The 52,771-nt window shown below is 33.9% G+C and carries 47 protein-coding genes (1 of these 47 only partly in view); 40 read left to right on the forward strand and 7 right to left on the reverse strand.

Annotation, left to right across the window (positions count from 1 at the left end):
• Window positions 1–953: the 5' portion of a zinc-binding dehydrogenase gene (locus tag KMW28_RS03535; RefSeq protein WP_169666477.1), read on the reverse strand. The gene continues 37 nt to the left of window position 1, outside the view; 953 of the gene's 990 nt are visible here — the first part of the coding sequence; its start codon is at window positions 951–953; the stop codon falls past the left edge of the window.
• A 497-nt stretch (window positions 954–1,450) separates the two neighbouring features.
• Here KMW28_RS03535 and KMW28_RS03540 point away from each other — a divergent pair, with 497 nt between their 5' ends.
• The 22 genes from KMW28_RS03540 to KMW28_RS03645 all read left to right on the forward strand — a co-directional run bounded on the left by KMW28_RS03540 (window position 1,451) and on the right by KMW28_RS03645 (window position 22,762).
• Window positions 1,451–3,766: a TonB-dependent receptor plug domain-containing protein gene (locus tag KMW28_RS03540; protein WP_169666479.1), complete on the forward strand. Its 2,316-nt coding sequence runs from the start codon at window positions 1,451–1,453 to the stop codon at window positions 3,764–3,766.
• A gap of 11 nt (window positions 3,767–3,777) precedes the next feature.
• The gene (locus KMW28_RS03545; protein WP_169666481.1) at window positions 3,778–4,860 is read left to right on the forward strand and encodes an HmuY family protein; all 1,083 of its coding nucleotides are present in this window, start codon (window positions 3,778–3,780) and stop codon (window positions 4,858–4,860) included.
• Between the two features lie 129 nt (window positions 4,861–4,989).
• A complete protein-coding gene (locus KMW28_RS03550; protein ID WP_169666483.1) occupies window positions 4,990–9,198 on the forward strand; it encodes a cobaltochelatase subunit CobN in 4,209 nt (1,402 codons plus the stop codon).
• 32 nt (window positions 9,199–9,230) lie between these two features.
• Complete coding sequence (locus KMW28_RS03555) at window positions 9,231–9,866, forward strand: hypothetical protein (protein ID WP_169666484.1); 636 nt, start codon at window positions 9,231–9,233, stop codon at window positions 9,864–9,866.
• Window positions 9,850–10,455 (forward strand): MotA/TolQ/ExbB proton channel family protein, encoded by a 606-nt coding sequence (locus tag KMW28_RS03560; RefSeq protein WP_169666486.1) that lies wholly within the window; start codon window positions 9,850–9,852, stop codon window positions 10,453–10,455. Before KMW28_RS03555 ends, KMW28_RS03560 begins: the two co-directional genes overlap by 17 nt.
• On the forward strand, window positions 10,424–10,762 hold the full coding sequence (locus KMW28_RS03565) for a DUF2149 domain-containing protein (protein WP_169666488.1): 339 nt from the start codon (window positions 10,424–10,426) through the stop codon (window positions 10,760–10,762). Before KMW28_RS03560 ends, KMW28_RS03565 begins: the two co-directional genes overlap by 32 nt.
• 681 nt (window positions 10,763–11,443) lie before the next feature.
• Entirely contained in the window at window positions 11,444–12,145 is a 702-nt protein-coding gene (locus tag KMW28_RS03570; RefSeq protein WP_169666490.1) for a hypothetical protein, read from the forward strand.
• Window positions 12,146–12,236: 91 nt separating this feature from the next.
• Window positions 12,237–12,794 (forward strand): hypothetical protein, encoded by a 558-nt coding sequence (locus tag KMW28_RS03575; RefSeq protein ID WP_169666492.1) that lies wholly within the window; start codon window positions 12,237–12,239, stop codon window positions 12,792–12,794.
• A gap of 29 nt (window positions 12,795–12,823) precedes the next feature.
• On the forward strand, window positions 12,824–13,615 hold the full coding sequence (locus KMW28_RS03580) for a hypothetical protein (RefSeq protein ID WP_169666494.1): 792 nt from the start codon (window positions 12,824–12,826) through the stop codon (window positions 13,613–13,615).
• Between the two features lie 314 nt (window positions 13,616–13,929).
• Window positions 13,930–14,307 carry a tellurite resistance TerB family protein gene (locus KMW28_RS03585; RefSeq protein WP_169666496.1) on the forward strand — a complete coding sequence of 126 codons (378 nt, stop codon included), beginning with the start codon at window positions 13,930–13,932 and terminating at the stop codon, window positions 14,305–14,307.
• A gap of 123 nt (window positions 14,308–14,430) precedes the next feature.
• A complete protein-coding gene (locus KMW28_RS03590; RefSeq protein WP_169666498.1) occupies window positions 14,431–15,003 on the forward strand; it encodes a Crp/Fnr family transcriptional regulator in 573 nt (190 codons plus the stop codon).
• A 96-nt stretch (window positions 15,004–15,099) separates the two neighbouring features.
• Window positions 15,100–15,525, forward strand: a complete 426-nt coding sequence (locus KMW28_RS03595) for an SRPBCC domain-containing protein (protein WP_169666500.1) — start codon at window positions 15,100–15,102, stop codon at window positions 15,523–15,525.
• Between the two features lie 95 nt (window positions 15,526–15,620).
• Window positions 15,621–16,418 (forward strand): hypothetical protein, encoded by a 798-nt coding sequence (locus KMW28_RS03600; protein WP_169666502.1) that lies wholly within the window; start codon window positions 15,621–15,623, stop codon window positions 16,416–16,418.
• Window positions 16,419–16,430: 12 nt separating this feature from the next.
• Window positions 16,431–16,961 carry an alpha/beta fold hydrolase gene (locus KMW28_RS03605; RefSeq protein ID WP_169666504.1) on the forward strand — a complete coding sequence of 177 codons (531 nt, stop codon included), beginning with the start codon at window positions 16,431–16,433 and terminating at the stop codon, window positions 16,959–16,961.
• Between the two features lie 74 nt (window positions 16,962–17,035).
• A complete protein-coding gene (locus KMW28_RS03610; protein WP_169666506.1) occupies window positions 17,036–17,692 on the forward strand; it encodes a hypothetical protein in 657 nt (218 codons plus the stop codon).
• 32 nt (window positions 17,693–17,724) lie between these two features.
• Complete coding sequence (locus tag KMW28_RS03615) at window positions 17,725–18,105, forward strand: helix-turn-helix domain-containing protein (protein WP_169666508.1); 381 nt, start codon at window positions 17,725–17,727, stop codon at window positions 18,103–18,105.
• A 59-nt stretch (window positions 18,106–18,164) separates the two neighbouring features.
• Window positions 18,165–18,560, forward strand: coding sequence for a VOC family protein (locus KMW28_RS03620; protein WP_169666510.1), 396 nt, complete (start codon window positions 18,165–18,167; stop codon window positions 18,558–18,560).
• Window positions 18,561–18,878: 318 nt separating this feature from the next.
• Window positions 18,879–19,994 carry a suppressor of fused domain protein gene (locus KMW28_RS03625; RefSeq protein WP_169666511.1) on the forward strand — a complete coding sequence of 372 codons (1,116 nt, stop codon included), beginning with the start codon at window positions 18,879–18,881 and terminating at the stop codon, window positions 19,992–19,994.
• 153 nt (window positions 19,995–20,147) lie between these two features.
• Window positions 20,148–20,657 (forward strand): hypothetical protein, encoded by a 510-nt coding sequence (locus KMW28_RS03630; protein WP_169666513.1) that lies wholly within the window; start codon window positions 20,148–20,150, stop codon window positions 20,655–20,657.
• Between the two features lie 21 nt (window positions 20,658–20,678).
• Window positions 20,679–21,509 carry a hypothetical protein gene (locus KMW28_RS03635; RefSeq protein WP_169666515.1) on the forward strand — a complete coding sequence of 277 codons (831 nt, stop codon included), beginning with the start codon at window positions 20,679–20,681 and terminating at the stop codon, window positions 21,507–21,509.
• Window positions 21,510–21,590: 81 nt separating this feature from the next.
• Window positions 21,591–22,433, forward strand: coding sequence for a class I SAM-dependent methyltransferase (locus tag KMW28_RS03640; protein ID WP_169666517.1), 843 nt, complete (start codon window positions 21,591–21,593; stop codon window positions 22,431–22,433).
• Window positions 22,434–22,480: 47 nt separating this feature from the next.
• Window positions 22,481–22,762 (forward strand): hypothetical protein, encoded by a 282-nt coding sequence (locus tag KMW28_RS03645; RefSeq protein WP_169666520.1) that lies wholly within the window; start codon window positions 22,481–22,483, stop codon window positions 22,760–22,762.
• Between the two features lie 161 nt (window positions 22,763–22,923).
• On the opposite strand, the gene KMW28_RS03650 is transcribed toward KMW28_RS03645, so the two are convergent.
• Window positions 22,924–24,633: a PNGase F N-terminal domain-containing protein gene (locus KMW28_RS03650; RefSeq protein WP_169666523.1), complete on the reverse strand. Its 1,710-nt coding sequence runs from the start codon at window positions 24,631–24,633 to the stop codon at window positions 22,924–22,926.
• 340 nt (window positions 24,634–24,973) lie between these two features.
• Between KMW28_RS03650 and KMW28_RS03655 the strand changes: the two genes are divergently transcribed.
• Window positions 24,974–27,163, forward strand: a complete 2,190-nt coding sequence (locus tag KMW28_RS03655; protein ID WP_169666526.1) for a T9SS type A sorting domain-containing protein — start codon at window positions 24,974–24,976, stop codon at window positions 27,161–27,163.
• Window positions 27,164–28,545: 1,382 nt separating this feature from the next.
• On the opposite strand, the gene KMW28_RS03660 is transcribed toward KMW28_RS03655, so the two are convergent.
• The 4 genes from KMW28_RS03660 to KMW28_RS03675 all read right to left on the reverse strand — a co-directional run bounded on the left by KMW28_RS03660 (window position 28,546) and on the right by KMW28_RS03675 (window position 32,138).
• Window positions 28,546–30,012 carry a pentapeptide repeat-containing protein gene (locus tag KMW28_RS03660; RefSeq protein ID WP_169666529.1) on the reverse strand — a complete coding sequence of 489 codons (1,467 nt, stop codon included), beginning with the start codon at window positions 30,010–30,012 and terminating at the stop codon, window positions 28,546–28,548.
• Window positions 30,013–30,090: 78 nt separating this feature from the next.
• Complete coding sequence (locus KMW28_RS03665; RefSeq protein ID WP_215585796.1) at window positions 30,091–30,453, reverse strand: DUF6527 family protein; 363 nt, start codon at window positions 30,451–30,453, stop codon at window positions 30,091–30,093.
• Window positions 30,446–31,624, reverse strand: coding sequence for a ThiF family adenylyltransferase (locus tag KMW28_RS03670; RefSeq protein ID WP_169666531.1), 1,179 nt, complete (start codon window positions 31,622–31,624; stop codon window positions 30,446–30,448). Before KMW28_RS03670 ends, KMW28_RS03665 begins: the two co-directional genes overlap by 8 nt.
• The gene (locus KMW28_RS03675) at window positions 31,599–32,138 is read right to left on the reverse strand and encodes a multiubiquitin domain-containing protein (protein ID WP_169666533.1); all 540 of its coding nucleotides are present in this window, start codon (window positions 32,136–32,138) and stop codon (window positions 31,599–31,601) included. Before KMW28_RS03675 ends, KMW28_RS03670 begins: the two co-directional genes overlap by 26 nt.
• A 495-nt stretch (window positions 32,139–32,633) precedes the next feature.
• Here KMW28_RS03675 and KMW28_RS03680 point away from each other — a divergent pair, with 495 nt between their 5' ends.
• Both KMW28_RS03680 and KMW28_RS03685 read left to right on the forward strand, forming a co-directional pair.
• The gene (locus tag KMW28_RS03680) at window positions 32,634–32,960 is read left to right on the forward strand and encodes a helix-turn-helix transcriptional regulator (protein ID WP_169666535.1); all 327 of its coding nucleotides are present in this window, start codon (window positions 32,634–32,636) and stop codon (window positions 32,958–32,960) included.
• A 21-nt stretch (window positions 32,961–32,981) separates the two neighbouring features.
• Window positions 32,982–33,506 (forward strand): ImmA/IrrE family metallo-endopeptidase, encoded by a 525-nt coding sequence (locus KMW28_RS03685; RefSeq protein WP_169666537.1) that lies wholly within the window; start codon window positions 32,982–32,984, stop codon window positions 33,504–33,506.
• 64 nt (window positions 33,507–33,570) lie between these two features.
• Here KMW28_RS03685 and KMW28_RS03690 read toward each other — a convergent pair whose 3' ends face one another.
• Window positions 33,571–37,116 carry a glycoside hydrolase family 38 N-terminal domain-containing protein gene (locus KMW28_RS03690; protein WP_169666539.1) on the reverse strand — a complete coding sequence of 1,182 codons (3,546 nt, stop codon included), beginning with the start codon at window positions 37,114–37,116 and terminating at the stop codon, window positions 33,571–33,573.
• 350 nt (window positions 37,117–37,466) lie between these two features.
• On the opposite strand from KMW28_RS03690, the gene KMW28_RS03695 reads away from it, so the two are divergent.
• From KMW28_RS03695 to KMW28_RS03765, 15 genes are all read left to right on the forward strand, one after another.
• Window positions 37,467–38,108, forward strand: coding sequence for an EcsC family protein (locus KMW28_RS03695; protein ID WP_169666542.1), 642 nt, complete (start codon window positions 37,467–37,469; stop codon window positions 38,106–38,108).
• A gap of 15 nt (window positions 38,109–38,123) precedes the next feature.
• Window positions 38,124–39,029 carry an alpha/beta fold hydrolase gene (locus KMW28_RS03700; protein ID WP_169666545.1) on the forward strand — a complete coding sequence of 302 codons (906 nt, stop codon included), beginning with the start codon at window positions 38,124–38,126 and terminating at the stop codon, window positions 39,027–39,029.
• Between the two features lie 74 nt (window positions 39,030–39,103).
• A complete protein-coding gene (locus tag KMW28_RS03705) occupies window positions 39,104–39,520 on the forward strand; it encodes a hypothetical protein (RefSeq protein ID WP_169666548.1) in 417 nt (138 codons plus the stop codon).
• Between the two features lie 83 nt (window positions 39,521–39,603).
• The gene (locus tag KMW28_RS03710; RefSeq protein WP_169666551.1) at window positions 39,604–41,217 is read left to right on the forward strand and encodes a glutamate synthase-related protein; all 1,614 of its coding nucleotides are present in this window, start codon (window positions 39,604–39,606) and stop codon (window positions 41,215–41,217) included.
• On the forward strand, window positions 41,195–41,971 hold the full coding sequence (locus KMW28_RS03715; RefSeq protein WP_169666555.1) for a hypothetical protein: 777 nt from the start codon (window positions 41,195–41,197) through the stop codon (window positions 41,969–41,971). The genes KMW28_RS03710 and KMW28_RS03715 overlap by 23 nt, the downstream gene beginning before the upstream one ends.
• Before the next feature lie 178 nt (window positions 41,972–42,149).
• Window positions 42,150–42,572: a hypothetical protein gene (locus KMW28_RS03720; protein ID WP_169666558.1), complete on the forward strand. Its 423-nt coding sequence runs from the start codon at window positions 42,150–42,152 to the stop codon at window positions 42,570–42,572.
• A gap of 86 nt (window positions 42,573–42,658) precedes the next feature.
• On the forward strand, window positions 42,659–43,207 hold the full coding sequence (locus KMW28_RS03725; RefSeq protein ID WP_169666561.1) for a carboxymuconolactone decarboxylase family protein: 549 nt from the start codon (window positions 42,659–42,661) through the stop codon (window positions 43,205–43,207).
• 58 nt (window positions 43,208–43,265) lie between these two features.
• On the forward strand, window positions 43,266–43,925 hold the full coding sequence (locus KMW28_RS03730) for a haloacid dehalogenase type II (protein ID WP_169666564.1): 660 nt from the start codon (window positions 43,266–43,268) through the stop codon (window positions 43,923–43,925).
• 22 nt (window positions 43,926–43,947) lie between these two features.
• Entirely contained in the window at window positions 43,948–44,775 is an 828-nt protein-coding gene (locus KMW28_RS03735; RefSeq protein ID WP_205958233.1) for a helix-turn-helix transcriptional regulator, read from the forward strand.
• Window positions 44,776–44,948: 173 nt separating this feature from the next.
• On the forward strand, window positions 44,949–45,512 hold the full coding sequence (gene ahpC, locus KMW28_RS03740) for an alkyl hydroperoxide reductase subunit C (protein WP_066210097.1): 564 nt from the start codon (window positions 44,949–44,951) through the stop codon (window positions 45,510–45,512).
• A gap of 307 nt (window positions 45,513–45,819) precedes the next feature.
• Window positions 45,820–46,383 (forward strand): alkyl hydroperoxide reductase subunit C, encoded by a 564-nt coding sequence (ahpC, locus tag KMW28_RS03745; RefSeq protein ID WP_066210096.1) that lies wholly within the window; start codon window positions 45,820–45,822, stop codon window positions 46,381–46,383.
• A gap of 141 nt (window positions 46,384–46,524) precedes the next feature.
• On the forward strand, window positions 46,525–48,099 hold the full coding sequence (gene ahpF, locus KMW28_RS03750; protein WP_169666570.1) for an alkyl hydroperoxide reductase subunit F: 1,575 nt from the start codon (window positions 46,525–46,527) through the stop codon (window positions 48,097–48,099).
• 195 nt (window positions 48,100–48,294) lie between these two features.
• Window positions 48,295–49,011: a hypothetical protein gene (locus KMW28_RS03755; RefSeq protein WP_169666572.1), complete on the forward strand. Its 717-nt coding sequence runs from the start codon at window positions 48,295–48,297 to the stop codon at window positions 49,009–49,011.
• 370 nt (window positions 49,012–49,381) lie between these two features.
• On the forward strand, window positions 49,382–51,025 hold the full coding sequence (locus tag KMW28_RS03760) for a hypothetical protein (protein ID WP_169666575.1): 1,644 nt from the start codon (window positions 49,382–49,384) through the stop codon (window positions 51,023–51,025).
• Between the two features lie 106 nt (window positions 51,026–51,131).
• Entirely contained in the window at window positions 51,132–52,703 is a 1,572-nt protein-coding gene (locus KMW28_RS03765; protein WP_169666578.1) for a 7TM diverse intracellular signaling domain-containing protein, read from the forward strand.
• The last annotated feature ends 68 nt before the right edge of the window (window positions 52,704–52,771 follow it).

The raw sequence follows: 52,771 nt of genomic DNA on the forward strand, positions 1-52,771 counted from the left end.
TCAAGAATTGAGTTTAATGTCTCTATTGCCCCCTCAAAATCGACAGTAATTAATTGAGGAGTTTTGACTTTCCCGTTCAACATTGCATCCGTTAAACCATTCGCAGCATCGATGATGGTATTTAAGCTGTTTTTATCAAAACCATGAGCAGCCCCCAAAGCCAATTGATGAAAAGTGATGTTTTTAGAAAATACATTATCGTATTTATCTGGGCGAACCACACCAACGAGTTCCAGCATTTCACCATTAAAGGTTAAAGAGTTTGCCGCAATAATATCGTTATCATCACCTACACAGTCGAAAGATTTAGAAACCCCTTTGCCCTTGGTCAGTTCTTTTACTTTAGCGACTACATCAGTGTTTTTGTAATCGATCACCTCATCAGCACCTAAGCTTTTTAAATAATCGTGCTTTTGAGAAGAAGCTACGGCAATCACTTTTTTGGCTTTGCAAACATGTTTGGCTATTTGAACGGCATAAGATCCAACACCACCGGCAGCACCAATAATTAGCACCTTATCACCTTCGTTCACCTTTAGTTTTTCCACCAATGCTCTCCAAGCCGTCCATCCAGCACAAGGAGCAGCAGCAGCTGCTTTATTTTTTAAACTATAAGGTTTGTGGAAAACTGTACGGTAGTCGTGAACTGCATATTCTGCTAAACCACCATGAGGTTTAAACATATTTCCATGATAGAACACCTCATCCCCTTTAGCAAAACCTTTTACCTTTTTTCCCATTTTAACCACTTCACCAACAACGTCTAAACCGACGACATAAGGAGAGGGGACAGGTTCAGGAATTGCTCCTTTCCAAAATTTAATTTTCGCATCTACAGGGTTAATACCACAGGCTTTTACTTTAACTAGAATTTCGTTTTTCCCAATCTCAGGAATATCAATCTCATTTAAATGAAACTGATCTGTTTCAAATTGATAAGTTATGGCTTTCATTATAGGGTTATGTTTTTTCAGCGAGAAATATAGTAGATGATAATGTGAGATGCAAGATGGGAAAACTAAGGAAGTAAGAAACTAAGGAACTAAGAGGGAGAGTATCAAAAGCCCATGAATTTATTCATGGGGATGTTTTTCATTTTAGGTAAGAAGTAAGAGGTAAAAGGTAAGGCTCTCCTGGCGCAGATGTTAAGCGATAGCGTCATTTGTGCCTATAAACGTTAGAGGTCTCCCGACCTTGTTTACTACTGAATTTTAAATATCTGCTCCTCTTATCCACATGCTTTAGATAAAAAGATCTCTTATTATCTTTTATTTGCGACTGTGTTGCATAAATGTAATATACTTTACTATCTTTGCATGCATTCTAAAAGTTATTCATTTCATAAACAATTTCAGCTAAGCGTGAAATAAAACTATAAACTCAGATTAAACATCAATAACATAAATATGCGACATTGTCGCATTTAGCTGAACTTTAAATCATTTATTTAATGCTTAATAAATATTTACCTGATAATTGTAATTTACTATACGTTGCAATAATTGGTTTTTTAGCGTTCTCCTTTAATGGTTATTCGCAAGTAAAAAATAAAATCATAGTAACTGATGAAGGTAATCAGCCTTTACAAGCGGTATCTATCTCAGTGGTAGAAGATAATACGTTAATTGGTACTACATCTATAAAAGGAGAGATATTAAATTCGTTTCGAAAGGAAACTGTTGTAATGATTCATGCCTTGGGTTTTGAAGATCTGATTGTAACTATCAAGCCCAATAAAAGTTATATATTCCATTTACACGAGAAAATTGATGAGTTAGATGAGGTTGTTGTAACGGGAGGTTTTGTCCCAACAAAAGCAAACCAATCATTGTATAATGTAAAAAGAATTGGTGTAGACGAAGTAGAGGCGAGAGGTGCTGTAAACATGAGCGACCTTTTACAACAACAGCAAAACATAAAAGTAATTCATGATAACGTTTTAGGTAGTAGAATTATCCTTAACGGATTATCTGGCGTGAATGTCAAAATCTTAATGGATGGTTTACCGTTAGTGAGTGGAAGTGGAGATGATATCGATTTAAACCAATTGAATTTAAATGATATTGAAAGAATCGAAGTAGTCGAAGGTCCATTGTCTGTTCAATACGGAAGTAATGCTTTAGCTGGAACAGTTAATTTGATTACGAAGAAGCCATTAATGAACGAACCTTGGAGAGGAGGAGTCAACACCTATGCAGAAACAGTAGGTAAATTTAATGTAGATGCTAGCCTAAGAAAAGGATGGGAAAATACTTCTTTATCATTAAGTGGGGGACGAAATCAGTTTTTAGGGTATGACTTAGATCCCAATAAAAGAGGAAAATTTTGGCGACCAAATACTCAATATTATGGAAACATGAGAGTGAAGCAACAGATTAAAAATGTAGCTGTTTCAGGTTTCTATCAACAATTTTATGAACAAGCACAAGGATTAGGAGAATCTCAATTAGGATTAAACTCACAAATCAATAAAGTGAGTCAAATGGCAAGAGATAACGAATTTACCACTCATAGAATTAATGGAGGAGTAAATATCGATGCTAAACTAAATCATAGAAGTCAGCTGCAATTTATGAACGGCATCTCGTATTACGAACAACAAACCCAAAAGTTTGTAAGAGATTTAGACTACAATATGGAGTGGTTAAGTAAAACCGAATCTGACCATGATACTACTTCTTTTATGACAGCTACTTTTAGAGGAAGTTATGTGTTGTCAGAAATTGGAGCTCACAATTCGACTTGGGTGGTAGGTTATGAAGCCAATGTAAATAGAGCAGCGGGAGGTCGTGTAGAATCGGGTTCTGCAGATGGCTACGATGAGTATTCTGCTTACACGGCTTACAAGTGGCAAATTTCTAATGAATGGGCATTTCAAACCGCATTTAGATATACCTATAATACTTATTTCCATAATGGAGCAGTACAGTTTTTAGGTACCGATATACCATTGGTTCCCTCCTTTAATTTATTGTACAAACCATCAGAGAATTGGCAATATAGATTGAGCTATGGTAAAGGATACAGAGTCCCGTCTATGAGGGAAATGTTCTATCATATGCAAGATCAAAATCATTATATCGTTGGTAATCCTGATCTTACTCCAGAGGTTGGAGATAACATAAATTTCCAAACTACTTATTCAAAGAATGTTGGGGAATGGAGATACTCTGTAAATACATCGGTCTTTTATAATAACATAAAAAATAAGATCGAAATGATGGAAATGGACCGTTCACTATTGCCTCCTGATGTTCCAGAAAACACTCCTGTAGTGAGAACATATGATAACATCGAAGAGTTTGTGTCGACAGGTTTTTCTATCAATTTGGCATCAGAATATCAATCAAGATTAACGATTGATCCTGGATTTTCATTCTTGGCAAGATCAGGTTCAGAAGCTTCAGATCAGTTCTTTAATAGCTATGAAATTACACTTAGAACAAGCTATTTAATTCGTAAATACGATACAAGAATCAACCTTTTCTATAAGTTCAATAGTCCTTATGCAGAGTTTGCTAAAGAGGCGGATGGAACAGTAGGAACACAAACATTAGATTCCTACAGTTTACTGGATTTAACAGCTACTAAGCCATTTTTTAATCGAAAACTATTGGTAACAGCTGGTGCTAAAAACTTATTGAATGTAACGAAGGTGAACATTTACGGAGACGGTTCTAAAGGCATTTTATCACGTATCGGAACAGGCGAGAGACCTATTGACTACGGTACGCAATTATTTATAAAACTAGGTTATCAATTTTAATATTATCCATAATGAAGTTATTTAACACAACAATCTTCAGCAGCCTTTTACTTTTATCATTATTCTCTTGTAATAATGATGATGACACTAACACAACTATTCCAGATGATAATGTGGATAGCAAAATCATTACAGCAGAGTTAACAGGTCAACTTTCGCATGAAGTTTATGTTGATTTAAACACTGGTGAAACAGTTACATCTGAAGTAAACACTTGGGAAGTAGCATTTGATCAAAACGGAACAATCATTTCCAACTCAGGCAAAAAAGTAGCATTAGCTATGCCCGTAGAAACTGATTTCGATGCTATCAATGAAGAAAGTGCACAAGGTCTTCAGTTGTACTACGACGATGAATCGGCTGACAAGACGTTAACAGCTTGGAACAAAAACGGTTTTGAGTTGAATACACCTTATATCTTAGATTTAGGTATCGATGGTTTAGGAAAATCATTAGGTTTTAAAAAGTTCATCATTTCTGAAAATTCTTCTTCACAAGCAGTGATCAAATTTGCTGACTTGAATGGTGAAAATGAGCAAACAACTACAGTAGAAAAAGGTAGTGGTTTTGTGTACTTCTCTATGATCGAGAATAAAGTGAATGAAGTAGAGCCTGCCAATTGGGACATCGTTTTAAAGCCAGTGACTGTTAGAACAGGTGCTCCGTGTTTTACAATGGGTGATGCAGCAATGCCAGGTATCAACTGTGATATCATGAGATTAAATGCTTCGGTTATCATCAACCAAAATGGTTCAGTTAAAGGTGCTAAAACATCGAACTATCCTGATTTAGAGCCAAACGATGATCCAGAACACGAAATCAACTTATTAACTATTGAGGACAGTAATTTCGAAGAAATCACTCCTTCTACAGTTGGTGATTTAGAAATGACTACTCAAGGTAATTTAATCGGAAAAGAGTGGTTCCATATTCAGACTCCACATAGAGATGGAGTGTACAAAGTATATAGCCATATCACATTTGTAGTAAACGATGAGGAAGGAAATAATTACAAATTAAGATTCCTTACTTATTCTAAAGATGGTCAAAATGGCTATCCGACATTTGAATATCAATTGATTCAAGATAATTAGAATGTAGTATAGATTTTACTCTGAGCGGCGGGGATTTTCTCCGTCGTTCTTTAGTTTAATCAATAGGATAAACTGATAATTTACTTAGATCCTTTTACTATAGACTAAACACCAAACAATCTCATTAGAATGAAATTCATCAAAGCGAATAAAAAGAAAATACTATCATCAGCAGGCATCTTATTAGGGATGCTTTTGGTGTATCTGTATTATGCCACTCAAGTGAGTGTAACGCAAATCGCATTTATTGATTTCTCCGAATTTCAGTTATCAAAAATCAACAAAGTAAACGATAACGATTGGATAGAAATCAATTCTCTTTCAAAAAAGAACATCGATAAGGCATCGAGCTATGACGTGATTTACCTATTTGGTCGAGGGTTATCACTATCTGCCGATGAACAAAGAGCCTTAATGAAAGCAGGACATATGGGAACGAAAGTATATGTGTATGCATCAGGAAATGATGATTACAATATGCTAAGTAATGTCGATTCTTTGTCCAAAATAGAAATTGATGCCTACATGGATAATGGAGGCGAAGAAAACTATCATCAATTATTAAACTTCTCTAGAGTAAATATTGATAAGAAAGCGTGGTTCCTCCCAGAAGTGAAATCACCGGAGATTATCCCTGAAGATGCCTATTTAAGCATGGGTACCACAAAAGCATTTACTGAGTTGGACAAAGTAATTGATGATCAGAAGAAGAATAAAACCTATGTGGATGGTCAGCCGACGGTGGCACTTTTAACGAGTGTACCGGGACCGTTCAATGCCAACCCGGATCATATTTTCGATCTTCAAAAAGCATTGTTCCAAAGAGGACTGAATGTCATTACCATCACTTCTCACAAGAATAGAGTGGCGATGATGAAAGAAACTGCTCCGGATCTTGTCGTCTATTTGCCGCATGGTCGTTTGGCAGGGCACTCTAGAGAAGACGTAGGGAAATGGTTGGAAGAACACAATATTCCGGTGTTGTCGCCTTTGAGTATTTTCCAAAAGAAAGAAGATTGGGAAAACTCTCAGAAAGGTATGTCTGGAGGAATGTTGAGCATGAACGTGGTCCTACCAGAATTGGACGGTGCTGTTGCTCCATACGCTTTTGCAGTAGAAATGAAAGACGAATCTGGCTTCCTAAAGTTTAAAGGAATTCCAGAAAGAATCGACCGATTGGCAGACATGTGTAAGAACTATGTCAACATCAAAAAGAAGCCAAAATCGGAACAGAAAATAGCGATTTATTATTTCAAAGGACCTGGTATGAACGCCATGGTCGCTTCGAATTTAGAAGTAGAACAATCACTTTATAATACCTTGAAGATGCTAAAAGCACAAGGATTTAAAGTGGACAATATGCCAAAAGATCAGAAAGCTTTTCACGAACTAATTCAGAAAAACGGATTGGTATTGGGACCTTACGCCAAAGGGAAGTTTAATGATTTTGTGAAAACAGCAGATCCTGTTTTGGTCGATACGGCTAGTTACCAACAATGGACTTCCAAGGACTTAACAAAAAGTGCTTATGGAGAAGTAGTAAAGAAATTTGGTGATGCACCTGGCGAATATCTATCGGTGAAAGAGAAAGACAATGCCTACATTGCTGTCTCTAGATTGGATTTCGGTAATGTAGTCATGTTGCCTCAACCTATGCCCGGACTAGGTGACGATAGCTTCAAGTTAGTACATGGAGCGAAAGCAGCCCCTCCTCATCCCTACATTGCGTCGTATTTGTGGACGAAGAACGATTTCAAAGCCGATGCCATTATTCACTTTGGTACCCACGGTAGTTTAGAGTTTACACCGGGAAAACAAGTTGGTTTATCTTCGAATGATTGGAGTGATGCCTTGATTGGAAGCACCCCGCATTTCTATGTGTACACTATCAGTAATATTGGAGAAGGTATTATTGCCAAGCGTAGAAGTTATGCCACTACGGTGACTCACTTAACGGCTCCTTTTACTGAAGGTGAAGTACACAATGAGTTGAAAAGTTTGGAAGAAAAGTTAGATAAATTCTACAGCGTAGAGAACGCTAACTTGAAAGCGAAATATAAAAAGTCGGCAATTGATCTGGCGAAAAAAATGAAGATTGATGAAGACTTACAGCTGGATTTTTCTGGTGAGGTAAGCGATTCTTCTTTATTTGCGATCTCTCAATATGTAGAGGAAATTGGCAACTCAAAAGTAGCCAACGGATTGTACAGTTTAGGCAGACCTTATACCGAAAAGCAACTGAACGAAACATCATTATTGATGTCGTTGGATCCGATTGCTTACAGCTTAGCACAATTGGATGTGGCAGATGGTAAAATTGATCAGAAACAAGCGGAAGATGCTCGTTATTTTGATAAGCATTATCGTCAACCATCAAAAAGTATTTTGAAAAAATTATTGACGAGCAGAGTCACTTTAACTCAGGCCCAAAATCAGATGATTAGCAAAGAAAGATTGGCTAAGATCGAGGGTTGGAAGAAAGAAGAGGCGATAGCAAAAGCACACGCGAAGAAACATCAGAAGAAAAAAGTAGATGGAAAAAGTGGTGCATCGCAAGTCAAAAAGAAATTAGAAATTCCGAAAGAGGAGCTATTAAAACAAAGAGCTGAAGCACAAAAGAAAGGGGCGATAGCAAGAAAGAAAATGCTTTATACCCAAAATGTGCAAAACGTTTTTGTGGGATTGGAAAACCTTTTGAAATCAAAAGAGAATTTAAAGATCAGTACAAAACAAGAACAATTATCGTTGGTGAACGGAGTGAAAGGTGGACACATTTTACCTACCTCAGGAGGAGATCCAATTGCGAATGCTTATGCTGTGCCAACAGGTAGAAACTTGTATTCTATCGATGCCGAAGCCACTCCATCGAAAGAGTCGTGGGAGTTGGGTAAATCTTTAGGAAAAAAACTATTGGATCATCATTTTGAAAAGAATGGAGAGTATCCAAAGAAAGTCAGCTTTACCCTTTGGGCAAGTAGTTTTATAGAAACAGAAGGCGCCACTTTTGCCGAAATTCTTTACCTATTAGGCGTAGAACCCGTTCGCGGTCCTTATGGAAAAGTGATGGATGTGCAATTGATTCCATCAGAAGAATTGGATCGCCCAAGAGTGGATGTCGTGGTACAAACCGCAGGTCAGTTTAGAGACTTGGCCGCTTCGAGAATGTTCTTGATCAATAAGGCCGTGAAATTGGCAGCCAATGCAGATGAAATCGTAGAGAACTATGTAAAAGCAGGTGTAGCTGATGCCGAACGTTACTTAAAAGAAAAAGGAATGTCGCCACAAAAAGCACAACGTTTTGCAGCCGATAGAGTCTTTGGTGGAGTAAATGGAAACTACGGAACGAACATCATGGGATTGGTCGAAAAAGGAGATCGTTGGGAATCGGAAGCTGAGGTTGCCACGACTTACATCAATAACATGGGTGCGGTTTATGGAGAAGAAGACTGGGGAGAATTTGCCGAAGGTATTTTCGAGGCAGCCCTTCAAAATACAGACGTAGTGGTTCAGCCAAGGCAAAGTAATACGTGGGGTGGTTTAAGTTTAGACCACGTCTACGAATTTATGGGTGGATTAAGTATGGCCGTAAGACACACTACAGGTAAAGATCCGGATGCTTATTTTAACGATTACAGAAATGCCAATAACGTAAAGATCCAAGGTGTAAAAGAAGCCTTGATGGTCGAAGCACGTTCCACTTTACTGAATCCTAAATACCTAAAAGGAATGATGAAAGAAGGTGCAACAAGTGCCGAAAACGTAGCCGAAACCATTAGAAATACCTACGGTTGGAACGTTATGAAACCCAAAGAAATTGATAATCACCTTTGGGATGATTTAATGGAAGTATTGGTAGAAGATAAATACAACTTAAAAACACAGGAGTTCTTTGAAAGAGAAAATCCATATGCCTTAGAAGAAGTGACTGCAGTGATGTTGGAAACCATTCGCAAAGGCTATTGGAAAGCAAGCAAAGAACAAATTGAGAAGTTGATCGATGTGCATCAAGAAATGATTGACAAGCACAATGCTGGCTGTAGCGAGTTTGTGTGTGATAACATCAAATTGAAAGATTTTATAGTGGAAAACTCTAGCAATCAACAATTGAAAGAAAGTTATCAACAGCAAATTGCAAAAATCAGAGAGTTGCCAACAAATCAGCCCACTGATGTGAAAGAAAAGAAGAGCATTCAACTTGAAAAAGAAGTGATTCAAGAAGAAACTGTGGATAACTCAGTGGAAATCGAAGAAGGTTTAACCACGACCGAGATCGGAATCACTTTAGGAGTCCTTGCTTTACTTCTTCTTTTAATAGGCATTTACTATAAACAAAAATAATTATGGAAGGGGTTTTCTTTTTAATACTTTCCATGAGTTTTATTCTAATGATTGTAGACCGATGGCAGTTTCGACCGCTGCCGTTGGTCATTAGATATTTTATGATCAGTGCCGTAGCATTACTGTCGTTTAACACAATTATTAGTCAGAGTAAAAGCCATTGGTTTCAGGAAATGATGAGCGAACAATGGGTATTGATGTTCTTCTCCTTTCTGATCATCGAAATGGGTTTAGGAATTCTTTTCTCACGATTTTCGTCCAATAGCATCATTCAAAAAGTACATCAATTATTCGCCTTTGTGCCAAGACCCACCTCTATTTGTGCTATTCTATTGATAGAAATTTTAGTCTTTGATGCCGTACATGGTTGGAGTTTTAAGGCAGTAAGTATCACCTATGCCATCAGCTTAATGCTTATTGGAGTGGGTACTTACTTTTTGTTCAGAAATCACAAATCAATCAATAAATTAAAATCGGTGATCGTAACGGTATTTAGTATACTTCAATTGTTATTGATCTCGACTTTAATCAACCCACAAAAATTAGAAAACAGCGTAAACGCATCATTTGATGTACAATCCTCACTCATCGTCCTATTATTATTCTTAGGATTCGCGTTGGTAGGATTCTTAATATCACTTAGAAAAAGTTATGGATTACGTAAATAAAATATTGTTTTGGATCTCATCAGGATTGATGTTTCCAACCGTCGTTGCCCTTATCGTTATGTTTGTCGTATCTCTTGTGAAATTAGGAGAAAACTATCAGGCATTTATTCAGAGAGTACGACAAAAGAAGGTGATAAAACCTTATATAGATCAATTAAAATTATCATTGGTTCAGCCCGAATTCGAATCAAATTCTATCTTGATGTCTAGCATCAAAGAGTTGTTCACATTCCAAGACTCTTTAGTAAGAAGAGAGCGAGTAGTGGCAGAATTCGAAGCCAAAGGGAGAAAATCATTAAGTATCCTAAAGAACTTAGCCAAGATGGGACCGGTAGTCGGACTAATGGGAACACTTATTCCTATGGGACCAGCCTTAGTCGGTTTATCTTCTGGCGATATAGCTTCGATGGCCAACAATATGCAAATGGCCTTCGCCACTACTGTAGTCGGATTAATCATCGGAGGGATCGGATTTGTCCTTCAGAACTTCCAACAAAGATGGTTTGCCGAAGACTACGCTACCTTAGTTTTTATTGTTGATTTAATGCAAGAAGAAAATGAGAAGAAGAAACAACCCGTTCTTAAATAACGAAGACGATATCGATCCGGTAGCATCAGTAGCCAATCTATTTGATGTTGCCATGGTCTTCGCCGTCGCCCTCATGATTGCATTAGTAACCCGCTTCAACATGCAAGAATTCTTCACCGACGAAGACTTCACCATCGTAAAAAATCCTGGAAAGGAACAGATGGAAATCATCACCAAGAAAGGAAAAGAAATTACGAAATATAAACCCTCAGAAAACCAAGATAAAAAAGAATCTGGAGACAAAGGCAAGAAGATTGGTACGGCGTATCAGTTGGAAAGCGGGGAGGTGATTTATATTGAAGACTAATTTTAAATAGGTAGTAGGTAGCAGGTAGTAGGTGCTAAGTTAACGCTCGTTTTTTTGGAAGAGAGTCGGATGTAATGAGAGTATCAAAAGCCCAGGATTTTAATCCTGGGGATGCTTTTTTGAAGGTAAGAAGTAAGAGGTTATGCCCGCCTTGCGCAAATGTTAAGCGATAGCGACATTTGTGCCTATAAACGTTAGAGGTCTCCCGACCTCGTTTACTATTTGCAAAAGGGCTAAAGTCTATGTTGTAATAATAATAAAACTATCCATAAACTGACTCGAATTGTACAAAAAGGCAATGGAATAGGACAAATCCCGAGTCGGATACCCTAAAAACCAAAATCAATTATTGAAATTATAATCAAGCAGCATCGAAGAATAGCTTGGAATATCCATATCCAAAGGAGGCGGTGTAAACTCTCCGTCTTCTCAACCTAAAATCTTAACTTCTTCCATAAAATCTCTATATGAACTAACCCAAAATCAACTCATTCTCCCCAAGGAGGAGGTGCAACCCCTCTAGCTCTATCAGTGTATGAAGCTCCCACCCAGTATCTATACACTCCCCAACCCAAACATCAGAATAATAATCCCCAATCCTCCTTGTAAAACCCATCCAAATACAAGTAATTAGTATCACAAATCAAGAACTTAAAGCGAAAGTAGAGGTCAAATAAGAATATGAGCCAAGATTCTGTGGAAATACTAAACCAAAACAAAGCATCAAACTTTATTTATGTCGAAGCTCTATTACCGATACTATTCATCTGTTTACCGTTATCAAGGTATTTGGAAGAATTGATATTTCCCTTTGGAATAGTATTATTAATACTAGCATATTTTAGAGTTCGAAAAGCATTAGCCTTTGAAAGAATTTCATTAGATATCAGCAGAGAAGAGTTACTTGAAGTGATGCAAAGAGTCACAAAAGAATTATATGATGTACATCAAAATAAGGTGACGAATACTTTATATAAATTTCAGATGATAGGTTTTCGATATACTGAAGATTATTTATTAAAGATAGATGGAAACGAAGTTCTACTTCAAAGTTATTATTCAGGTGTTCGAGCATTCTTTTTATTATTTAAAAAACCATCAACATTTAAAAATTGCTTTTTAAAGCATCTAATTGATGTAAAAGAAGGTATTCCCTACGATATAGCTTTAAGGATAAAAAGAGAAAATAGACTTCGAAAAAATGAGTTAAAGAAAGGACAGTACTTAATGAATTTTTCAATTTCTATCTTTGGAGCTATTCTCATTTATGCAGTTTTAGGTAGTCAAAGTAGGCCACTGGAGACCACTATTCCAGGTGTTATATTGGGTATGCTTGGGATTGGTTTAGCATACTATCTCAAGAAAAAGAAATTTAAGATATAAATTTCGTAAGAGTTATTTCTTTGACTATGAAATAAATAGATCTATATTTATCCAACTAATTATTCACTAATCAAAAACAAACTAATTTTTTATGACCAAAAAGCTAATCACTCTTTTCATCTTTTGTCTATGGTCAATGACATCATTTGCTCAACTTGATGCGACAACTTCAAAGAAACTAGATCAGTATTTAGAGGAAAATACCAAAGTAACTCACAAGGAAATTGTGGGAGAGGCTATTTCTAAAATTCTGAAGCATAAAGTGTATTTCATCAGTATGAGAATACAAGGGATGTATAATATTACTGGATTTAACACTAGCGAATTTATTGTTATCGAAATAGGCGATAAAGTAAAGAGATTTGAGTGGGAAAACACAAATACAGATATGCCAGAATTTCTTTGTTATATCAAGGATGACTTTGTGTTAAATGAGAAAACCGCCCAAATGTTTCAAGATTTGCTCGATAAAATCTATCCGGTAGAAGATTGGAAAAGCCAACACAAAGAATTTTTGCAAAAAGATGGGAAGTGGTATTTTTTAAGAGATAAATTCTTCGACAAAAAACAAGGATTTGAAATTACTGTAGATGATAATGGTAAAATTACCTTTATCAAGTATATCCTAAAGTTTGAAATAGATCAATAAAAATCAAGTAAACTAAAACTATAATTAAAATGAAAACCTTAAAACTATTCTGTTTAGCTATTATATCATTAATAGTCTTTTCATCATGTGACAACGATGAAACATCTCCTTCGGATCAAGGATTAGTACCAGGGACAATCAGTGCCAAGTGGGAAATCAACAATAGAAGTGAATTCACTTCTTTCGAGTTTAATGAAAGTGGGAGTTATATCATCAGACAAACAATTGCTCCAGCTGATTATGTAGAAGATGTCCTCTATTTTGGGCAGTATGAGATTATTGATGAAGAGACAATAGACTTACATGGTTATGGTATCCTATCTAATGTACAATTGAGCAACAATGAAATCAGCTTTACTTTAAGACAGACCAATAGTGAAACTGATATTGAACTTGTAGCATCGAAAGCAGAGGAAATGGAATCGACCCAAAGAACCTCTTTACTTTGTAAAACATGGAAGTTGGTATCAATTGATGGTCAAAGTATTGTAGGTACAGAAATGGATCTAACAGTTCTTTTTTCAAAAGCCGGAACCTATTTAGTTCAGTTTAAATATTCTTCAGAAGATTTTGAAGGCGGACTTGCACATTGGAGATGGGCAAACAAAAATGAAGAACAAATACAATACGATTGGCAAGAAACTCCAGATTGGGAATCACCAGGGTTGGTCGATATTAGAAATTTAACATCAAATAGTTTAACCATTGTAGAAGAAGATATGGTGTATGAATTAAGTGCTGTGGAGTATTCTAGTTCTGCCAAGCTTTCAGTATCTAAGGAATCATCTTCTAGAAAAAAAACTGGAGTATTTTCTAAATAAAATTCTTCTATTTTTTTGATGGGAATAACTGGCGCAGATGTTAAGCGATAGCGACATCTGTGCCCATTAACGTTAGAGGTCTCCCGACCTCGTGATACATATACCAGAAAAATCATCAAAAATTAAACTATAATAGATTTTTGAGCATATATTAACTGTATATTAGATACCAAAACTAAAGAAAAGTATAATTTTGATGTCAAATTGATGTTTTGATGACTTTATTAAATAATGTTATAAAACACAACTAACCTCATATCAAAGTTCGTAAGATATTGAGTGAGTAAACTATTTAAACATAAACAAATCTAATCATGTCTGATAAAGAAAAATTATACGAGATCTTAGGAGAACTTTTATTCGTTGTAGCCAAAGCTGATGGTGTCATCCAAGATGAAGAAAGACAAGCAATCGATCAGTACATCGAAAACCATCCTTACGGTGAGGACATCAAATGGTCATTTAATTATGAAGCCAAGAAAAACACACCAATGGAAGAAGTTTACAATAAGGTATTGGACTACTGTAAACATTACGGACCCACAGCAGAGTACCAAGAGTTCGTTAATGCCATGAAAGTGGTAGCAGAAGCATCCGATGGGATCGACGATAACGAAGCAGAAGTAATGGATTCCTTCTCCAAAGAACTTCTGAAAAGATTCCAACAAGATATTGAAGGTTTAAAAGTATAAATAAAGATTCCCCTGTTTTGAGATCCTCGAGGCAGGGGATTTTTTTTAATTAGGAGTTAGGAGTTGCTGAATTTAGGTTCAATTTTTTGTAACTAGAACTTTTCAATACTTAGATAAAATCCCATGAACGAACTAGAACAAAATATTCAATCCTATTTCGGAATTATTCAACCTCAAGAATTGAAAATGATTAGTTCTCTATTTCATCCTAACACTATCAAAAAGGGAGAGTTTTATCTCGAAGAAGGTAGGAGGTGTGAACAGCTTAGTTTTATTAAATCGGGTTGTTTGAGGATATATAAGAATACAGAAGATAAAGAAGTCACACAATGGATTGCTACCCAAGGATATTTTGTGACAGACCTTTCTAGTCTATTATTTGGATCTTCTGCTCGATGGAATATTCAGACATTAACTGATGTAGAACTGTACACAATCAGCGGATCAGATTATAAAAGAATAGGTGATTTGATTCCAGAATGGCACGAGTTGGAAAAGTTATTTATTGGAAAGTGTTTTACGATTTTAGAAGACAGAATTTTTAGTCATTTATCCATGACCGCCGAGGAACGATATCAATATTTCTATGATCAAAATAAAGAGTTGATCAATCAAGTTCCTTTACAATACATTGCTTCGATGTTAGGGATGACGCCTGAAACGTTCAGTAGAATTCGAAAAAAGCAGAGTTTATAAATTCTTGATATTTATCAAGAGCAAACCCATAGTAGTTTAAGAACTTTGTGATGTACAAAAACTAATGGAAGTTTATATCACCAAAAATTAAACACAATGGAAATTAAAACAGAAATTCTAATTCATTCTACACCTGAAAAAGTATGGTCAATTCTAACAGATTTTGATAAATATCCAGAATGGAATCCTTTTATAAAATATATACAGGGTGAGGTAAAAGAAGGAAATCAGATAAAAGTGAAAATAGAACCTGAAGATGAAAAAGGAATGAAATTTCAATCTAAGGTTTTAAGTTTCCAAAAGAACAGGGAATTGAAATGGATAGGTAGATTATTGTTCCCAGGAATATTTGATGGTGAACATCAATTTCTATTAATTGATAATGGAAACAATACCACTACTTTAAAACACAACGAGAAGTTTAAAGGTATTTTGAAAGGGTTATTAAATCTTGAAAAAACAAAAAAAGGCTTTGAATCGATGAACATCAAATTGAAAGAATTAGCAGAGAGTAATGGTTAAAGTAATAAGAGGTAATTTAATTTATTTCGTATTTCGTTGATTATTACTCCTCAAAATTCTAATTTTAATGAAAAAACTAAAACCTATATTAACTCATGAATTTTCAAAAGCTAATAGCATTTATCTTAACAAGCTTAATTTTACTTACGAATTCCTGTATCCTGAATAAAGAACATGCTATACGTTCAGTTACTGTGAAAAGTTATTTAGCTGAAGTTGAAAATAATAAGATCCATAAAAGGGGTCAAATATTAGAATATGTTGAGGTCTATAATGAAGACGGAAAATTACTTTATTTCAAAGAAGATGGTGGATTAGCTGATGAGGAAAAAAAACTCGTATATGATTCTTCAGGATATTTAACGAATGAGTTTCTTACTAAGTACGGTCAGTTTCAATATGAAAAGAAGTATCAGAATGACTCATTGGGACAATGTTATGAAGAACATATATACAGAGCAAATGGGGATTCGACAAAAATAAAAAACACTCATAATTCAAATGGAGAATTAATCAAAAAATTATATTACTGGGATTGGGAAACACCTCATTTATATACCGATTTTCAGTCTGATGATAATGAAAAAACAGAAAAAGATTATAAAATAGATGGGACTAGATGGCATTTAATAAAAAGAAATTTTGATAAAAAGGGAAGGCTAATAAGATATAGAGAGTATAAAAACTTTACAACCCAAGAAAGAGATACCAAATATACATACAATAAGAAAAACGACCTTATTAAAGAGATCACATATGACTCTTCTCGAAGTGTAATTGAAGAGTCTAAATACTCTTATGAATACGATAAAAATAAAAATTGGATAAAGAAAATCATGTATCGAGATGAAAAACCAATAGTAATTGATGAACGAAAGATTGAGTATTTTTAAATTGTTCCACTTATGAAACAACGACTTATTATTCTCTCGGATCTTTGTGGAAGCGAAAAATCGGATTGGTTGATCTATTATACACATATTTTAAATCAAAAATATGATCTAGTATATTATGATAGTTGTCAGCTAGGAAATGTTGATACATCAAGTAATGATCAGCAAATAATTCATCAACAATTTGTTGAAGGTGGAATTAGAAAAGCTATTTCACAGTTGATAGAGTTAGAGCAAAATCCAATAAAAATATTAGCTTTTAGTATTGGCGGGTTGATAGCTTGGAGATATGGTCTGCTTACCGGAAATATTAAATCTTTAATTTGTATATCATCAACTCGATTAAGGAAGGAAGTTTATAAACCTAAAGGAGAAATTGAGCTATATTTTGGGGAAAAAGATGCATATAGACCACCAATGGAATGGTTTATAAATCAGAATGTGAAATTCGAAGTGATACCAAATAAGCACCATGAGATTTATACTGAAAGGGAGTTTGCTGAGGAATTTTCATTAAAACTTTGTAATATTCAATCACATTAATAATTAAATACCTTGATTGAAGAAAAATAAATCAAGAGAGTTAAACTAATTTTTTAAAAGCAAACAAAATTATTATGCCGAGACAAAAGTTTTATTTAGATACAGAAAAGAAGGAGCAATTAGTAGTTGAATTCAAACCATTTTTTAAAAATGCAAAAGTTACTTTAAACGGAAACGAAATCTTACAGTTCCAAGATAAGAAAGACGTTAAAAGTGGTGGTGAATATCAAATTGATAACGATAGAAAACTATCCATTCAGTTGGTAAGAAATAAACTTATGGGTACCGATGAATTAGTAGTTCTAGTAAATAATGAACCCGTGAAAGGTAGTTCATCAGATCCATATTACGAATTAAAAACAGCTTACAGTATATTATTTCTTTTAGCTGGGTTAAACATATTCTTTGGAATAATTGCAGAGGTAACATCAATGGAAATTCTAGTCAATTTAGGACTTGGAATTGGATCAATTATAGTGGGAGCTTTTTATGTTGCATTGGGCTATGTCATTAAAGTGAAACGTTCCATGATTGCTTTAGGAGTATCAATTTTCTTCATTTTACTTGATGTTGTTTTGACGATTTATTTCATGCCGGGTAAATCAATTGGAGGTTTAATATTTAAAGCTTTTCTTTCAATATCTTTGTTTAGAGGATTTGGAGCTATTAAAAAGATAAAACAAAAGGAGGCTGAAGAATCTAATGAAGAAAGTATGCATTTGAATCATTGATGAGTTGTCTCATTTCATTAGATCACTAAAAAATGAACCACTACAACAAAGAAGTATCCAGAATAAAAGACGATGTATATTCCAACCAATGGCAAATTGATACTGTTATCGGACTAAAGAATTACATGGATATCAACTTTAGTGAAAAGTTGAATCTGACTCTTTTTTCTAAGATCCGCTTTGTTTCCAAATACCATCTTCTTCGACTGTTTAAAAAGTATTATGGTCTTACTCCCAATCAGTACTTGATGGATAAACGAGTGGAAAAAGCCAAAGAATACATCAAAAAAGGAATGTCGGTATCAGATGCTTGTTATGAAGTGGGATTCGAAAGTCTAAGTTCTTTCAGCTCCTTATTCAAAAGAAAAACAGGCATTTCTCCAAGCGAATATCAAAAGAGCAATTTTCGATAAATGATTGAAATGTTTAATTTGAATCTTTGCATCATTCAATCACATTAAACAGTAAAACAATGAAAATTAGTGTAATAAGCATTCCTGTATTAGATCAAGAAAAAGCACTTCAGTTTTATACAGAGAAGTTAAACTTCATAAAGAAAAAAGATGTGCCGGTGGGTGGTGGAAATAGATGGTTGACTTTAGTTTCGGAAGAACAACAAGATGGACCTGAGCTTTTATTGGAGCCTGCACCATTGCATTTTGAACCTTCAAAAGTATATCAAAATGCACTTTTTGAGGCGGGTATTCCCTACACACAATTTGATGTTTCAGATGTTCAAAAGGAGTACGATAGATTATTGGAGTTGGGAGTTGAATTCAGCATGAAACCAACAGAAATGGGTACGGTAAAGATTGCTGTATTTAATGATACTTGTGGGAATAATATCCAACTTGTAGAGACACTATAGTGCGAATATAAATAGGATGAAAGTCCAATAATCAGTTGAAGATTATTGGACTTTTTTTGTTGATTAAAAATCTTAAAATTAAACTAAAGTAGATATTTGATTCATTTTTAATTTAGGTGTCTTATCAAAAAACACTGAAATTAACTTAAAGTATAATTTCAGTGTTTTTTGTTTTGTACAAACTATCAAGTTCATCAACTATGAATAATAAAGCTGTTGACCGATTGACTCATTACCTAAAATCAAAATTAAGTTGATAGATTGAAACCAATGTTTTACATTTAGAAAAGTAACTATTGTGTATCAAACTGACTAATTATGAACTTTCTAAAAAAGCTAATTACTTCTTACAAAGATAAATTTCAAAAACCTGAAATTCTGCTAGAAGAAGAATCACCTACTTGTCCGATCACAGCCATTGTGGAACAAGACCATCGAGTAGTCTATTTTTATTTGTTTGCCTCTCAAAATTCAAATTTTGGTATGAAATCTTGTTGGGTTAGAAATCTGGTTGAGGCTCCTGATGAATCTGAAATTGGAACAATGCTTAATGGCAAGGCTCCATTGATGCCTAAACAGTTCTGTAAATTCCCTAATGGACAGAAACCTCTTGATGCTTATGATCTTAAAATTATTTGGACAGAGGAAGGAGATGCTGCTGCTCTGAAATATCAAGGAGAAATAGTTGCAATAATCCCAAGTTGGTCAGGTGAAGGTGATTTTCATGGATATGCAAGAGATGTTATTGGACAAAGTAACTTGGCTTGGGAAATTGGAACATCAAATGTCTTTTTAGAAAGAATCGAAAAGGCAAAGGAATTCTGGCAATCTTGGGGAGATGACTTGAACCCATTCCAAATTCAACAACCTCAAATTCTGAAGATATACGAAGAAACTTTTGGAAAGCAAGATACATACTATGCTATCGATGGAGGTGAATGGCCTCCGAAGGGATTGTATTTAAGAAAAGGAACATCTAAAAATGTTTTTGCAACAGTAGGTGTTTCATTGGTACCTATGCCTACAGTTGAAATGTATTTCGAAAAGTCTCATGAGTTAAATAGAATAGAACTAGGGTTGATATTAAATACAAGCATTTCAGAAAGCGACCTCCAAGAAACTGCCAATTATATAAGTGGTCAATCTTCCTTACCTTGGAACAATATCACTTTCTTGGGAGAAGGACATACCATTAACTTTAAACCCATTCAAAATTCTATCTTTAATGCTGTCATTTTAACCAATAAATTAGATGTATTACCCAAACCTGAATTGGAAGATTACAGAAGCTCAAAAGTGAACTTCCTTTGGATGGTGCCTATATCAGAAAAAGAGAGAAAGTTTGTGATGGAAAATGACAAAAGCGACATCATTCATAGATTAAATAAGATAGGAAATGAGGTCTTCTCTTTAGATCGTGAAGAAGTAGTTTAATGACACAAATGCTAAAAACTCAATTTCACTAAAATTGAAGATAATAGATAAAAAATGGTCGAAAATTAAACTTTAGTAGATTTTTGGCTACTTTTTTACTTGGTATTACCTATCAAAATTAACTAAAAGTATAATTTCAAGGATTTTTTGATAATGATGAATAAACTTCAATTAGCTAAATACTCAGCCACAATTATCGGTTTATTGTTAGCAATTCCCGGAATGTTATCTCTATTCTCTATTGAGTTGGATTACTTATTTAAAATGGGAATTATTTCACTTTTACCTATAGCTTTACCAATGGAATATGTTGGAAGTTACATAGGGAATAATTATACATTTACATCCTTTTTAGTACTCGTTGTTGTATCAACTATTTTTAGTGTAAGTACCTTTTTATTATTTCATCGGTTAAATACTAAAAAGAAACCTATAAGTCATTGGAAAGTGATCATCTTCTACCTTGCTCAATACTTCGTGATACACCCATTAGTAATTTATACATGGGTATTTTTCAATTCGAAAAATGCAGGAGACGGGCAGTTTATTTTTGGTATTTTAGAAATATATCCGATTAGTAGTTTGATATATTTAGGATATGGTTTTATGATGGATCATATGAAAAATAAATTTAGAAATATAGCTAAGGTTAAAGCTGTTTAAACAAAAACTATTGAGATAAAAATGAACTCCAAAACCATCTTTCTAACAGCACTCACAATAATTATCACAGCTTGTTCTGTTAAAACTTTTCAAAGAACTTTTATCGGAAATTGGAATGAAAAAGCTTTAGACTTTTCAGAGTCTATTCAATTTCAGGATAACACACGTTTATTGGATATTTTATTAGAAGATAAATATTTCGGAACTGGAAAAACAGATAATACATCACAAAAATATTTATGGTTAAGAGCACCCAATAACCTATCAGATTTTTTTGATGTGACTAAAAAGATAGGTTTAGAAAGACTACTGACTAAAGAAGAATACAATCAGGTTTTGGATGATGAAGCGTATTGGGGATATGCTTGGAAAGGAAAATCATTGAATATGATTGTGGATAGCTTGATTCTTGCTTATTCAGAGGAACATCAAAAGGAAAATTATTATTTGTCATTTTGGGAAAGACGAAGAGTAGAAAAAAATGATGTAGTAGTCTTCGATATTTTGAATCAAACCAAGGCATTCTATACTAAAGGAGTAATTGATATAAATGAAGATATCAATAGAAATGATTTATATGAGTTAATGCTTTTCAATATCAATTTAAATAGTGAAAAGGATAGTGTAAACCGACAAAAGATGACTATTGAGTATTTCGATGTATTGAAATCAAATGGTTTAGAACATTCTGCTTATAATTTGATTTCTGAAACAGATTATCATCAATTTATTCTAGAAAAAGAGGATAGTTTATTACAGACCTTGACATATGATACCATACCTGAAGAAGTCTATTGGGTGACAAGAAATAACGCAAGTTGGGTGAGGTCTTATCGTGATAATGGGCCTTAATGATTATAGGTTTGATAATTCCTTAATTTGTAAATTCATTTATTCGACTTAAATTAATTACAAGATTAAATTAAAGTCAAAATGAACATCACCAAAATCATAAATCAAACCCAACAACCCAAACTATACGAAAAAGGAACCTCATTTATGTGGACCGATCCTTATATCTCCAAACAGTTACTGCAAGTACATTTAAATCCAGATATCGATTTGGCCAGTCGAAAAAAGGCGACCATAGAAATGACGGTTGACTGGATTTTGAGTGCTCAGAATGGAGATCAGCCACTAAAGATTTTAGATTTAGGATGTGGACCAGGATTGTATACAGAACTACTAGCAAAAGCTGGTCATGATGTGACAGGTGTAGATATTTCTGAAAATTCTATTGCACATGCGAAAGTATCAGCCAAAGAAAAAGGGCTGAATATTACTTATAGAAACGAAAGCTATTTAGAAGCAGATCTTGGGGAAAATGAATACGACTTAGTGATTCTCATTTATACTGATCTAGGTGCATTAATTCCTTCCGATAGATCGCCTTTACTCTCTAAAATAGATCAAGCAGTTAAACCGGGTGGAACTTTTATTTTTGATGTTTTAAAGGACAGAAGTTTTCAGAAAAAACTCACTGGAAAGTCTTGGGAAGCGAGCAAAGAAGGCTTTTGGAAAGGCAGTCCCTATGTAGCATTATCAGAATCTTTTTTATATGAAAAAGAGAAAGTCATTTTATCCCAGCACACCATTATCGATGAAGACGAAAATATAGATATTTACCGTTTTTGGACTCACTTCTTTTCTCAAAACGATGTATCCAACATGTTATCATCATTAAGTTTCAGTAGCATCACATTTAACGATCATCTTCTTCCAGAAAGTGATATGTGGAATGGAGATAATGTTTTGTTTGTGAGGTGTGATAAGTAATCATTGAATTTATCCCTAAATTGCAAAGCAACCATCATAAACTCTCAATGGAAACCCCAGAATTTCATATTGATCATTTGATAAAACTTCTCAAAGAACAAGAACCCCAAAGGCTAGATTTGGTTTTTCATCTTGAAAAATTGATCACTAAAAAGTGGGAGCTTCAACCGTACATACAATTAGTATCTGATGAAAATGCGAATGAAACTGGAGCAGAATGGCAATTCGATGAAAACATTGTTTTGGAGGATCAGCAACAAGGGACAATAGTTCTTGATGTATTGAAAGATGGAAGAATTGGAGGGATTGAGTTTCTCGATCTTATATAAAAAAAGAAAGTCTCATATATCTATCTAATTTCGATATATGAGACTTTCTTTTATAAAGATAATATGAGGTTTCAACCTCATATTATCCCCACTTCAACAACCCACGATTTCAATCGTGGGATAGCAAGAGGCTAGGGAGGACCCCAAAGTATATCACAATCTTACTTCACTTCCCCAATCAACACCCCAGACACACACCAAGAACTAAAGCTATAACCACCTGCAGGTTCACCCTGAGGGATCTGAACTTCAAACTGATGCGTGCCAGAAGAAATATTCAATGGCGTTTGCACAGGGTTGGTTACTGTACCAGGGCACCATCCCGAACGGTCTAAATCAGAAGACGATTCCCCATTCCAGAAGTTTCCAGAAGCAGGGTTCAACTCACGGTAAGTACCACAATCGCATCTCCAAGGAGTATAAGAATAAGCCAACTGACCATCAATTAGAATGCGGTTTTCTTTTGGGTTGAACTCATCGCCACCACCCCAACCACCATGGCCAGTAGTGATATAGTGTAAATGTAAATCGCTTACATTTTCAGGAATAGAAATATCCACTTTTAGACCACCTGCACCAAACATCGTAGGGTAGTTCTGACTTGCCATTTCCAAAATGTTACACGTATTGAAAATTGGTTTCACCCAATACTCTTTTCTTTCTGCGGATGGCTTGTTTTCTTTTGGATAGTATTTCATTTTAAGGCTTACTTTATGACCACCTTTATCGTAGTTACCGATAAATACACCAATCCAAACCTCACCTTCTAAGATCGGTTCTAAGTAAGATATACTTTGTTTATAATAGGTATTGTTGGCCCAAGTAAGTCCATCCAAAACTCGTTTATCATTAAATTTATTGACCCCAAAAGGAGTGAAGAAACGCATTAATTCGATGGCCGGTTCAAAGTCACCTTCAGGGATCATACCGTGGTATTCCTTGCCGTCATTATCTGTAAACTTAGGCACCGTTTTGATACCGTTTTTCATGGCATCCAACATCGAAGGTTTGTCAGTATTACGAATCATGAAAACAGAACCCGTTCTATCGTAAGCATCGCCATTCGACATTTGTTCCAGCTCCAAGAATACATCACAAGGGACATCATGTTTAGGAAGTGTTACCTTCTTTAAGATCACAGTACCACCGCCAAAACGATACGTTAAGTTGTCTTGGTCACCTTCAGGATTTTTGATTTCATTTCCCCAAGAAATTTGTTCGTCATCAAAAATGTTTAAAGTAGTTACCACACCTTGTTGTGCTTTGTATCTTAGGTTGACAACATCCAACTCCTCACCCAATTCGTCAGGCATTAATTGCATGTCTTTTGTCTCTTTTGATTTAAGCTTTTTAAACGATGTGGCCATTTGTACCGAAGAGCCATTTCTAACGGTTTTCAATACCAAAGCATCCTTGATAAAATAGCTTGGCGTACCTTTAATACCCGCTTCTTTAGTGTACCATACTTCAATGGTATTCGAGAAACTGATAAACTTGATCTTATCACATTGATACCCAAGAATAGTGGTGTCGTTTTCTGTCAATTCAATTTCACCTTGTGGTGATTGATCAGAAACAGAGTAGAAACGTTTTCCTTGAATATCAGCAATAGTGAATGTTTTATTTTTATTATAATCCAGTACTTGATATTGAGTCACCCTTTTCAACATTTCAGATAACTCAAAAGGATAAACACGTTCTACTTTAGCTAAATTGTTATGGAAGGTAAGTTCAGTTTTTCCATATTCTGTATTTGGTTTTCCATTGTAAAAAGAGTGGTATTCCACAACGGCACTCAGCTCTTTTTGTTTCTTTTGAGCATAGGTCATGCTAAAAACAGATAAGAGAAAGAGGATTAAAATTGATTTCATTGGTAACGAATAGATTTAATATGAATCTTTTATTTATTTAATGTATTTATGAACCTTAAATTATTCATCAAATAGTCGATTCGAAAATAAAGATTGATAACAAGTTTAATTATTAGAAAATAGTGGATTAAATACTGAAAAAAGGACCATATAGAATGAATGTTTGATACTCAAAATACCACTTTCATAATTATTCAACATTCAGACAATAAGAAAAAAATCCATCAATAAACGGGCACAAAATTTTATAGAACCACCGTTTCAATCAATAATTCAAAGAGAGATAAAGAAAGTTGATTAGTATTACATCATATGAAATGCAAATCAAATACTAGAAACCATGCAAACAACTACTTTTAGAAAAGTAACTTCACTTCTACTTTTAATTGGCTTTAATGCGACCATGTTAATGGCAGATCCGCCCGATCCTCCAGCAGGTAAAGTGTGGGTTTTAAATCATGAAATGAGTGATGAATTTGATGCTAATAGTCCAAATACAGATAAATGGAGATTGTTCGATAAAGCAGAGTCTTGGGGGCGTACGGCCGCATTTGATAAACGAATTCTAGAGCCTGTAAAAGATCCAAACTCGGATAACTATTATATGAGCATGAACCCGATGTGGTATTACGAAGATGAACGTTTTCCACGTGGGAATGGTAAAGATTATCACTTCGCAGGAGGTGGTATGGATACAAAGGTTTTACAGACGTACGGTTATTTCGAAGTACGCGTTAAACCATCTGATTTCCCAATGGGATCGGGAGTGTTTATGAACTCAAGAGGAACGACATCAGACGATTGTAATACAAAATATGCAACGGAGTTGGACATTATTGAAAATATGGGATATACAGGCCCGTTTAACGAACATGGAGATGGCTCTTTCAATAATATTCAACATGTAAACTCTCATTCCAAACCATTTTCTGATGAGAACGGTTCATGTCAGCGTTTACCTTACGAAACAACAAGTAGTGGTGTGGTACCTCCAAGTTTAGCGGCACCTCTAGGTTGGAATACGGTGGGTATGTGGTGGAAAGATGCCAATACAGCTATGTTCTATAACGACGACAAGTATTTTGGTACAATTACTCCTACAAGAGATTACTTCATGCCAATGCCTGTAATTATTGTCATGGAAACTTACAATTGGGGAGATGATGATGAAAAGAATGCGACTAATCCTAAACCAGAAGAGTGGATGTTCGAAGACGATTTCCGTACAAAAGCACAACGAGCAGTAATGTACGATTGGGTGAGAGTTTGGAAATTGGTTGATATTGATCAGGCAGAGTTTAATTCGAATAAAGACAATATCAAAGGTTATGAAGAAAATATCACTGCCTATCCTTCGTATCAGTTTTCTACTACCTTGATTTATTCAGCATCAACAGATAGAAAAGTAACGGTGACTTTATACGGTCCATCGAATACTATTTTAGCAGAAAAAACATACGATGTTGCTCAAGGTGTGAAATCATTGTTTACTGAATTTAATTTAGATGCAGAATTAGCTATCGATACAGGTTACAAAGTAGTTTATGAAATTAAAGATGGTAACTCAGTACTAAAAACTACATCAACCACTTTTGATGTAGTAGAGAAACCTCTAGAGAAAAAATTATGGGACGATGAAATCCCAACTTCTTTAGCGCCAGGGAAAACATCTTACCCTATCAATGTAAAATACGAAGCTGATGAGCCATGTAAAATCAATATCGAAATCAGAAAGCCTGATGGTAGTTGGTTTGGAAGTGGTAATATGAATGTTGAGGCGGGTAGTGGTGTAGCTACAATTAATGTAAGCATGCCTTCTGCAACTCCGGCTGCCGCTAATTATTTCTACAAAGTGTATATGCATCGTCAAGGATACGATTGGAAAGATCCAGAAGCGGTTTCTATTGATCCTGTTGTATATTTTAATGTGGAAGAACCTATCGAACCAGCCATCAAATTATTAACTGTTCCTACAGAAATTGAAGGTAATGCTACGGAAGTGGAAGTTGAATTCTCTTATGGAACTTATGAGAACGGTACACTAAAAATCGAATTACGTGATAAAGACGATAACGTGATGATCGATGAGGTGAGAACAGAACGTATTGGCCAACGAACGCTAACACGGTACATCAAAATGGATGCAGATATTCCTCCATCAGACGATTATAAAATCTATATTGAGTTCACACCAGATAAAGGAAGCTTTGAAAAAGTAACGGATGAGGTTTCAGGCATTACTGTCACAGAAAATGTAGCAAGTGTGGATGAAATCAATACAAAATCGAGAGCTTTAAAAGTGTATCCTAACCCTGTGGAAGGAACGCTTAAAATGGTAGTAGAAGAACGCTTAAATGATATCCAAAAGGTAGAAGTACTTAACGTAAATGGACAATTATTAAAAGTGATTTCTGCACAAAATGGAAAATCGATTTCCAATATCTCAGTGTCTGATTTGACATCAGGTACTTATTTGTTGAGAGTGACGACGGGTAGCGATGTGTATACGAGTCGTTTTATCAAAAAATAGATATTGATTACATCACTTTCTTTTAGAAGTCATAGCCAATAATATCATGTTAGTACCATTTTTTTAATAAATTAAGAAAGACAAAGATGTAATTATATTCGAGTCGTTTGGAACTATGAACGAAACCTTAGAAGAATATAAGGAAATAAAAACAAAAATATTGTTGGTTAGAAATCACAGATATCTCGGCAGAAGAAAATATTCTTTATTATAAAAACCTAGATAAAGAAAAAGAGTTTTACTGATTGAAACTGATAATGCTAAAAATAACAACAGAAGAGATGGTGGAAATTGAGAATGGATTGGATTTGAGGTAGACTATTATTATTCCAGTTTTTACAGGAAAAGAGTCTGTAAAACACTGTATTTTGGTTTATTATTTTAATATAACATGCCTGTATATAAATTAATAAACACCTAATTTGTGTATTAAATTGTTGCGTATTACATTGTAAGAGCAAATAGTGATAATATTTTATCAAAAATGGGATAAAGGGATTTCCTTATATAGGCTTTGGGTATAAAAAAGGAAGCGACTCTGCAAAGTCACCCCCTCTTTTTACTTAAACCCCTAATTTAGGATTTGTGTTTTACAAAAACACCCCAAACTGTAGCAACAGTCGAAATAAAGGTGAATACCAACATTATTATTTCAATCATTTTTTTTGTCTGCTCCTTTCAGACATTAATAATATAACATAAATACAAAATTTCAACGCATCTTGGTCTGCAAACTAATGATGCGTTTTTTATACTTCTATAAATACTTTTTAAATTTAAGTAAATACTACGAGTTAAAAAACTCTTTTCTTCGTCATAATAATACTCTTTTCTAATAGCTTCTCTGTAAAACTGATTTGTCTATTATAATTTTCTGTTTTTTTTTTGATAAACAGTTTTTTTATTATGATTAAATTAACTTTTAGTTACTTTTTTCTCCCTCGTTTATTTAGCACCTGATAATGTTTTAACAATAAAAAAACTTCTATATTAATATGAGCAAATGTTAATAGTGTTTAAAATTTTTATAAAAAATAACATAATCTTCTAAAAGGGGGCGATTCAATCACCATTAATCTTTTTCGATCATATAATTGGTATAACAAAAATCAGGATTAATAAAAAAGAGCTACTACTAAATCAATCTTGATCTATGAGAATTCAAATGTCTAAACGTATTAACATCCTATCTAGAAGATGAAATTGCTATTGATCTTATAATTATTCATTAAAGAAAGAAATCAAAAAGCTGAAGGCAAAATTTGTTATCAAATACAAGGTCAAAAGAGACATTACAGAAGTTTTAAGAAGAGTAAGTTGGAGAGGCAATAATTTTCATGTAATGCTTATTATTTTTCAATACGTATGAAGCTAATATATTTCTATCCAATAATGATAGTATTGGCTATATATGCCATACAAATTAATCCTAAAACGTATTGGAAGATAATAAGTAACGAAACAAGTTTGTTGGTATATTTTATTTCCTTAAAATCTAGCTTTATACCAAAAAACACAAACGAAGTGAAAAGGAAATTATAGTATATATATTTTATAAAGAAATTATTAGATTCAAGTATTGAGTGTAGAAGTATTATATCATATGTATTTCTAAGTTTGTTGGTTAGTGTAAATGGAATATTTATCAAGAACAGGGCAATAAATATTATGAACGTATTTCTAAAAATCCACATCTTGTTGTATCCATAATCCCACCATACATAATCTAGTTTATTTAATCCATGATACCATAAATATGGAAATCCTAACCAATTCTTTTTATTTAATTTAGCTTTTGAGATATACGTATACTCTTTTTTCTCTTTATCTGCTTTTTCATATCCAGTGTTATACCCATACTTTTCTTGCATTTTCATTATCTGCTCGTAGACTGATACTGTAGAGGTGTAATGTTTTTCAAAGTTTCTAGTAGAGTCGTATTGAATGTATAATTTAAACCCTTGGCTGTAGTCGAATTTAAATTTTTCAATATTGGTTGAGTTTAGACTAATATGACAGATTGTTTTGTTTGGGTTTAGTTTACATAGACTTAGATCAACTATTTCTTCTGAAGTGACTTGATCAAATATTATTGTGTCGGGTAAAGTAGAATTGCTGAAATCAATTTTTTCTTTAAAAATGGATTTAGAAAAGTATATTATGGAATTAAATTCAGTCAATGAAAAATTAGCTTCAGAATCAAATCTTGCACCTGTGAAATCAGCTTTGGAATTAAATATAGCACTTATGAAATAGGTAGCAGAATCAAATCTTGTACCTGTGAAATCTGTAAAATTATTAAAATTTGTATCTGAGAAGTCTGTAAAATTATTAAATTTTGTGCTTAAGAAATATACCTCAGAGTTAAATTCAGTCGTTGAGAAGTCTGTAAAATTGTTAAATTTTGTGTTTAAGAAATATGCCTTAGAAATAAATTCAGCCATTGAGAAATCTGCTTTAGAATTGAATTCGGTTTTAGAGAAAAATGCTTCAGAATTAAATTTAGTCATCGAGAAGAATGCTTCAGAATTAAATTTAGCCTTTGAGAAAAATGCTTCAGAGTTAAATTCAGCCATTAAGAAATTAGCTTCAGAATTAAATTTAGCATTTGAGAAATTTAATTCATTAACAAACAGTGACATCTCAAAATTTCCGTTAGAAATAATGTTTGTAACAATTAAAATCGAATTATTATCAAATTCATTTAGTAAAATAGAGTCGTAACAAACTTCATATTCAACTGAATCTCTATCTAAATAAAATATTCCAGATTTGAAATTACAATTTTGAGCAATTAGTATTTGTACATTCAAAAATAATAAGATACTAGAAAGTAGAAGTTGTTTCATTTTAGTAAAATAGAACTAGGGTTTAGATATAAAGAAAAAAAACAAGCTAGAAAAAAATATACTAGCTTGCTAATTCGATTAATTGAAAAAACTCGAAAATCTATTCGTGAACCTTAAAAAAAATTGTTCCCACCAATTTTCTTGATCTGAGTTATCTATATTCTTTTCAGGCCAATCTATTGCTCTGACAATTTTGTTTTTTTTAATCCAATAATGTGACTCACAATTAAAATTCCAATTACCTATTGATGGAGAAAGAGAAATAGTTTCACCATCGTATAATAAATTCCAATCTTTTGGAGATAAAGGTGTAATTACTTTATTACCACAACCACACATACAATTATGTATGGCTGTAGCATATTCCATTGACACATAAAGTGTATTATCCTTAATCTCTTCGGGAATCTCTTCCAAAAAAACTAATTTTATTTCACTCATCATTATAGATTAAAAGTTCATTAATATCCATGGTAAGGTTATGAGATCTTTCATGCTCTTTATAAAATTGAAATAATTGTTTCCATTTTATTACAGCAATACTTGCATTAAGCATATTCAATTCAGATATCTGTATGTTTGAATTATACTCATTTTCTTCACTCTTAACCAATGGTATCCGATTATCAATATGATCTTTTTTATTAGGAGTAACTAAAGTAGTTCTAGATACTCCTATTAGATCTTGATCCTCAGTAATACTTACACTAATACCTACATCGATAAAAGAAATACATTTACTAATTAAGTGATCAATGATCAATTTTTTAGCTTCGTTATCATCTATTGATATGAATATAAAAGAAAGCCCATCAACTTTGTTCAAGTTTTGTTCAGTTAAATACTCATCACATACAGTAATATTTTTATGCATATTACTGTATATTTCCGACATTCTAGATGCTTTGTTTTTTTGTAATTTCAATTCTTCTAATGAAGGAGCTCCTGGAGATCTAAAAGCATTATGTTGTAGAAATTTGTCTCCATCAAATAAAGAAATTTCTTTAACTGGTGTTTTAGCAATTAGGTCTAAAATATAAGACCCTGTTCCTCCTAACCCAATAATACCTATTCTTTGATTGTAGAATTTATTTTCTAAAAAAGAGATATTGGCTCTACTGGAATTGGTATCTACATAATTGAATGAAATATTATTACTCTTATTCATAATTGGTGAAAAGGTTTTAGGAGTTACATTTTCATCAATTGACTGAGCTTCGTGACATAATATTCTACAATAAGTAGTTAGAAGTTCATAGTAATCATCGTATTTACCACCGTTATGTTTTGGTTTACTAGATAGGTAAAACGTAGGTGTTAACTTATTATTAATCGTCAATCTTTGTTGTGAGTTGACAATATTTAAGAGCTTTTGACCATTACTTGAACATGGGTACTCACCTACAAAATGAGCTATATGTGTTGCAGGTTTTAAAATATTCCCTCCATTTAGATTAAGAGGGGTGATTAAATCACCTCTCTTAATCTGTTTCTGAGAATTAACATAAGGAATATTACTAATCATGATGTGAGAATCAATAATTGTAACTTCATATCCCTCATTTTGTAACCGTTTGAGGTCTGTACTAGGATTTATCTGTGGAAGTGACATTGAATCTCATTTTAGATTTAACAATTACTTTATCACCTTTGACCATAGAGCCATTTCGATTCTCCTTAGGGCCATTTGCATATGTAACAGTATATGCTTTATTCACATTACCATTATCACAATGACCAAAAGCTAAGATTACAACCTCTTCGAAAGATATTTCTTCATTTTTCCAAAGTTTTGGAGAAGCATTAACTAAGAGTTTAAAGGACTTTTTCTTAATAATAAATCTCTCAATACCTTTTTTACTAAAATCTATAGTTTCTTCAGGAGTTATTTTTTCCTCTCCATTTTTAGTGATTTGATATATATCAAAATTAGAACTGTTAACTTCAGCTATATCGAAAAGTTCCGACCCCGTAATTTTCACTGAGTCAGATAAATACTTTTCGCCATCTACTTTAAACTTATAATATGTTTGTGGTTTATAAATTACCACTCTGTCCTTTTTAAAAAGGTCCTCAATATCACACACATTGTTATTGTCAAATGTGTTGTTAAATTTTTTTATCATTTTTTAAAAATTTTTTATGAAAATAACTTATTAGTAATATCCATTACTAATAGAATAATTTATAAATAACATGTAATCAGCTATTTATGAGTTGTATAAATAAATTTTTAAAAAGGTCTATCTGCTGTATTTAATGTTGAATAATTACAGAAGATATTACATTAGAAATGTTAATCAACACTTTGGATTTGGTATGAATCGAAAAAATTATCTAGTTTTGAGTGTCACGTCGAAACTTAATCACACAAAGGGGACCAACCTTATCGTGTTTATTTTTCAAAAAAAACCAAATCAAGTAGTAATCTTCTGCTTGATTTTTTTTTGTCAAAAATTCACTAAATGATAATATTCAAGTGAATTGATTATTTACAATAACAAATATATATTAATATGTTTTGTTTTGCAAATAATACATCAAAAAAAATAATGTTTGAATGACAAACGTTTGTGTCGCAAACATTATTTTTGTATATTAAAAAAAGTAATTAAATTGCGATGGAAAAAGGTACAGATATTTTTTATTCCTCTATTATTGATAAAATAGTGCTTCAAAGAAAGGAGATGGGTCTAACTCAAGAATCCTTTGCCAAAAAAATTGGATTATCAAGGCCAACTTATGTCAATATAGAGCAGAGAAGGCATAGACCGACATTATATACTCTTTATAACATATCAACCTTTACCGGTAAGGATATGAACTATTTTTTTGAATCAATACCACAAGATAAAGTAGAACAATCTACTGTTACTCGAAAAATAAAAAATAAACTAAACTCAAATGAACAAGAAACTTTACTTGAGTTCATAAGAAAAATTAAATAACTATATCAAAACACAATTATCATGATTAAAATAAAGAAAATTGAAGAAAAGGCAGATGAGCTTTTAAAGCAATTTAATATTGAAAGAGCTCATGTTAATGTGGAAAAGATTATAAAAGATCTAGGTATACATATTGAGTATGGAGAAATTGGTGATACAGTATCAGGTTTTCTCCTGTCAAAAGATGGGAAAGATACTATTGCTGTTAATCATAGTCAGTCTGAAGAAAGGCAAAGATTTACATTAGCTCATGAGTTAGGACATTTTCTTTTCCATAGAAAGGGTCAATATGATGATATTTTTATTTCAAACATTCATTTTAGAAATGAAAAGTCATCGACAGGGGAACATAGAAAAGAACGTGAAGCTAATTCTTTTGCAGCTGCAATCTTAATGCCTGAACAGTTTATCGAAAATGAGATTGAAAAAATCGAACTTAATAATATACAATCTGTTGAAGCAATAGTCAAATCACTTGCTAAAACTTTTAAAGTCAGTGAAGTGGCGATGACTTATAGATTGGTTAATTTAGGATATAATATATGAACGTTTTGTACAGTAGGCAGTCCCATAAATAATAATGAGACTGCCTTTTCTCTATTAAATACCCTTAGAAATTAACCTTCAAAGTTGTAATCCCAAAGGCTTCAGTATTCACTTTCACCTTATTTTTGTCTACTTCTAATGTATCCATATCCTCTTCTAAGATAGTTGTTGTAAATGCTGATTTTATGGTTTGTTGGAAATCAATATTCACCGTTTCCTCTTGATCGCTTACGTTGTAAAAACGAATAATCAACGCATCACTATCTTCAGCTTTTTTGATGGCAGTCACGACAATATTCTCATTATCCATAGAGATAAATTGTTGAGTTGCTTTCAAGCTTGGTTTACGAAGTGTCTGTGGTCTGAAAACTACTTCAAGTTGTTCAGCGTTCTCGATACCGTTTTGGTTATCCGTTATTCTATCGGCATCACCTGTACTCAAAGAGAATTTAAAGGCATGATTCCCTGTTTGAGGATAAGGATTACCTTCCCAGTGACAGCTGTGTCTCGAGGCAAATAAGATAGGTTGAAGTGTGATTTTCTCCTTATCCAAAACATCATAATAATCGGCGGCAGCCACAGAAGAGGTAACCACTAAAGAAGAATTATCTGATTTTGCAGCGATCCAGTTTTCAATTCCTCTTGGGTGAATATCTTTATTAGGAGTTGTGTAACTACCTTGTGCACTACCGCCAGCAGCACCCGCAGCTTCATCTTTGCCTACTTCCAATACGCCATAAGGTACTTGATATTCCACCGTTTTCATCGAATTATTTACAGGGAATGCCACTCTGTATTCTCTGTACATAGTACCTTCCCAATTTTTTACATCAATCGCAAAATCAATTTTTTCTAGGGATTGATACACTCTAATCGTTTCTTCGACAACACCATCACCTAATTTTTGTCGGAAAGAATAGTCCGTAAAAATATCCCCTTTGTTGCTTATGGTCCAGTTGATATTTTTATCCTTAAGTTGCTCGAAATCTTCTAATGTAGGATGTTGAACTTTAACGAACTCACCTGCACCATTTCCTTCAGAAGTAAGGAAGAAAACTTCACCACCTAAGAAGTTAGTATTATCAATTAACTCTTCATCATTCGATTTTTTGATTAAACTTTCAATGCCTCCATTCCCCAAAGAAATGCTATAATAATCAGTCTCTATCTTTTTTATGTCAGCATCAGCGTTAGCATGATTTTCTGTTCCTTCTACAACATAATAAGAGGTATAACCTAAAGCAGGTACCTGACCAATGAAATGAACTTTGGCAGATTTTAGATAACCATTATTGTATCTTTCCACCTCAGTTAATTGCGATTTAACCGGTTTACCGTCGGCATCTATCATTGAGAAATGCTTGATTTCATTTTCGTTAAACGAAACTTCCTTTTCAATGATATTATCGTAATTCCAATTCAAGTGATTAAAAATAACCATTGGAACCCCTTTCTTTTTAAAGTTGATGTGACCTGCAATTTGTTTCGCCTGATCTGTATAAATAGCATCTGCTACATGTAAAGCGTTATTGTACTTTTCCTTAAAAACGGCATCGGTAATGTCTCCATTTTTACCACCCCAACCATGATCAGGATAAATTTTATTTTCCCATGCTTGGTACAATTCTTTTTGTGGATAGTTGACCGAAGAGGCATCAATGAGTTGATGGAAAGCAGAAAGTTTCTCTGCCCCAACCAATCTTTTATCAGCAGTTCGACTTAACAAAACAGCTTTTTGATGTGAAGGTCCATGAATGTACACCCATAAATTTGGTCTTTCACCTTTGATGGTTTTAAGGTTTTCTGAGTTTTCATAAATGAGGTCCACAAACTTATCTGTCGTCATCAATTTAATTTTTGGAAGCACACATGCCTTACGATTTACCCCGGGTTGTTCAATAAACTTGATCTGATTCCAGAATGTGGTAATCGCTGTATAATCCTTTGCCGGACTCATATCCCAATCCGATAAAATAGGAATGATTGCTTTTGATCTATCTTTTGAATTGTAGTCCTTCGTCCACTCTAAACTCTTTTCAGCTACATGATTTGTAGCAATTTCGAGTGTTTGATTTAACCCTAGAAAATCCAATGAATAGTGATCTAAAGAAAACACAATAATATCGTCTCCATTGGGTGCTTCCCATTTAAAAATACCTTTTTCCTGACGGCTAATCACCAATTTATTTACTCCTGATTTTGCCATTATTTGAGGCATCTGAAGCGTTCTACCCGGAACATCCATGTTCCAATACGTATCTGCATTGTATCCATCCAATAACTCAGCAAGGTATTTTTTACCGTGTATAAACTGACGGGATAAAGATTCTCCTGAGTACATTTCTTCATAAGGCTGAGTATAAGACGCACCTACAGAGATTTTTTCTTCGTTTAATAACTGAACAATTTTCTCCTTACTTTCCGGATGTCTATCAATATACTCTTGAATCATTAAAGCATCTTCGATATCAAAACTATATTCGTCGAGTTTTAGTGCATCGTTAATAATCGGAGTAATCAACATCGTATCTCTTTCTACAATGCACTTTTCAGGAGTGTCCATCCAAGCAATATCTTGATGAGAACTGTTCATTAAAGCGACAGTACCCTCCGTCATATTCAATTGAGAAACCTTCACCACATTCTCTACCATTTTTGGAGCGTATTTGATAGTAAACTCAGAGGTAAACGTATCTCCTTTTAGTTGATTCTGATAAGTGATATATGTATTTTCATTTGGTCGAACACTTGCATATTCATCGTTTTGACCAAATTGTCCTTCTGCAATTAAAGTACTATTTGATGCTACAATCTGATAAGTTTCTCCAGCCAAAGTTCTACTTGAGAACGGCAATTCGATCGTACCTTCAAACGGAAATTTCTCTGAAGCAATATCAAATGTTTGCCCTTTAACAATTAAATGAGCTTTCTTCTCTGTATAACTTTTTGATAACGCTAACTGAGCTTTTACTTTAGTAGCATCAGAAACAAAAGAAACTTCACCTTTCATCTCTTTTACAGCTTTCCCATAAATATCTGTTGGAATAGTCGTCTCTTTAAATGTCATAAACCAAGAATGAGAGCCTGATTTATCACCTTCAATAGATAAAGAAACCACATCAGACGTAATTAAATTTTCTGGTACTTTTAAGTACATATAACCATGTGCATCTTCGTGCATATCGAGTTTTTGTACATAAAATGTAAGGCGACTTCCGTCCGCTCCATCGATACTCCAACTTGTCTTAATGTCTTGTTTAAAAGTAAACATAGATTGCCCATTTACCTTTAATGTAAATTGAGGGGCAGGTACGGCTACATCAATTGCAGCTAACCAAAGGAATTCATAGAACCCATTGTTTTTGGTGACGGCTTTTGCTTCCCATTCGATAGTATCATTGGCTCGAGCAATTAAACATTTGGTATTCCCTCCAATGACCGATTGGTAGGCAAAATCTTTTCCAGAAGTACTTTTAGAATAGCCCGAATTCATTAATCGAGCATCAATAGCTATTTCGTCGAAAGAAGTTGTTGGCTTTTCCTGTGATTGAGAAAAACCGAGTAATACAATTAAATTTAGGATGATTGTTAGGTTAATGCATTTCATCATTTAGGAATCATTATTTAGTAATTTAAAATCATTTCATTAGTTAAGCTTTTAGAATCTTTCTGATTAAGCACTTAAATATAGTGTATAAACTACCATAAATAGTTAGGGATGATTTTCTATTACATATCTTTAACGAGTACGGTGTTATAAGTTAATTTTAGGAAAGGATTCACCTAAAAAGCATCGAGCTTATTTCAGTGTTGAGAGATATGTTGCTAGTTTAATACTTGTGATTATTTTATTATCAGTAAAGAACGATTCAATTTCTAAAGTTCGTTTAAATTTAATTTGTATTTCGTTGTTAATGAATATACTTTTAAGTAAGCAACCTTTGAAAAATAGACTAAAAAATGACAGAAAAGAAGAAAGTAAGTCCAGGAATGATCATGAAAGTGATGGATTATGGGTATGAAAAAGCAGTGAATGGTTTTTCTGGATTTGACTCCGCCGAAGAAATGGCCCGAGACTATATGGACAACGGAAAAGATTTAGTGACCAATGCAAACTCTTTGATCCGATGGCAAATATCTAAAGCAGGAACAAGTGGTTTTTTAACAAGTTTAGGTGGATTAATCACATTACCTGTTGCTATTCCTGCAAACGTGGCAAGTGTTATTTATGTTCAGATTAGAATGATTGCGGCAATCGCACATATGGGAGGTTTTGATTTAAAAGACGATAAAGTTAAAACATTAGTTTATCTATGCATGGCAGGAAATGGTGCAAAAGATATTCTCAAAGATATTGGTATAGTGATTGGCAAAAAAGTAACTACCAATATGATTAATAGTATATCAGAAAAAACTATTGTGGCCATTAATCAAAAAGTAGGTTTTAAGTTAGTAACTAAGTTTGGTGAAAAAGGAGCAATAAATTTGGGTAAAGCTATTCCTTTGGTAGGAGGAATTATTGGAGGAACTTTCGATAGTGTTTCTACAAATGCAATTGGCAATGTAGCAAGGAAAACGTTTATTGAATCGGGAGAGGAGTAGAATAGAACTAACAACATGCAAACTAACTATCTTAAAGTCTCATCAATCCATACTTTATATTACGAAGATCTTGGTAACAGAAATGCTACCCCAATTATCTATCTTCATGGAGGGCCAGGTGCAGGTTTTACCGAAATGGATAAACGATTCTTCGATTTCGATCAGCATAGAGTCATATTTTATGATCAGAGAGGAAGTGCAAGAAGTCAACCCTTCGGTTGTATTGAAGAAAATACGACAGACGACCTAGTAGAAGATATTCATCTATTGATGGATCATTTGGAAATAGAAAAAGCCATTCTTTTTGGTGCCTCATGGGGGACTACTTTAGCCACCGTTTTTGCCATTCGATATCCTCAAAAAGTAGATCGTTTGATTTTGAGGGCTTTTTTTGCTGGTAACCAGAAAGCAATTAGTCATTATGTCAATGGTGGTTTATCAGAAAGTTATGCGAAGGAATGGGAACGTTTTATTCGATTGGTTCCAAAGGAATATCATCAAGAAGTACCCAATTATTATTTATCTAAATTGGTTGAGGGGTCAGAAGAAGAACAAGACATTTTTGCTTACGAATGGGTTCGATACGAAATTTCAGTATTCAAAAAAGGGATCAAAGAACAAGAGATAGATCCGATTATTCGGAGTTTTCCTTATCAAAGTTTTGCTAGAATGGGTGCTCATTATTTATCCAATAACTGCTTTTTAGAGATGGATTATATTTTACATCAAATAGATCGATTGGAAAACATTCCTATTACATTAATTCATGGAGAGGAAGACGCGATTTGTCCGATAGCATTAGCGAAGGAGCTTGTACATCACCTAAAAAATGTAACCTCTTATTTTGTGGAGGGAGGACATTCTGATCGTGAACCAAACATCGAAAACAAAATTATGGAAGTATTAAAGGGGATTATTTAGTTACATCTTGAAGTATTTTGTCATTCATAATTTAATTATAAATTGATAAATCTTGAACTAACATTTTATTAACTATGCTCGAAAAATTAAAGAAAAACTTAACAGCAATCATCGTAGTCTCTCTTATCGGATTGGTTGCTACCTGTAACATTATGGTTCGTAAAAGTGACAGAGAGAAATGGACCAATAATCCAAAACCTGGATATTATTATGTATTTGATGATTTTCCAATTCAGAATGAAGAATCCATTATGAAGATTAAAGAAGTTAAAGATCAGGCAGTCATTTTTTATCTTCCAAAAATGAAAACTATTGGGAGTTATAAACTAGATAAAACAGACTCTAAAGTGAAAGATCTAGATAAGCAAGGTGTGATGTATGGATCTGAAACGATAACTATTGATAAAGCAGACCTTCTTCAAATGGTAGAAGATGATACTTTCTCGGGGCATATGAATCACAAGCCAAGAGTGACTAACGTATTTTTATAGGTCAATTGATTGTAAATGATGTGTTTAATCAATTTAATTGATTATCTTATTGAACAATCATTACAATTAATTTATACCCAAGTATGGCCCAAAAACAACTCGTTCCTTTCGATCAACTTTCTGATCGAGAACCTCATTATGCTATTTTAAATGGATTAGATCTCGTCGTTGTAAAATATGACGATAATGTTTCTGTATTGTATGGCAGGTGCTTACATAGAGGAGCACTTATGTCCGATGGATTTGTACAAGGCGATAATCTTATTTGTGGAGTTCACAATTGGGATTACCGCATTGATACTGGAGTCTCTGAGTACAATAATGCGGAAGCTTTGCACAAGTTTACTTCTGAAGTGATCGATGGATTTGTTTGTGTTGAAGAAGACGAAGTGAATGCGTTCTTAAAGGAGCATCCTCAACCGTTTAATCGGGAGGAGTATCAAGGTTTGTATATGGATACGCATCCTGAAGAAACCGAGCCATATACTTCTTATATCAAGGAGTTATCAAAAAATGGTTTGAAAAATTATGGTCATCATGGCCCATCAACAAGTATGGGTGTGGACCGAAATAAGCTTCCAAAATGGGAGGACATTCAATTTCTACCTGCACAGTTATCCAAGCGTCCTTTATTAGATCACGAAGAAGTATCAACGGAAGTTATCATAGGAAAAAATGCGAAAAAGCCATTGAAGTTGGATCGACCGATGTTTGTTTCTGATATGAGTTTCGGTGCACTTTCTTATGAAGCAAAAGTGGCCTTATCGAAAGGAGCAGAAATGGCAGGGACAGGAATTTGTTCCGGTGAAGGAGGAATGTTACCCGATGAGCAAGCGAACAATTCGAAATATTTTTATGAGTTGGCTTCAGGGAAATTCGGCTTCTCTTGGGAGAAAGTGAAGAAAGCACAAGCGTTTCATTTTAAAGGGGGACAAGGTGCAAAAACAGGAACAGGGGGACACCTTCCAGGGAATAAAGTAACAAAAGAAATTGCAGAAGTTCGAGGTTTGAATGAGGGAGAAACAGCCATTTCTCCAGCGGCATTTCCTGATTTATTTACAGCGGAAGACTTTAAAAAGTTTGCTGATGAGGTGAGAGAAAAAACGGGTGGAATCCCCGTGGGTTTTAAGATTGCCGCAAGTCGCATTGAGGAAGATATTGAGTTTGCTTTAAAAGTTGGCGTAGATTATATCATTTTGGATGGTAGAGGAGGAGGAACAGGTTCGGCCCCATCTATTTTGAGAGATAATATTAATGTGCCGACCATTCCCGCATTGGTTAGAGCAAAGCGATTCTTGGAAAAAGTAGGTAGAACTGATGTTACATTGGTCATTACTGGTGGATTAAGAGTGCCCGAAGATTTTGCAAAAGCAATGATGCTAGGAGCAGATGCTATTGCGGTTTCTAACTCAGCTTTACAAGCTATCGGATGTTTAGGAATGAGAGCTTGTGGCACAAATAACTGTCCTGTCGGAATTGCCACTCAAAAAGAAAACCTCAGAAGTAGATTATTAATTGATAAATCAGCCAAACAATTGGCGACTTTCTTCCAAGCAAGCACCGACTTGATGAAAGTGGTGGCAAGAAGTTGTGGACATGCTTCTTTTCAGGAATTTAACTTTTCAGATTTATCGACCATATCATACGACATGCACCAATTAACCGGAATTAGATATGCAGGCATACAACATTCTTGATCAACACATCCATCAACTTTGCCAGGTTATCGCAAAGTTTAACCGAGCATTTGTCCCTAAAAAGGCAGACGATAGTCATACCAACCTTCAATTTGATATTGTGGGAGAACGTGTTGTTGGTCGTTGGGTAACAACAGAAAAAGGTAAAGTGATCATGGGTTTCCATGTTCCTTCTCAGACTTTCCATTTATATTCTGAGAATTGGAGTTCTTTATTTTCGTTAGAGACAATAGGTAAGACACAAGTAGAAATCGAAAATGCTTGGGAAACTACCTTGAAGGAATGGAACCTCAGTTTTTCAGAGTTCATTGCTCCTCTACATTATGAAATTCCAGTGTACGATTTTCTATCCACTCCTTATACAAAGTTCAATCAGAATGATATGTATTTATGGATGACCTATCGTGCTTTGGCTTCAGAAATCTGTTATGATGTCTTGAACCATCTACAAGTAGAAGGAGAGATCCGCATTTGGCCGCATCACTTTGATACCGGAATTTATGTTGAGGCAACGCCCAATGTAGGTGTAGGTTTTGGCCTCGCAATGAAAGACAGCATTCTCGAAGCTCCCTATTTCTATTATTCCGCCTATGGGTTGAATGGTCATAGCATTGATTACACCCAATTATCATCACTTAGTATGGGCAAGTGGATTGTACAAGAACAATGGAAAGGGGCGGTGATTGGTATTGATCATACAACGAGGAATACGTTGCATCAGTTTATAAAGGAGGTGACGGAGGAGTATATTTAGTATACATCAATTTATAGATAAAAGACATTCGAAAAGGATGTCTTTTTTAGTTTTTAGTAATAAAAAAGTACAATAATTGAGATATGAATAAAAGTCCATATCCTTGAACTTTTTGTCCATTTACTTCTTTTTTTCATCCCCCATATTTGTAACATCAAAAAACAAAAACAATATGATGATGAAAAAGATAGAAAAAATCACAACAGCATTTATAGCATTATTTTTATTCCTTCCTGGGTTAGAAAAATTCACAGATAAATTCTCATATAATTTTGCTACTCAAATAAAGATGGCTCAACTACCATTTCCTAAATTATCATTCGTAGTAGGACAAACGAGTGAGTTAGTGGTAGGATTTTTAGCTATTATCTTATTATTCTTTTACAATAAACTGAAGCCTGAGATTCGACAAAGATTGTTTTACTTCGTCAATATTATGGTTTTCCCAATTATGTTGGTGGCTTTATATGTGCATGCAGTACCCGAAGTCCCAACAGAAGTTTTACCTTTTGAATTTAGACCTCCAGTATTAGCATTGTTACTATTATTATCAGCATCAATCAACCTTAAGGTGCATAACAGAAAAGAAGTAAAAGCATAAATCAATATCAATTAGTAATAAATTAATTGGACTCCATTTTGAAAATTTTGGAGACCCTAAATCATACATTCAAAATAAAAAAGATCATGAAAAATTTCACAATTCACACCATCGAAACAGCTCCTGAAAAAAGTAAATCAGAATTAGAAGCAAAGAAAAAAGCATACGGTTACTTACCTAATTTAACAGCTACATTAGCCGAGTCGCCTCAATTATTACATGCTTATAATGAATTGCACAACTTATTTACTCAGTCGTCTTTTGATAAAGATGAATTAACGGTGGTTTGGCAAACACTTAATGTGGAAAACAATTGTCATTATTGTGTACCTGCACATACTGCAATAGCACATTCTATGAAAGTGGATACAGCAATTACTGAAGCTTTAAGAAATCAAACACCTCTACCAACTGATAAATTAGAAGCATTAAGAGCATTTACTTTGGCAATGACTAGAGAAAGAGGATTTGTTAGTGATGCAACTTTAGAGGCTTTTTATAATGCGGGTTACACACAGAGAAGTGTATTAGATGTCATCTTAGGAATGGCTCAAAAAACAATTAGTAATTACACAAATCACGTAGCTAAAACACCATTAGACAAAGTTTTCGAACCATTTAAGTGGGAGAAATAATTGTTTTTGTTTTATTGGGATGGTATTCATTTATCATCCCTTTTTTAATCCATTTATTATGACATTAGCATTCGACATCTACGGAACATTAATTAACACATCAGGAGTTTTTGATTCTATACAAAAACTGATTGGTGAAAAGGCTGAGGGGTTCAATCAGCTTTGGAGAACGAAACAGTTGGAATACTCTTTCCGAAGAGCAGCCATGAACAATTATGTAGATTTCTCAGTATGTACAAAACAAGCTTTAGAGTATGCTTGCTTATTTTATAAAGTAGATTTGGAAGAACATCAAAAAACTGCTTTGATGGAAGAGTATAAAGTTTTACCTGCTTTTGATGATGTAAAAAAGAATCTGGAGAGATTAAGATCTGAAGGACATCAGTTGTATGCTTTTTCTAATGGAAGTAAAGAAGCGATCAAAGGATTATTGATAAACGCGGGATTAGTAGATCATTTTGATGGAATGATAAGTGTAGAAGAAAAGCAGGTTTTTAAACCATCTCCTACTGTTTATCAATATGTGTTAGAGGTGACTTCCTCAGTAAAAGAATCCACCTATTTGATCTCAAGTAATCCATTTGATGTGTTAGGAGCGAAAGCTTTTGGTTTGCAATCTATTTGGGTTCAGCGATCTAAAGAAAGTATTTTAGACCCTTGGGAATATCAACCCAATCGTATTATTTCAACGTTATCGGATTTAACTTTTACAAAATGATGGGTATATTCCCATTATGAAAATGGACGGGACAATAAAATTTGAATACAATGGAAGAACTTTGATAGAAAAGGCGATTATCAAAGTTCCTTTTACTAAAGAAAGAGTGTTTCAAAACGAAGGTTGTTTCATATATATGAAAGATGCTTCTATTAAATTACATTCTCCTCAAGACAATTTGGAGGTGAAGAAAAAAGAAGCTGTTCTATTAAAATGCGATACTTATTTCTTAGAGTTTTTAGGAGAACAAAATCAAGGTACAGTTGAAGTGATTGCAGTTCATTTATATCCAGAATTACTCAAGAAGTTATATATAAATGAGTTACCTAAAATTATCGAAAAAACGGTTTCTAATCCTCCAACAAAATTGATAGAAGATGAAACTATTATTTCAAGGTTTATCGATTCATTAGATTTTTATTTTACTAATCCATCACTGGTTAATGAGGATTTATTAGAATTAAAGATCAAGGAATTGATTTTACTATTGATACAGACGAATAATGTGACATCTGTTCTAGAATTGATTCATGATTTATACTCTCCTCGAACAGTACAACTAAAAAATGTGATTGAGCTACATACTTTTTCTAATCTTACTTTAGAAGAATTAGCCAAACTTTGTCATTTAAGCTTGTCATCTTTTAAAAGGGAGTTCCAAAAAGTATTTGATGAAACACCATCAAAATATTTTACTACCCAAAGAATCAATAAAGCAAAAGAGTTATTAAGTAAAACCGATTTACCCATTAATGAAATAGCCTACGAAATTGGTTATAATGATCCTTTATATTTTACGAGGATATTTAAAAAAAGGGAAGGAGTTTCTCCATCGCAGTTTAGAAACTAATTTTTATTCTCATTATCTAAAACAGTATCAAATAGTTAATGTAGTAAGGATTCAGCACTATAAATTCTCACTATAGCGGTATAAACATTATCAATTTGATTTATCTGGAGGCCCACCGTAAGTTTGTGACATCAAAATCGAATTAAAACATATCAATCATAAAAAATTAAACTATGTCACAAATCGGAAAACAAATCGTAGACTTTAAAGTTCAATCTTTTAACAATAACGAATTCCAAACAGTAACTAAAGAAGACGTATTAGGCAAATGGTCTATCTTCTTTTTCTACCCTGCTGACTTCACTTTCGTTTGTCCTACTGAGTTGGAAGATTTAGCTAACCTTTACGAAGAGTTTAAAGCGACAGGTACAGAAGTATATTCAGTATCTACAGATACTCACTTCGTTCACAAAGCGTGGCATGATACTTCAGAAACTATCAAGAAAATCAACTACCCAATGTTGGCAGATCCAACTGGAGTTCTTTCAAGAGGTTTCGATGTAATGATCGAAGAAGATGGTTTAGCTGAAAGAGGTACATTCATTGTGAACCCAGAAGGTGAAATCGTTTCTTACGAAGTAGTAGCTGGTAATGTTGGTAGAAATGCTGAAGAGTTACTAAGAAAATTGAAAGCTTTACAGTTTGTTGCTGAAAACCCTGCAGAAGTTTGCCCTGCAAAGTGGAAGGAAGGTAACGAAACTTTAAAACCTAGCATCGATTTAGTAGGTTTAATCTAGTCGATCAAAATTTACACACAAACTTAAGCACTCTTTTTCGAAGGGTGCTTTTTTTCGTTTAAAGCAGATCTTGGAAGGGGGGCGTATGTGATACGCCCGTACACCATTGCATGGGTTTATCGCATAAACCCGTTCATTGCCGGGCCCAAATGAAACATTATTGGATAAAGATATATGGATTATAATCAAATATTATATCGATATAAATTTTATCATTTTGACTTATAATGATATTCACCGTAAGTTTGTATCATCAATAATTCGAAAGGGAATTAAAATTTAGAAACATAAAACTAGAATATAAACTATGTCACAAATCGGAAAACAAATCGTAGACTTCAAAGTACAATCTTTCAACAACAACGAATTTCAAACAGTAACTAAAGAAGACGTATTAGGCAAATGGTCAATCTTCTTCTTCTACCCAGCAGACTTTACTTTTGTTTGTCCAACTGAATTGGAAGACTTAGCCAACTTATACGAAGAGTTTAAAGCAACAAACACAGAGATTTTCTCAGTATCTACAGATACACACTTCGTTCACAAAGCATGGCACGATACTTCAGAAACAATCAAGAAAATCAACTACCCAATGTTGGCAGATCCAACAGGAGTTCTTTCAAGAGGTTTTGATGTCATGATCGAGGAAGACGGAATGGCTGAAAGAGGTACATTCATCGTGAACCCAGAAGGTGAGATCGTTTCTTACGAAGTGGTAGCAGGTAACGTTGGTAGAAATGCTGAGGAGTTACTAAGAAAATTAAAAGCGTTACAGTTTGTTGCAGAGAATCCAGCGGAGGTTTGTCCTGCAAAATGGAAAGAAGGTAACGAGACATTAAAACCAAGCATCGATTTAGTTGGTTTGATCTAATCCAAAAATATACAACCTAATCTTATCGTAGGGACGTTATAATGTAACGTTCCTACATAAGATGAATTTACACCCTTACTTTAAAAGAATTAAATCTACTTTTATTAACCATTATCTAAAATATTTATAATCGATATTATCATGTTAGAACAAGCATTAAAAACACAAGTAACTACGTTTTTCGGTCATCTTAAAAGTCAATATACATTCGAAGTTACAGTAGCAGATACACATCCAAGTAAGAACGATATGGTTTCTTTAATGGAGGACGTAGCAAGCTGTTCGGATAAGGTAACGCTAAATGTACAATCTGGAGAAGGATTGTCGATGAATATTGTAAAGGATGGAGTGCCATCAAATATTACTTTTAGAGCGGTACCGACAGGACATGAGTTTACAACATTGTTGTTGGCTGTGCTTAACATGGAAGGTATCGGTAAAAATCTACCAGATCAGGCGATCATCAATAAGATCAAAAGCATTAGCGAGAAGGTAGAGATCAGAAGTTATATTTCATTGTCTTGTACAAACTGCCCAGAAGTAGTCCAAGCACTGAATGTAATGTCGATGAACAACCCAAATATTACACATCAAATTATAGATGGTGGAATTAATCAAGAAGAAGTAGAGCAATTGGGTATTCAAGCAGTACCTACTGTTTTAGTGAATGGAGAGCAATTCCATGTTGGTAGATCTTCTTTAGGAGAGTTACTAGGAAAATTAGAGGAGTTAGTAGAAACATCAACAGAAAACATCGAAGCAATAGAGAAAGAGTATGATGTTGTTGTTGTAGGTGGTGGACCTGCAGGTGTATCTTCTGCGGTGTATTCTGCTAGAAAAGGATTTAAAGTAGCAGTGGTTGCTGGTACAATTGGTGGTCAGGTGAAAGAAACTGTAGGTATCGAAAATATGATCTCGATTACAAAAACTACAGGTGCAGAATTGACAGCCAATTTGTACAATCACTTAAAAGATTACCCAATTGATATCTTGGAGAACAGATGGGTAGAAAATGTAGAAGTGGTAGATGGTTACAAGAAAATCACTACTTCTATGAACGAGGTCATCACGGCTCCTGCATTAGTTATTGCAACGGGTGCTAGCTGGAGAAAATTAGGTGTACCTGGCGAAACAGAATACATCGGATCGGGTGTGGCTTTCTGTACCCACTGTGATGCACCTTACTTTAAAGGTAAAAAAGTAGTTGTTGTTGGAGGTGGTAACTCTGGTTTAGAGGCGGCGATTGATTTATCAAGCATCGCATCTGAAGTGACAGTTTTGGAGTTCATGGATACGTTGAAAGGTGATCAAGTACTACAAGACAAGGTAAATGAGTTGCCGAATGTAAACGTAATCACTAACGCAGCAACAAAAGAAGTAATCGGTGATGGTAAGCAAGTAACAGCATTGCAGTACCAAGACCGAGTATCAGAAGAAATTAAGTCAATCACTACAGATGGTGTATTCGTACAAATCGGATTAAAAGCCAATAGTGATGCTTTCAAAGATATCGTAGAGACCAATAGAATGGGTGAAATCGAAATCGATGCTCACAACAGAACTTCTCAAGCAGGAGTTTATGCAGCAGGTGATGTTTCTATTGTTCCTTACAAGCAAATAGTCATTGCGATGGGCGAAGGTTCCAAAGCAGCTTTATCAGCTTTTGAAGACAAGATTAAAAATAAATTGATGTCCACAGAGATATCTTTAGCATAATTAGTTTTACTCAAAGCCTGAGAAATATTTTTAATATAACCCAGGTTCATAAAACATAGGTTTAATTCACGATATAAAAGCCAATGGTATTTTACTGTTGGCTTTTATTTTTATGCTTTAGTTTTTTTTGCTTTGATTGTTCATCATCACCATAATAATTCGCTTTCTTTGTATCAAATTAGAAACGTATTAATTATGTATAAGCTGCAAAGAATAGATGGAGACCATGCAATTTTGGTTTCTGCTGATGAAAATGTTCCATTATTGAATCATTCTGGTGATCCAATTTTACCGGTAGCCGAAGACGTAGCAAAAATGTTACTGAACGACTTCAAGAAAGGGGACATGTATGATGAAGACGAAAACTTTATTCCTCAACGCAGTTATATCTATTGTAACTTAAGTTCTCTTACAGCTTTAAAATTGGAAGACGAAGAAGAGTACGAGTTGGATGTTACTGAGGTAATGCAATGGGACAGAGCTTTCAGATTACAAGCAGATGGGGGTGAAGAGTATGCAGCTGTTAAAGCCGTTCGCGACTTTTTCGGAGAAGATTATATCAATCTACCTCTAAATTATGCAGAAAGCGTAGAGGAAATGAATGATGAGGATAAACTTCCTGATCACATTGCTCAACGAATTCAAGATTTAGTAAACGATTTCAACCTGAAAGAAACTATGGCTGTTGATATGTTATTGGAGCATTTCCAAATGACAAGTGTGGCTTTAGTGGTACTTTGGGTAAAACAAAAAATCAGTACTTCCGACTTTGTCTATGCAATGGTATTACTAACAGGATACTTTGATGCTGGAACCTCATTAGAGGATATAAAGACAGTAAAGTGGGTAAACAATATGGTAAAGAAGATGGAGCGTTTTGGTCAGTACCTCGCTTCAGAAGAAATATATTAATCTTGATAATTTATGAAAAAACCTTAGTGTTTTCATCATTATCAATTCTACCCGTAACATAAGTTGCGGGTATTTTTTTGTCATTTTTTTGATGAACACTTTCTATATCTCCATATTTGAATACTTATGTAATGCAATACCCAAAAACGTAGAATACCTCTACTTTTTATCAAATAATAAGTTGATTACTGATAAATAAGCATGTAATGTTATTGGAGACGTATCAATAATTTCATCAAAATTTAAGCATACTCAAACTTATAATCACTTTTAGAATCCCTATAGAAATATCATTTGATGTTGATTTATCGTTACGGAAAATTAAGGACTTACTAAAACACCCAGAACCAAATAATTAACGAATGATACTATGAAATCCATCTTTATCTTTTTATTCTCTCTACTGTTAGTATCTTTTGCTAAAGCGCAATCGCATACTTATCATCAAAACATTACCAATTTTACTAATGATAATATTACGTCAGATTATACTTCTTCCACAGCAGTATCTGATATCACTTATACGGCCTCTACTTCTCAAACCTTAACTGTATCGAATGGAGCAACCGTAATTTTAGATATTGGTGGAAATACATTGAATCTTAGAGGAGCGGTAGAAAATAATGCAAATTATAACGCGGTAGAAATATACGTAGCCGCTGGTTCCACATTAAAAATAATTGGAAATGTTGATATAGGAGAAGATACGGATTTAGATATTTTTGGGACTTTTATTGTCACTGGAAATTGGACCAACGATGGCAGGGGACCTGGTGATGGAGGAGATCTTGATTTAAATGTTGGAGAAAACGGCATGTTCGCTGTTGGTGGTAATGCAAGTTTCGATTATTCAACTTATGATGGAGGTACGTATCCTCAGAATATTTTTATTGGAGGTTCTTTAACTACTGTTGGAGCTCCAGGCGACTTTAGTTCGGTAAATGTTGGGGTTTCTCCTTTCGGAACTGCTTCTTTGGATTTGGCAGATTCGAATATCAATATTGATTTGTGGCAGAATACGACCGTTAATGACGAAAAGTTGAATACTAATGAAATATCATCTACTCCTTTAATGAATGTAGTGATAAATTCTGCCAATGGTTGGGGAAATAAATTTCTTAAAGTGACTTGTACCGATTTTAATCAGAATGAGATCATAATTCCAGATCAAACTGGAAACCCTATAACCGACATAGCCCAGCTTCAAACCTTACTTAGAGGTATAAAATGGCAAGTTTTGGACAATACGGTAAAAGATAAATTAGTTACCTATCATAAAAATAATGATGGAAAAACGGATCATATAAATTCAAATGAAAGAGGTACAATGATGGAGTACCTTTCTAAAAACAGGGTACTAAAAATTTCTTTTGTTGATAACATTACAGACACAACTACCGTATATACAAATTCATCAAGCAGAATGTCTTCGATTCAAACGATTGAGGATATTAATATTGATAACGATTTGGGTGACTTACCCATTGAGTTAATATTTTTTGAGGCAAGATTACAATATCAGAAAGTAATTTTTAATTGGGCAAGTGCCATGGAAATAAACAATGACTATTACGCTATCGAACAATCATATGATGGAAGAAGTTGGAATGAAGTAAGTAAGATCTCTTCAAAACAATCAAACAGTAATTTTAGATTAGATTATACTTATTCTATTGACTTTAACGGAAATGATACTTTTTACAGATTAAAACAAGTGGATTTTGATGGTACCACGGAATATTTTGAACATGTTTTTATTAAAGGAGGGAATAATCATCTGAAATTATACCCGACAAAACTTCAGAAAGGAAATAAATTGAAAGTTGAGGCTATAGGCCGTAATACTATGTTTTTATATACTTTAGAAGGAAAAATTATTTATCAATATCAATGGACTAAAGACAATGTGGGATTAGAATTAATAGAATTCCCAACAACTATACCCACAGGTCAGTATATAGTTGTTTTAAAAAATGATTTATTGAATTTTCACCAACAAATTGTATTATACTAATATTTTTTCTTTGTTGGTAAAGAAATTGTAAATCAAATCACATCACACTAACATCAATAATGTGTTCTTGTAACACACGATTAAATTATAAAACGGTTAAACTTCTATGCGTTTACGCACTTTATTCTTCTTTGCTACTTTACTTCTAATTTTTGATACTTACGCTACGGATAAACTTAAATTAGAACTCTCATATGCTATCGATCTTAATGATGAATATTCATTTGATGAAAGATCGAATATACCCTTCCAAGATATATCATTAGAATATCTCAATATTGGGTATAATGTTCATCCTGTTTGGATGAAGGTAAAAGTATATTCTGATTCCGAAATGCCAAATCAGTTTTTCAAAATAGAAAAAACACTGACGGATAGTCTTTCTTTTTATAAACAAGAGGAAGGAGTTTGGTATAAACAATTGGTGGGAATAAAAGTAGAAAATTCAGACACTCATCCGTCTGGCTATTATTTGCCAGTACAGCTACAAAAGGGGGAAAATGTCTTTTACCTCAAGATAAAATCCAATTTTAGTCATCTATACGAGCTTTCCATTACAAATAGAGGACAATTAGAAAAAGGAGATTACTATCAGAATATCAAACATGGCTTATTATTGGGACTTTTTATAGTAATCGTACTTTACAATTTGTTTTTAGGTATTAACCTGAAAGATTCTATGTATGCATATTATGCCCTGCACGGTTTAATAATCATGTTTAGTCTGCTATCATTAGAAGGTTTTTTCAGTCAGAAATTCATGAATGTGTCAAGTAGTTATATCTATTTGATCATTACCCTAAATATTTGTCTTGCAAGTGTAGTTTCTTGTTGGTTTTGTATCAAATTCTTAAACTTAAAAAAGACCAACCGCCTCTTCTATCATATTATGATTGCCCTAATGGGAGTTGATCTAGTATCATTCCTAGGTATTTTCATACTTCAACAATTGGGTTATCAGATTACTTATTATACTTTAACCACTGTAACAACGGTGTATTGTATTTTTGCTTTTATGACTGGAGTAATCTCCTACAGAAAAGGAAATAAAGTAGCCAAATTCTACCTAATGGGTTGGACGGTTTATTTTTTAGGTATCATCAGTCAGGCATTTGTTTTATATGGCATCTTAGACCCCACTTATTTCAACAAAAACTTTTACATCATTGCTATTATTTCTGAAGTCCTTTTGATGTCGTTTGCATTGGCTGATCGATATAAGAAAATTCGAAAAGATCAGAAATCGTTAGAACATACTTTGGCTAACAAACAAGACAACCTTGATGTCGTTTTATTGGATAACATTCGTAGACAAACTGTCCAAGATAAATTGATTGAACAATTAAAAGAGATTACAAAATCAGACGATATAGAAAAAGGAGTTAGATCTCTAATTCTGGATTTATCTCAACAAAAAAATACAGATGTGAAGCAATTACATTTCCAGGAAAACATTGAAGAAGTGGATGTGCAATTTTTAAAACGACTAAAACAACTGCATCCACAGCTTACATCAACGGAGTTAGAAATTTGTTCTCTATTGAAGTTGAATTATAACACAAAAGAAATTGCGTCCTTTCGTCAAACCTCAGAAGGAGCCGTAAAAACAAATAAATCTAGGATAAAAAAGAAAATAGGAGCTGAAACCACGCTAAATGACTATATAATGAGCGTTTAGTAACCTCATGAAAAGCAATTGTAACCAATTGTAACCTTTAAAATTCGTTCAGAAATTTCCTCTCCCCG

This window comes from Flammeovirga yaeyamensis (assembly GCF_018736045.1).
Taxonomy (GTDB): Bacteria; Bacteroidota; Bacteroidia; order Cytophagales; family Flammeovirgaceae; genus Flammeovirga; species Flammeovirga yaeyamensis.

Excerpts from the sequence above, each read along its gene's own strand:
- KMW28_RS03540 (WP_169666479.1), top strand. The coding sequence starts at position 1,451 with ATGCTTAATAAATATTTACCTGATAATTGTAATTTACTATACGTTGCA.
- KMW28_RS03545 (WP_169666481.1), top strand. The coding sequence starts at position 3,778 with ATGAAGTTATTTAACACAACAATCTTCAGCAGCCTTTTACTTTTATCA.
- KMW28_RS03550 (WP_169666483.1), top strand. The coding sequence starts at position 4,990 with ATGAAATTCATCAAAGCGAATAAAAAGAAAATACTATCATCAGCAGGC.
- KMW28_RS03555 (WP_169666484.1), top strand. The coding sequence starts at position 9,231 with ATGAGTTTTATTCTAATGATTGTAGACCGATGGCAGTTTCGACCGCTG.
- KMW28_RS03560 (WP_169666486.1), top strand. The coding sequence starts at position 9,850 with ATGGATTACGTAAATAAAATATTGTTTTGGATCTCATCAGGATTGATG.
- KMW28_RS03565 (WP_169666488.1), top strand. The coding sequence starts at position 10,424 with ATGAGAAGAAGAAACAACCCGTTCTTAAATAACGAAGACGATATCGAT.
- KMW28_RS03570 (WP_169666490.1), top strand. The coding sequence starts at position 11,444 with ATGAGCCAAGATTCTGTGGAAATACTAAACCAAAACAAAGCATCAAAC.
- KMW28_RS03575 (WP_169666492.1), top strand. The coding sequence starts at position 12,237 with ATGACCAAAAAGCTAATCACTCTTTTCATCTTTTGTCTATGGTCAATG.
- KMW28_RS03580 (WP_169666494.1), top strand. The coding sequence starts at position 12,824 with ATGAAAACCTTAAAACTATTCTGTTTAGCTATTATATCATTAATAGTC.
- KMW28_RS03585 (WP_169666496.1), top strand. The coding sequence starts at position 13,930 with ATGTCTGATAAAGAAAAATTATACGAGATCTTAGGAGAACTTTTATTC.
- KMW28_RS03590 (WP_169666498.1), top strand. The coding sequence starts at position 14,431 with ATGAACGAACTAGAACAAAATATTCAATCCTATTTCGGAATTATTCAA.
- KMW28_RS03595 (WP_169666500.1), top strand. The coding sequence starts at position 15,100 with ATGGAAATTAAAACAGAAATTCTAATTCATTCTACACCTGAAAAAGTA.
- KMW28_RS03600 (WP_169666502.1), top strand. The coding sequence starts at position 15,621 with ATGAATTTTCAAAAGCTAATAGCATTTATCTTAACAAGCTTAATTTTA.
- KMW28_RS03605 (WP_169666504.1), top strand. The coding sequence starts at position 16,431 with ATGAAACAACGACTTATTATTCTCTCGGATCTTTGTGGAAGCGAAAAA.
- KMW28_RS03610 (WP_169666506.1), top strand. The coding sequence starts at position 17,036 with ATGCCGAGACAAAAGTTTTATTTAGATACAGAAAAGAAGGAGCAATTA.
- KMW28_RS03615 (WP_169666508.1), top strand. The coding sequence starts at position 17,725 with ATGAACCACTACAACAAAGAAGTATCCAGAATAAAAGACGATGTATAT.
- KMW28_RS03620 (WP_169666510.1), top strand. The coding sequence starts at position 18,165 with ATGAAAATTAGTGTAATAAGCATTCCTGTATTAGATCAAGAAAAAGCA.
- KMW28_RS03625 (WP_169666511.1), top strand. The coding sequence starts at position 18,879 with ATGAACTTTCTAAAAAAGCTAATTACTTCTTACAAAGATAAATTTCAA.
- KMW28_RS03630 (WP_169666513.1), top strand. The coding sequence starts at position 20,148 with ATGATGAATAAACTTCAATTAGCTAAATACTCAGCCACAATTATCGGT.
- KMW28_RS03635 (WP_169666515.1), top strand. The coding sequence starts at position 20,679 with ATGAACTCCAAAACCATCTTTCTAACAGCACTCACAATAATTATCACA.
- KMW28_RS03640 (WP_169666517.1), top strand. The coding sequence starts at position 21,591 with ATGAACATCACCAAAATCATAAATCAAACCCAACAACCCAAACTATAC.
- KMW28_RS03645 (WP_169666520.1), top strand. The coding sequence starts at position 22,481 with ATGGAAACCCCAGAATTTCATATTGATCATTTGATAAAACTTCTCAAA.
- KMW28_RS03650 (WP_169666523.1), bottom strand. The coding sequence starts at position 24,633 with ATGAAATCAATTTTAATCCTCTTTCTCTTATCTGTTTTTAGCATGACC.
- KMW28_RS03655 (WP_169666526.1), top strand. The coding sequence starts at position 24,974 with ATGCAAACAACTACTTTTAGAAAAGTAACTTCACTTCTACTTTTAATT.
- KMW28_RS03660 (WP_169666529.1), bottom strand. The coding sequence starts at position 30,012 with ATGAAACAACTTCTACTTTCTAGTATCTTATTATTTTTGAATGTACAA.
- KMW28_RS03665 (WP_215585796.1), bottom strand. The coding sequence starts at position 30,453 with ATGAGTGAAATAAAATTAGTTTTTTTGGAAGAGATTCCCGAAGAGATT.
- KMW28_RS03670 (WP_169666531.1), bottom strand. The coding sequence starts at position 31,624 with ATGTCACTTCCACAGATAAATCCTAGTACAGACCTCAAACGGTTACAA.
- KMW28_RS03675 (WP_169666533.1), bottom strand. The coding sequence starts at position 32,138 with ATGATAAAAAAATTTAACAACACATTTGACAATAACAATGTGTGTGAT.
- KMW28_RS03680 (WP_169666535.1), top strand. The coding sequence starts at position 32,634 with ATGGAAAAAGGTACAGATATTTTTTATTCCTCTATTATTGATAAAATA.
- KMW28_RS03685 (WP_169666537.1), top strand. The coding sequence starts at position 32,982 with ATGATTAAAATAAAGAAAATTGAAGAAAAGGCAGATGAGCTTTTAAAG.
- KMW28_RS03690 (WP_169666539.1), bottom strand. The coding sequence starts at position 37,116 with ATGATGAAATGCATTAACCTAACAATCATCCTAAATTTAATTGTATTA.
- KMW28_RS03695 (WP_169666542.1), top strand. The coding sequence starts at position 37,467 with ATGACAGAAAAGAAGAAAGTAAGTCCAGGAATGATCATGAAAGTGATG.
- KMW28_RS03700 (WP_169666545.1), top strand. The coding sequence starts at position 38,124 with ATGCAAACTAACTATCTTAAAGTCTCATCAATCCATACTTTATATTAC.
- KMW28_RS03705 (WP_169666548.1), top strand. The coding sequence starts at position 39,104 with ATGCTCGAAAAATTAAAGAAAAACTTAACAGCAATCATCGTAGTCTCT.
- KMW28_RS03710 (WP_169666551.1), top strand. The coding sequence starts at position 39,604 with ATGGCCCAAAAACAACTCGTTCCTTTCGATCAACTTTCTGATCGAGAA.
- KMW28_RS03715 (WP_169666555.1), top strand. The coding sequence starts at position 41,195 with ATGCAGGCATACAACATTCTTGATCAACACATCCATCAACTTTGCCAG.
- KMW28_RS03720 (WP_169666558.1), top strand. The coding sequence starts at position 42,150 with ATGAAAAAGATAGAAAAAATCACAACAGCATTTATAGCATTATTTTTA.
- KMW28_RS03725 (WP_169666561.1), top strand. The coding sequence starts at position 42,659 with ATGAAAAATTTCACAATTCACACCATCGAAACAGCTCCTGAAAAAAGT.
- KMW28_RS03730 (WP_169666564.1), top strand. The coding sequence starts at position 43,266 with ATGACATTAGCATTCGACATCTACGGAACATTAATTAACACATCAGGA.
- KMW28_RS03735 (WP_205958233.1), top strand. The coding sequence starts at position 43,948 with ATGGACGGGACAATAAAATTTGAATACAATGGAAGAACTTTGATAGAA.
- ahpC (WP_066210097.1), top strand. The coding sequence starts at position 44,949 with ATGTCACAAATCGGAAAACAAATCGTAGACTTTAAAGTTCAATCTTTT.
- ahpC (WP_066210096.1), top strand. The coding sequence starts at position 45,820 with ATGTCACAAATCGGAAAACAAATCGTAGACTTCAAAGTACAATCTTTC.
- ahpF (WP_169666570.1), top strand. The coding sequence starts at position 46,525 with ATGTTAGAACAAGCATTAAAAACACAAGTAACTACGTTTTTCGGTCAT.
- KMW28_RS03755 (WP_169666572.1), top strand. The coding sequence starts at position 48,295 with ATGTATAAGCTGCAAAGAATAGATGGAGACCATGCAATTTTGGTTTCT.
- KMW28_RS03760 (WP_169666575.1), top strand. The coding sequence starts at position 49,382 with ATGAAATCCATCTTTATCTTTTTATTCTCTCTACTGTTAGTATCTTTT.
- KMW28_RS03765 (WP_169666578.1), top strand. The coding sequence starts at position 51,132 with ATGCGTTTACGCACTTTATTCTTCTTTGCTACTTTACTTCTAATTTTT.